The following is a 56,861-nucleotide window of genomic DNA, read 5'->3' on the forward strand; positions in this document are numbered from 1 at the left end:
CCCACCCCGCCCCCACCCCGCCCCACGCCACCCCGCCCCACACACCCCGCCGGGCCGGGACAATCCGCCCATTCCGGCGGAGGGCTGACGGCATGCCGGGCAGGTGGGGGTATCAACGCCGCCGGAATACCCCCACCCGCCCGACATGAAGTCGATCAACCCAGCCACGCCCCGCCGGCCCACCCGCCCGCCCCGGGGGCCGTCGGTCACCCCGGCCCCGCCCCGGCCCCGCGCCGCGCCCACGCCGAACCCGTCCCACGCCACCGCGCCGGGCCGGGCCGGACAAACCACCCAATCGGGGGGTCGCGTGATGGGATGTCGGGCAGGTGGGGTGTCCCGGCGCGTTGATGCCGCCATGTCGCCGACATGAAGTCGATCACCAGGCCAACCAGCCGCGCAGGCGCAGCCGGCGCCGAGGCGGCCGGGCAGACCGCGCAGCGCCTGTCGTGCCGCGTCGGCCCGGCCAGGCGCTACCCTGACACCATGCAGGGCGTCGTCTCCCCCACCATGACCGGCGGGGCCTTCCTGGCCCGTCCGGGCCGCCCCGCTGTCGTCACCGCCACCCTGACCGAGTTGACGGGTCCGACCCGGGGCGTCGTCGAGTTGCCCGTACGCCTGATGTGGAGCGCGGACCGCACCTTCGACCTCGGCGACCCGGACGACCTGCTCTGGATGTACGAGAACGTCCTGCGCGAGACCACCCGCGCGGCCGACCTGCGCCAGCTGGTCAACGGTCACCTGCTGCGCCAGGTCTGGTGCCTGCTCAACCTGCCCCGTGGCGTACGCGAGGCGTGGGAGCGACGCCACCTGGTCCTGCGCCACGAAGGCGGCGGGCCGGCGGTCCGGGCCCTGCCGGCGGCGTGACCGGGGCCGCGCCGCCGGACGACTTCTATCGTGAGGTCGCCCGGGTGGCCCTGTCGGTCGCCGGGCGGCACCGGTTCGTGCTCGGTGGCGGCGTCGCCTGGGCCGCACACGGGTTGTTCTCCCGCCCGACGGAGGACGTGGACCTCTTCGCCGACGTCGAGGGGGCCGCCGCCGCGGCGGCGGCCGGGGTGCGTACGGCGTTGGAGCGCGCCGGGTTCGAGGTGGGCGACGCCGACCCGGACAGCGACCTCGCGGAGTTGTTCGCCGGGTTCGACCGGGACATGAAGGACTTCGTGGTGAGCCGGGGGCCGCGTCGGATCCGGTTGAGTCTGGGTCGACTCGACCGCAACCGCAGCCCGGTGGTGATGGACCTCGGACCGGTGATGGACGTCCGGGACCTGGTCGCCAACAAGACGGCGGCGCTGGTCAACCGGCGGGAGGTCCGGGACTTCATCGACGTGGCGGCGGTGCTCGACCACTATTCGGTCGCGGAGGTGCTCGACCTGGCCCGGCAGCTCGACCCCGCGCTGGAGCCGGAGGACGTGCGGGCCGCCGGCCACTACCTGGACCGCCTGCCGGATCGTCGCTTCGCCCGCTACGGGCTGGACGAGGCGCAGGTCGCCCGGCTGCGGGCCCGACTGGCGGACTGGCCCCGCTGACGCCCGCCGCGCGGGCCCGGTGGCGCGGCGAACCGGCGGCGCGGCGAACCGGGAGCCCAGCGCACCGGCGGCGCGTCGGGCCGCTGTGGCAGGAGTGACGGGGGCTCGTTATGGTGCGCAACGGCGCCCACGAGGCGCGTCCCTTCCCCTGGAAAGGCACCTCATGACCTTCTCCTCCGGCGCTTCGCGCCGCCAGGTGCTGGCCGTCGCGGCGGCCGCCGCGACCGCGCCCCTGATCGCCGCCGCCCCGGCCAGGGCGGCCGGGTCGACGGACCCGAAGCCGTCGAGGGGACCGAAGACCTGGGACCTGACCGTCCTGGGCACCTCGGACACCCACGGAAACGTCTACAACTGGGACTACTACCGGGACGCGGAGTACGACGACAGCAAGCACAACGACGTCGGCGTCGCGAAGCTGGCCACCCTGGTCAACCAGATCCGCGCCGAGCGCACGGGCAGGGCGACCCTGGTCCTCGACGCGGGCGACACGATCCAGGGCACCCCCCTGGCGACGTACTACGCCAAGCAGGAGCCGATCACCACCACCGGTGAGACGCACCCGATGGCGAACGCGATGAACATCCTGAAGTACGACGCGGTGACGCTGGGCAACCACGAGTTCAACTACGGCCTGCCGCTGCTGGCGAAGTGGATCGGCCAGCTCGGCTTCCCGGCGCTCGCCGCGAACGCGGTCAACGAGGCGACGGGCAAGCCGGCGTATCTGCCGTACGTGATCAAGGAGGTCCGGCTCGGCGGGCACGGCGCGCCGAAGCTGAAGGTCGGGATCCTCGGCCTCACCAACCCGGGCGTGGCGATCTGGGACAAGGGCAACGTCGAGGGCAGGCTGGTCTTCGCCGACATGGTGGAGACCGCCGCGAAGTGGGTGCCGGTGATGCGGGCGCGCGGCGCGGACCTCGTCATCGTCTCCGCGCACGGCGGCGACAGCGGCACCTCCAGCTACGGCCCGGAGCTGCCGAACGAGAACCCGTGCACGATGATCGCCGAGCAGGTCCCGGGCATCGACGCGATCCTCTTCGGCCACGCGCACAACGAGGTCGTCGAGAAGTTCGTGACGAACGCGCGCACGGGCGCGCAGGTGCTGCTCTCCGAGCCGTCCAAGTGGGGGCAGCGGCTGACCCGGATGGACTTCACGCTCACCCGCGAGCGGGGCTGCTGGAAGGTCGTGTCGAAGCACGCGACCATGCTGAACACCAACACGGTGGTCGAGGATCCGGCGGTGCTCGCGGCCGTGCGCGGCCAGCACACCAAAACCGTCTCGTACGTCAACACGGTGGTCGCCCGGTCGACGGTGGAGCTGTCGGCCGCCGAGTCGCGGTACAAGGACACCCCGATCCTGGACTTCATCAACCACGTGCAGACCGAGGTGGTCACGGCGGCGCTGGCCGGCACGGAGCACGCGGCCCTGCCGGTGCTGTCGATCGCGGCGCCGTTCAGCCGCACGGCGGTCTTCCCGGCCGGTGACGTGCGCATCCGCGACGTCGCCGGGCTGTACGTCTACGACAACACTTTGGAGGCCGTGGTCCTCACCGGCGCGGAGGTCCGCGCCTACCTGGAGTACTCGGCGAAGTACTTCACGACCCTCGCGGTGGGTGCGCCGGTGGACCCGGCGACGATCAGCGACCCGGCCGTGCCGGACTACAACTACGACGTCTTCTCCGGCCTCGACTACGACATCGACGTCAGCCGGCCGGTCGGCCAGCGGATCACCCGCCTGGTCCTGCCCGGCACCGGCGCCCCGGTCGCCGACGACGCCCGGTTCGTGGTCGCGGTGAACAACTACCGGCGCAGCGGCGGCGGCAACTTCCCGGGCATCGTGAAGCCGCAGGTCTACAACGCGCAGCAGGAGATCCGGCAGTTGCTCATCGACTGGGCGCAGGAGCGGGGCACCATCGACCCGGCCGACTTCTTCGTGCCGAACTGGCGGCTGGTGCGGGCGGGCGTTCCGGTGGAGTTCCCGAACGCCTGAGCCCGGCCCGGGTCGGGGGCCCCGTCCTGAGGGGACGGGGCCGCCCGCTCAGCCGCCGGGGCCGAGGCGCAGGACCCACTGGTCGGCGTTGGTCGCCGGGTCGGGCCGGTCCCGGCGGGGGTCGGTCTCGGTCGCCGCGGTGCGCTCCTCGGGGCGTACCGCGGGCGGCAGCTCGCCGAAGCGGACGTGCCGCAGGAACGCCAACTCCTCGTCGGTGAACGGGGGTTCGGACTCGCTCATGGCTCGGCCCTCCTCCGACCCAGGATGCCTCATCGCGGCCCCACCCGGCGAGCCTGCGGGAGCCGGTCCAGCAACGCCAGCGCCGCCCGCACCGGGGCGCGGGTCAGCGTCTCGTCGAAGCTCGCCCGGCCCAGGCAGAACCGGACGAACATCCGCCACCCGGCGGGGGTGGCCAGCAGGGCGTGGAAGACGTCCGGCCGACGGGAGAACACCTCCAGCAGCCGGTGCCCGGCGCGCATCGACGGCGTCAGGTCCCGGTCCACGGCCCGCTGGTAGCCGTCCAGGTCGCCGTCGACGACGGCGGCCCCGGCGAGCGCGCCGGAGCGCAGCGCGTAGCTGATGCCCTCCCGGCTCCACGGCTCCAGCAGGCCGGCCGCGTCGCCGGCCACCAGCACCCGGCCGTGGCGCAGCGGCGAGTCGTCGGCCCGGCACCGGGTCAGGTGCCCGGAGTCGTGCTGCGGGTGCACCCCGGACAGGCCGAGGCGGTCGACGAAGTCGCGCAGGTAGGCCCGGGTCCGCTCCCCCGCGCCCCGGGCGGCGATGACCCCGACGGTCAACGTGTCGCCCTTGGGGAACACCCACGCGTAGGAGCCGGGGATCGCCCCCCAGTCCAGCAGCAGCCGGCCGCGCCAGCGACGCCGTTCCGGCTCGGGCACCGGCAGTTCCAGTTCGAGGCCGAGGTCGACCTGCCGGTACCGCACGCCGACGTGCCGGGCGGTCACCCCGGAGGAGCCGTCGGCGCCGATCACCGTGCGGGCGTGCACGACGTCGCCGTCGGCGAGCCGCAGGCGTACCCCGTCGGGGTCCTGCTCCACGGCGCGGACCGCGACCCGCTCGCGCAGCTGCGCCCCGGCGGAGACGGCGGCGGCCCGCAGCCGGTCGTCGAACTCGTCGCGGCGCACCATCGCGATCAGCGGCCCGGCGGCGTGCCGGCGGGTGAACTCGCGCCGCCCGTCGCGGGTGAACGTCACCCGGTCCACCCGGTCATGCGCGGGCACGTCGATCCGGCCGGCGACGGCCGCGAGGGAGGTGCCGATCAGCCCGCCGCCGCAGGTCTTGTACCGAGGGTGCGCGGCGCGCTCGACGACCAGGGTGCGCAGCCCGGCGGTGGCCGCGACGTGAGCGGCGGAGAGCCCGGCGGGGCCGCCGCCGACGACGACCAGGTCCCAGTTGATCACCGTTGCAGCCTAGGGCACGGTCGGGCGGAAGGCCGGGTGGCGCATCCGGTACGCCGCGCGCCGAATCCGGTGTGCGGGCGGGCATCAACGGCGGGCCGGCGGGTAACCGCGCAGCGCAGCCCCGCCCGCCGCGCGGGCGGTGACCGAGGAGGAAGCCATGCAGCAGGTGCGTCTGTCGGACGTCGAGGAACGGGTGTACGAGGCGGTGGCGGCGCTGGAGATCCGCGGGCAGGTGCCCTACCCGGACCTGATCGCGCAGGAGTCCGGGCTGACCGAGGAGGAGGTGCACGCTCCCCTGCGGCTGCTGACGGAGAAGAACCTGCTGCACCGGGAGGACTCCCCGATGGCCGGGCTGGACTTCGGCCCGCGCTGGTGCGCCCGTCAGATGGCGTGAGCCCGCCGGGTGGCCGGGCCGACGAGCGACGTCGGTGGCAGGCGCTGGGGGTCGGCCTGGTCGCCGCCTTCATGACACTGCTCGACGTGAGCATCGTCAACGTGGCGGTCCCGTCGATCGACCGGGCGCTCGGCGCGACGCCGAGCGACCTGCAGTGGGTGCTGTCCGGCTACGCCCTCACGTTCGGGCTGGTGCTGGTGCCGGCCGGGCGGTTCGGCGACGCCCGGGGCCGACGCACCGCGTTCGTCGTCGGGATCGCCCTGTTCACGCTGACCAGCGCCCTGGCCGGGCTGGCCCAGTCCCCCGGCTGGCTGGTCGCCGCCCGGCTGCTGCAGGGGGTGGCCGCCGGGATCGTCAACCCGCAGGTCACCGGCCTGATCCAGCAGCTGTTCCGGGGCCCCGAGCGCGGCCGGCCGTTCGGGCTGCTCGGCGCGACCATCGGCATCTCCACCGCGATCGGACCGCTGCTCGGTGGGCTGCTGATCCAGGCCGGCGGCGAGCAGGACGGCTGGCGGTGGGTCTTCTTCGTCAACGTACCGGTGGGGATCGTCGCGATCGTGCTCGGCTGGCGGCTGCTGCCGGCGCAGCCGGCGGGGGCCGCCCAGGGGCGGCGACTCGACCCGGTCGGGGTGCTGTTGCTCGGCGTCGGTGTCGTGCTCGTGCTGCTGCCGCTGGTGCAGCGCGAGCAGTGGCACAGCCCGTGGAAGTGGCTCCTGGTCCCCGCCGGGCTCGCGGTGCTGGCCGCCTTCGGGCTCTGGGAACGCCGGTACGCCCGACGCGGCGCTCCGCTGTTCGACCTGCGGCTGTTCGGCTTCCGCTCGTACGCCCTGGGCTCGCTGATCGCGCTGCTCTACTTCGGCGGGTTCACCGCGATCTTCTTCGTGCTCACGCTCTACCTGCAGAACGGCCTCGGCTACCGCCCCCTCGTCGCGGGCCTGGCGATCACGCCGTTCGCTCTCGGCTCGGCCGCCGCGTCGGCCCTCGGCGGTCGGATCGTCAACCGGTACGGCCGCCCGCTCGTCGCCACCGGCCTGCTGGTCGTGCTGCTCGGCCTGGGCGCGGTGGTGTTCGTGCTGCGCGGTGACCCGCGCGGGTCGGTGCCGCTGCTGATGGCCGTGCCGCTGCTGGTCGCGGGGCTGGGCAGCGGCCTGGTCATCACGCCCAACCAGACCCTCACCCTGGCCCAGGTGCCGGTGCCGCAGGCGGGCAGCGCCGCCGGCATGCTCCAGACGGGCCAGCGGATCGGCTCGGCGGCCGGCATCGCCGCCGTCGGCTCGGTGCTGTTCTCGGCGCTGGCCGGCAGCGGCGGGGACTGGTCGCCGGCGGTGCGGCACGCGCTGCTGCTGGCCATGGGCATCATCTCGCTCGGCCTGTTCGCCGCCCTGTTCGACCGCTGGCACGCCCGGGGCGAGGGCGGGCGCACGGGGTGACGGCAGCGGCGGTGCCCGCCCGGGATCTCCCGGACGGGCACCGCCGTCCTCACTGCTCGGGCACTGCCCGGCTCAGCGTGGGTCAGCGCGTCGACCCGCCGAAGCGTGCCCGGCGACGCCAGGCCAGGCCGGCGAGCATCAGCACCACACCGACCCCGACGAGGCCGCCGCCGACCGCGAGCGGGGTGCCCAGGTTGTCACCCGTCACGGGCAGCTTTCCGCCGTGCGGCGGCCAGGGCTTGTGCGTCGGGTGGTACGTCGGCGACGGCGACGGCTGGGGCCGCGCAAGCACGGTCAGCGTGGCGCTCGCCGTCCGGCCCGTGGTCTGGCCGACCGCGGTGAACAGGTACTGCCCGGGCGTGTCCGGCGTGTAGGTGGTGGTGAAGTTCCCCGCCCCGTCGGTCACGACCGTGAAGTGGGTCGGTGCCGCCGCCCGGTAGGCCACCGGCGCCATCGCGACGGTGCTGCCGTCGCTGCGACGCACCGTGGACTGGCCGGGCAGGCCGGCGGCCAGCGGCGTGATCGTGACGGTGATGTCGACGACCTCGTTCGGCCCGAACCCGAAACCGCTGAGGGTGACCGTGTCGCCGACGTAGACCGTCGACGGGTTCACCGTCAGCACCGGGGGCTGCGGCGGATACGGTGTCGGCTGTGGTGAGCCGGTCGGCGACGGTGTCGGCTGCGGCTGCGCCGCCCCCGCCGCGGTCGGCGCGGCCACGACGGCAAGGCCGATCGTGAGCGCCATGATGATGCGGGATAGCCGCATGATGGGTTCCCTCCTACTAATCGCAGTGTGGTGCGGGATCTATGTGGGTGGTCCATGGGGTGGCGGTCGGGGTGAGCCAGAGGTCGGCGTCGCCGGTGGCGCTGCCGGTCCTGCCGGTCAGCACGTCGACCTCGAGGGTCCGGGTGGCGCCGGGGCGCACCTCGACGTTGGCGACGACGACCTGCCGGCGGCGCTCGGTGCCGCTGCCGACGGGCACTTCCGTGCCGTCGAGCCGGGTGCGCAGCACCGCGCCGCCGGCCGGGCTGTGGACGGAGACCAGGGTGCGGGCGGTGTACGGGTCGCCGGCGAGGCCGAGGCCGAGCACGGACGTCGACAGCCCGCGCTTCGGCGCGGTCGAGTGCAGCGTGAATCGCAGCCGCAGTTCGCGGCGGCCGTCGGGGCGGCACCCCCCGACGGTCAGCGTCGCGGCCGGGCGCAGGTAGTAGCCGAGCTTCGCGCCGCTGCCGTCGTTGAGGAAGACGCCGACGGTGGGCACGTCCTCCTTCTCCGGCAGCGAGCCGGCGAGCCGGTTGCCCTCGATGACCCGCTGTTCCTCGGGGTGGGCGCTCCAGAACAGCACGCGCCGTTCGGTGATGGCCCGGTCCAGCACGGACAGGTACGACCGGGGGTCCACCTCGCGGGTGAAGAAGGTGTCGAAGGCGGCCGTCGCCGAGGCGGCGAAGAACTCGTCCTGCTCCACCGCGTCCATCCGTTGGTAGGCGTCGGAGAGCAGCGTCCGCACCGCCTTGTCGCCGACCAGGGTGGTGTGGCCCGGCACCGGGACGGGGCCGGTGACCTTGAGCAGGTAGGACAGCACCACCGGGTCGACCGCGAGGACGCCGTCGACGGTGTCGCCGGTGCGTTCGCGGTACATCTGGCGGAACAGGGCGGCGGCGGTCGGGAAGTGCGGGGTCAGGTTGACGTCCGCCGGGTACATGCCCGGCAGGTCGGTGTAGAGGTTGCGGATCTCCGGCTTCAGCTTCAGGGGCGGGTCGAACAGGCCCAGCTGGGCGCTGGTGCCCTGGGTGCCCATCCGGAGCTGGCCGTCCTTGGCCTCGATCACGGCGTACGCGCCGAACATCCCGCCGGTGGCGCGCAGCTCCGCCGGGTTCTGGGACACCATCAGGTAGCTGCGGGGGCCGGCCGCGCCGAGCAGGGGCGGCAGCAGCCGGGCGGCGCCGTCGGCCGCCCGGGTGAGGGTGGCCAACTGGTCGAGCTGTTTACGCAGCTCGGCCACGGCGTCGCGCACCGGCGCGACCAGGGCGTCGGTGGGTACGGCGGCGAGGCGGGCGTGGGTGCGCTGGACCACCTGGTCGGTGGCGGTGAGTTCCGCCGCGACCGCCTTGAGCCGGGGCACGTCCAGCCGCCCCTTGCCGGGCAGCAGGGTCGACAGGTCGGTGCGCAGCAGGGTGGGGAAGGCCTCCCGGGCGAGGTCGTCGATGGCCACCGCGATCTGACGCACCGCCGTCAGGTCGTCCCCGGCGAACGGGGTGTGCTGCCCCGCCCGCCAGCCCAGGTCGTCGGTGGCGTCACGCGCCGCGCCGGCCTGCACCTGCAGGGCCGACAGGGTGCGTTGGGCCCGCTCGGTGTCGGCGCCCACCACCTCGGAGCTGAGCTGCTGGGCCAGGGCGGCGGCGTTGAGCAGGTGGGTGCGGGCCTGCCAGCCCCGGAAGCCCACCCAGCCGGCGCTCAGCAGCGCCAGCGAACCGACGACCAGGCCGGCGAGCAGGGCACGACGGGCGCGGGCCCTGGCTCGCCGCCGGGACCGTCGCCCTCGGCGGCGAGGCTGCTCGGTTTCACTCAACGCCCACTCCACTCAGAAAACGGACAGAAATGACGATTCATCATTTTCTAGCACGCGCTTCGCCCACTTCGCGCCGTTATGGTGGATTTAGGCCGGGGGTTCCGGCCGGCGCGTCCGCGCGGCGGCCCCGCGGCTGCGCCGCGCGTCGACCGCGTCGTGGAGCAGCCGCTCGACGGCGTCCACCCCGCCGTGCAGCGACATGTCCCGCAGGTACGCCTCCCGGCCGCGGCGGCCCATCTCCAGCCGGGCCGCCGACGGGATGGTGGCGGCCAGCCAGAAGCGGTCGGCCAGCGTGGCCCAGTCCTCCGGCGGGCAGGACAGCCCGGCCCGGGCGCGCTCCACGATCTCGACAGTGTCGCCGCCCGCCGACGCCACCACCGGCGCCGCGCAGCCGAACGCGGCCTGCAGCTTGCCGGGAATCGTCCCGCGCAGCTCCGGCAGGTCGCGCAGCATCACCAGCTGGTAGTCGGCGGCGGCGTACAGGTCGGCCATCTCCAGCGGCGAGCGCCGCGCGACGAACCGGACGTTGTCGGTGCCCAGCTCCGCCGCGAGCCGGCGGACCCGCTCCTCGCCCGGGCCCGAGCCGACCAGGACCAGGTCCATCGTGCCGCGCAGCGGCGCGGCGGCGCGCACGGCCGTCTCCAGCCCGTGCCGGGCGCCGATGGTGCCGGCGTGCATCACCACGCAACGCCCGTCGCCCCGGACGAGGCGGCGGGCCTCCCGGGTCGGCTCGGCCGGATGGAACAGCCGCTCGTCGGTCCAGTTGAGCACCAGCCGCACCCGCCCCGGATCGGCGCCGCCGGCGACCACCAGGTCGCGCATGCCGGGCGCGGCGACCGCGACCAGGTCCGCCGAGCGGTAGAGCCACCGGGTGGCGGCGGCCACCCGGGCGGCCCACGGCGTCGGCGTCGCGCCCTGTGCCTCCAACTCCGGGTGTACGTCCTGCACGTGCAGCACCGTCGGCACCGTGCCCAGCAGCCGCAGCAGGCCGGCCGCCGCGAAGGTCGCGGCGGGGAGCTGGTGGACGTAGAGCACGTCGACGCCGGCCAGGTGACCCCGCCCGATCGTGCCGGCGCTCGCGGCGAAGGAGAGCCATCCCGCCACGCGGGCACGCACGGAGGCGTCCCCGGCCGACCAGCGCGGCACCCGCCGCACCGTGAGCCGCTCGCTGCGGGTCTCGTACCGCCACCGCTGCCGCCAGCCCGGATAGACCTGACCGCCGGGATAGTCCGGGAAGCCGGTCAGCACGCGGACCTCGTGGCCGCGCGCGGCCAACTGCTCGGCCAGGCTGCCGGGGACGAACGCCGGCTCCGGCGGAAAGTGGTAGGACAGGATGCCGATCCTCACCGGGTCCTCCCGGCCCGACGATGACCCACCGGCGCGGCGTGGACACGGAAAGTGCCGGCGGGCGCATACGATTCCACGGGTCCCACCGCGACCAGAACGCCGGGAGAACCACCGATGGCCGACCGCATCCTGTTCGTCTGCCACGCCAACCTGTGCCGCTCGCCCATGGCCGAATACCTGGCCGGGCAGTTCATGGCGAAGCTGCCGGTCGAGGTGGCCAGCGCCGGCACCGACGCCGTGGACGGGCGGCCCATGCACCCGTACGCGGCCGAGGTGGCCGCCGAGACGGGGCGTGACCCGGCCGAGTTCCGCAGTCGGGCGCTGACCACCGCCCACCTGTCCGACGCCGCGCTGGTGCTGACCTCCACCCGACGCCAACGCTCGGCCTGCGTCTCCCTGCTCCCCGCCGCCCTGCACCGCACCTTCACCCTGCGCCAGTTCGGCCGGCTCGCCGGGGCAGCCGGGACGCCGGACGGCGCGGACGGCGGTGCGCTGCGGGCGGCGGTGCGGGCCGCGGCCCTGGCCCGGGGGCTGCTGCAACCGGCGGCCCCGGCCGAGGACGACCTGCTCGACCCGATCGGCGGCAGGCCAGCCGACTTCCGGCGCTGCGCGCAGGAGATCGAGCGATCGCTGGCACCGGTTGCGGCACTCATCGAGGCAGCCGGGTGAGTTCCTGCGTCGGGTCGGGGATCGTCTGCTCGGGGCCGGGGAACCCGCCGCCGCGGGCGGCCGGCGCGGTGTCCATGTGGCTCGGCGGGACGGCGGCCGGCCCGGCCGGCACCTCCACCCGGTAGTTCTCGTACTGGTAGGTCTCGGCGCGGCCGAGCTTGGCCATGTTCAGCACGCAGCCCAGCAGCCGCACGGAGACCGCCTGGAGCGCCTGCGCGGCGGCGCCGACCTGACCACGGTCGGTGCGGCCGTAACGGCTGACCATCAGGGCCCCGTCGGCCTGGACGGCGACGACCACGCCGTCGGTGACGGTACGCAGCGGAGCGGTGTCGATGACCACGATGTCCGCCGACTCCCGCAGCACCAGCAGCAGGTCCGCCATCGCCTTGGAGCCGAGCAGCTCGCTGGGGTTGGGCGGCACCGAGCCGGCGGGCAGCACGAGCAGGGACTTGTCGCCCCACCGCTGCACCACGTCGCCCACGTTGACGTCGCCGAGCAGGACGTCGGTCAGCCCGACGCCGGCCTCCATGCCCAGGTACTCGGCCACCTTCGGCCGGCGCAGGTCCGCGTCGACCAGGGCGACCCGCCAGCCGGCCTCGGCGAGGGCGATGGCGAGGTTGCAGGAGAGGGTGGTCTTCCCCTCCCCCTGCAACGCGCTGGTCACCGCGATCACCCGGGCGGGCTCGTGCACGTCGACGAAGCGCAGGTTCGTGCGCAGCTTGCGTACCGCCTCGGCCCGGGGGGTGGTGGCCGCGTCCCCGACGATCAGCGGGGCGGTGCGGGCGGCGGCGTCGAACGGGATCTCACCGAGCAGCGGGCTGCCGGTAGCTCGCTGGAGGGTGACCGAGTCCCGCAGCCGGGTGTCCAACCGGGTCCGCAACAGGGCCAGGCCGATGCCGGCGAGCAGGCCGCCGAGCGCGCCGAGGGCCAGGTTGCGAGCCGGGTTGGGCGACACCGGGCTGGAGCCGACCCGGGGGCCGCTGATCACCTCGACCTTGACCGGCGGGGTCCGCCCCTCACCGGCGGACTCCACCTCCTTGACCAGCTCGATGAACTGGGCGGTGATCGCCTCCGTCAGCCGCAGCGCGCGGGTGGCGTCGGTGTCGGTGACGGTGCCACGCAGCAGGACGGTGTCGGGGATGGCAGCGGCGCTGACCCGCGCCTGCACTTCCTCGGCGGTCAGCCCGAGCGCGGTCTTGCCCACGACCTTCTGCGCCAGCCGGTCGCTCTGCAGCAGGTCGGCGTACGACTTGACGCGCTGCTGCATGAAGACGTTGCCCTGGTAGGCGTCGGTGACGCCCTGGTTGGGGGTGGTGACGAAGAAGCTCACCGAGGCCGCGTAGCGGGGCGGGGTCCGGACCGTGACCAGCGCGGCCACCGCGAGGCCCACCATGACGGAGAGCAGGACCACCCACCAGCTGCGCCGGACGGTCCGGAGGAAATCACGAACGTCCATCAGCCGCGAAGCCCCCGTCCGGTCCGTGCGGTCGACATGTCAAGCACCAAAGCTCCCTCAGCAATCACGGGGCGATCCTGTTGCAGTCGGTCGACCCCACCAGCGCATCCGGTCGAACCGACTGTAGAGGATCCAAACTCCCAAAGACGGTAATAAGGATGAAATCGGCACTCGCCCAGTTATCGCGGACTTCTCCGTACGCTGGACCAACTCGATTCGGACGGCCGGGGTGACGCGGGGGACGGCCCGGCGGACGAGGGCGCACGGACTGGCCTCCGGACGGACGGCCGGGGGCCACCGGTGCGCCCGGCGGCCCCCGGCTGATGTCTTAGCGGCGACGCTCGGCCGGCTCGTCCTCCTCGGCCTGGTCCGTCTCCTCGGTCACCGCGTCGCTGAACGGCTCGGTGAGGTCGTCACCGGGCACCGCGACCTCCTCGGCCAGGTCCTGCTCGTCGGGTCGGCCGCCGGCCGGCGGCTCGGGGGCGGTGGCGCCGCCGGCGAAACCGTACTCGTTGGGCTCGTCGTGCCGACTCATGCCTTTTACCTCCATATATCGCCAGAATCGCCTCTTGTCGCTCACCGTAAGGCGTGATCGTCCGCTCCGCAGCGCGCTCGGTGTTGTCCGGCGGCGGGCCGCCGCGCCCCGGCCGCCGGCGCGGTGAGCACGACCACCCGCCACAGTGCGGTGCGCAGCGCCACGACCGCGGCGGCCCCCGCCAGCTGCGTCCAACCCTGGTCGCCGGCGAGCCGGAGCAGCCCGGCCGCTGTCAACAGGTCCAGCAGCACGCGCAGCGCGCGCCGCCACGATCGGGTGGTCGCCAGGGTCACCAGGCCGGTGAGCAGCGCCGCGGCGGTCACGACCGACGGCAGCGGGGCGGTCACGACCGGTCCCCGGGGGCGGCGGCGGACGGATCGGGAGTCGCCGGCTGCGCCGTGCCGGACGGGCCGGGTGCCGGCGACGACGGCCGCTCGGGATCGATCTGGCGCTGCTCCTGGGCGATCTCGCGGCGCAGGAAGAAGTTCAGCGCGGTCCGGATGGTGGCGATGGCCGCGAGCTTGCCGATCTGGTCGAAGGTCGGCGACACGGCGGTACGCAGGATGTCCGCGGCGAGCTGGAACTCCAGCCCGAGGGTGAGGAACCGGCCGAGGGTCAACCGGATGGGGGTGAAGACGGCGGCGCTGCGGTGTCGCAGCCCCTCGGCCACGAACCGCAGCGCCGCCCAGACCGCGCCGACGAAGATGACCGCCGCGCCGGCGACCTCCACGACGGCGACCGCCAGGTGGTCGCCGGTACGCAGGATGTCGTCCCAGCTCACCCGGGGCCGTTACCCGGCCCGCCGGTGGGTAGTCGCCGTCAGCCGGGCTCGGCTGACGGCCTCGAAGGTCAGAGCTCGGCGACGGCCTCGAAGATCAGCCACAGACCGCAGATGGCGAAGAGGATCGCCGCGCCGTAGCGGATGGTGCGCTCGGGCAGGTGCCGGCCGAGCAGCCGCCCGACCAGGATCGCCAGCGCGTCGGCGGCCACCATGCCGAGGGTCGAGCCGAGCCAGGTGCCGAACCAGCCGTACTTGGTGGCGAGGGTGATGGTGGCGAGCATCGTCTTGTCGCCCAACTCGGCGAGGAAGAAGGCCACGCCGACCGCGACGACGGCGGACTTGCCGCCGCGCTCGGCCTTGCGCTTCTCCTCCTCGGTGAGTTTGTCCCCGCGCAGCGTCCAGGCGCCGAACCCGAGGAACGCGAGGCCGGCGATCAGCGAGATCCAGCCGGTGGGCAGGGCGGCGCCCAGCCCGTAGCCGATGGCGACCGAGGCCAGGTGGACGACGGCGGTGGCGACCGTGATGCCGATGAGCACCGGGATCGGCTTGAACCGCGTGGCGAACGTCAGCGCCATCAGCTGGGACTTGTCGCCGAGTTCGGCGACGAAGATGACGCCGAAGCTGACCGCCAGCGCGACGAGGAAACCTTCCATGACACCCTTCCCGAGAACACCGGGCCGGGGGGTGTGGGGCGCCCTCGACCCGGCTGTTGTAGACAGCCTGGGTCGAAGGTCTCGCCCGCCCCACCCGAGGGTGGGGCCGCGTGGCCGGATGCGGAACGCACCAGTGTGTCGACCACGACATTGGGGGCTACTCCCCTTCGCGCCACCACCCTACCCCACCAGGGGGCGCCGCCTGAGCACCGGGGCGGCGCGGACCGCTGCTCAGTCGGCGCGGGCCAGGGTCACGCCGAACAGCCCGTCGGCGTCGGTCCAGAATTCCCGGGCGGTGAAGCCGGCCGCGGCGAGTTCCGCGGCGATGCCCTCGGGGCGGAACTTCGCCGACACCTCGGTGCGCAGTTCCTCCCCGGCGGCGAACTCCACGTCGAGGTCGAGCACCCGGGCCCGGACCGGACGCTCGGCGCGCAGCCGCATCTCGATCCACTCCCGCTCCGGATCCCAGAGGGCGACGTGCGCGAACGCCTCCGGGTCGAAGTCGGCGCCCAGCTCCCGGTTGACCACCCGCAGCACGTTGCGGTTGAACTCGGCGGTCACCCCGGCGGCGTCGTCGTAGGCGGGTACGACGATCGACGGGTCCTTGACCAGGTCGGTGCCGATCAGCAGCCAGTCGCCGGGCTCCAGGGACGCGCGCATGGCGGCGAGGAAGCCGGCCCGCTCGGCGGGCAGCAGGTTGCCGATCGTGCCGCCGAGGAAGATCACCAACCGTCGGCCGCCGGTGGGCAGCCGGTCGAGGTGGCGGGTGAAGTCACCGACGATGCCGCGCACCCGCAGGCCGGGATAGTCGGTGGCGATCTGCTCGGTGGACTGCTTCAGGGCGCTGACCGAGACGTCCAGCGGCACGAAGGTGCCCAGCCCGCCGCGCCGGGTGAACGCGTCCAGCAGCAGCCGGGTCTTTTCCGACGAGCCGGAGCCCAGCTCGATCAGGGTCTTCGCCCCGGTCAGCTCGGCGATCTCGCCGGCCCGTTCGGCCAGAACGGACCGCTCGGCCCGGGTCGGGTAGTACTCCGGCAGGCGGGTGATCTCCTCGAACAGCTCGCTGCCCCGCGCGTCGTAGAACCACTTCGGCGGCAGCCACTTCGGCCACGCGGTCAGCCCCGTGCGAACGTCGTCGCGCAGGCTGCGGCCCAGGTCCTGCTCCTCCAGGTAGATCTCCAGCGGTTCCGCGCTCATCGGGTGTCCCCTCCGTCGGTCGTGTCGTTTCCCACCTGTGCGGGCCGGTCGCCGCTCAGCCGGCGGGCAGGGCGGCCACGCGCGCCCCGGCCGTCGTGGCCACCACCAGCCGCCCGTCCGGCACCGCCTGCCAGCCGGGGTCGTCGTCGTGCGGCTCCGAGGCCAGCAGCACCGCGCCCGGGGTCTGCCGGACCGACAGCGCATGGCCCGCGGCGCTGGCCACGACGGTGCGCCCGTCGGTGAGCAGCAGGTTGAGCCGGGACCCGGGGGCCGCCGCCGCGACCTCGGCCACCGTGGCGGCGACCGCCCGCGCCGGGTCCTCGCCCGCCCGCAGCCGGTGCCGCACGAGGGCCCACAGCAGCGCCGAGTCGGTCGGCGCGTCGAGGGTGAGCAGGTCGCGTACGGGTAGCCGGCCGGCGAGCGCGGCCACCGCGTCGGGCCAGCCGCGCACCACCCCGTTGTGGCTGAACAGCCACGGCCCCTCGGCGAACGGGGCGGCGGCGGTGTCGAGCACCGGCATGCCGACCGTGGCGGAGCGGACGGCCGCCAGCACCGCGCCGCTGGTGGTCGCCGCCGCCAGCCCCGGCAGGGTCACGTCGCCCCAGATCGGCGTGCCCCGCCGGTAGCGCACCGGCTCGCCGCCGCCGGGCGGGTACCAGCCGACGCCGAAGCCGTCGGCGTTGACGGTCCCGCCGCCGCGCATGTCCCGGGGCGCCCAGGACTGCCGCACCAGGGAGTGCGGCGGGTCGTACAGCAGGGCGCGCAGGCTCACCGGCGGCCCGACGTACGCCAGGTGCCGGCACATCAGGCGGCCCCGGCGGCGACGTGGCCGGCCCTCACCGGCCCGACTCGTCCGGGCGGGCGTCGCGGGCGCAGCGGAAGCCGCTGAAGATCTGCCGCCGGATCGGGTAGTCCCAGTTGCGGAACGTCCCCCGGCAGGCGGCCCGGTCGGTGCCGAAGGAGCCACCGCGCAGCACCCGGTGGTCGTCGCCGAAGAACACCTCCGAGTACTCGCGGTACGGGAACGCGGCGAACCCCGGATAGCCGCGGAACGGGCTGGACGTCCACTCCCACACGTCGCCGATCAGCTGGTGCACGCCCAGCGGCGACGCCCCGGCCGGATAGGCGCCCACCGGCGCGGGCCACAGGTGCCGCTGCCCGAGGTTCGCGTGCTCGGCGGTCGGCTCCCCGTCGCCCCACGGGTAGCGGCGGGACCGGCCGATGGCCGGGTCCCAGCGGGCCGCCTTCTCCCACTCCGCCTCGGTGGGCAGCCGCTTGCCGGCCCACGCCGCGTACGCCTGCGCCTCGTACCAGCACACGTGCACCACCGGCTCGTCGTCGCGCACCGGCGACCACCGGCCGAACCGCTGGTACGCCCAGCCGTCGCCGTCGCGCCGCCAGTGCATCGGGGCGGTCAGCCCAGCCTCGGTGCGGTGCGCCCAGCCGGCCTCGCTCCACCAGCGCGGGTCGTCGTACCCGCCGCCGGCGATGAACTCGCGGTAGCGGCCGTTGGTGACCGGGGCGGCGTCGATGACGTACGCGGGCAGGTCCACCGGGTGCGCGGGGCGCTCGTTGTCCAACGCCCACGGGTCGGTGGAGGTGCCCATGGTGAACTCCCCGGCCGGGACCAGGACCTCGTCGGCCACCCGGGCGCGCGGCTGCGGCGGGTCCGGGGCGTACAGCGCCGGCGGGCCGACGCGCAGCTGGTGGGTGGCGAGCATGGTCTCGTCGTGCTGTTGCTCGTGCTGGACGATCATGCCGAAGGCGAACCCGTCGGCGACGAGCGGCCGGTCGGTGAACGGCACCCGGTCGAGCAGGTCGTGCACCTTGTCCCGCACGGTGGCCAAATAGGCGCGGGCCTCGGCGGGCGGCAGCAGCGGCAGCGCCGGGCGGTCGCGGCGGGGCTGCTTGAACGCGTCGTACAGGTCGTCGATGTCCCGGCGGACGGGCTCGCGCCCGCCGACGTCCCGGACCAGCCAGAGCTCCTCCTGGTTGCCGACGTGGGCGAGGTCCCAGACCAGCGGCGACATGATCGGCGAGTGCTGGCGCATCAGGTCGGCGTCGTCGACCGCCTCGGTGAGCCCGGCGGTCCTGGCGCGGGTGCGCTCCAGCTCGGCGGCGATGCGGGTGCGTAGCTGTTCCGCGCCGAGCTCGTGGATGGTCGTCACCGCGATCCCCTCTCCGTGGCGGCCAGCCGCCGCCGTAGTCCTCGGGTCGTCTCGTCGTGCAGGTCGGCCGGCAGGTCCAGCCGGGGCAGGGCGGCCAGCGCCAGGTCGAGCAGGTCGGCGGCGGCCCGCGCCAGCGGCGGGTCGCCGAGGCCGTGGCGGGCCGCCTCGTGCCACCGGTCGGCGACCGGCGTGGCCGTGGCCACCGCCTGGCGCACCATGGCCGGGTCGGCGAGCAGGGCGGCGAGCACCGCCAGCGGCAGCCGCCAGTCCGGCCCCGGCTGGGCGTCCAGGTAGCGGATCTCCAGGTAGCCGCGGGGGCGTACCACCGGGAACAGCGTGCTCAGGTGGTAGTCCAGGTCGTCGGTGGTGGGCGGCCGGGGCAGCGCGCCGGTGATCCAGTCGCCGAAGGTCACCCCGGGCGGCGGCGTCCAGTCGGCCGCGTCGTCGCGCAGGCACAACAGCGGGGCCGCCAGCGCGTACGCCGTCCACGCCGCGACCGGGTCGGCGTCGGGCCGCTGCGGCGACCAGACGGGGCGGGTGCGGGCCGGGTCGATGGCCAGCCACGCGGCCATCCGGGCGGACGCCCACCCGGTGCGCCGCCCGGCGTGCCGGTCGGCGGTGGCGAACGCCGCGAGCAGCGGCGGGCCGACCGCGTGGGCCGCCGCCCAGCGGGCGGCGACCTGGTCCGGTTCGCCGGCGTCCAGGCAGACCTGGAGCCCGGCGGTGCTGTACATCATGGTCCGGCCGGCGGGGCCGCGGCGGTCGAAGACGCAGCGCATGGCGTGGTAACGCGGGGTGTCGACGACCGGCCGGGGCGGCCGCCACGGGTCGATGCCGGTGCGCCCGAGCGTCAGACCGGCGGCGCGGAGCAGGTCGGTGACCTGGGCGATGTCGGCGTTCGTGGCGTCGACCAGCGCGGCGACCGAGGAGCGCGGCGCGGTCGAGATCTCGAGCTGGCCACCGGGCTCGACGGTCACGGTGCTGCCGTGCCGGAGCGGTGCGGCGGGGCTGGAGTCGTGGATGGTGGTGGGGCTGTGCGGCCCGAGGGCCGCCCGGAGCCGCTCCCGGTCCACCGGGCGGGCGGGGTCGGCGGCGTCGTGCACGGTCCATTCCAGTTCGACACCGGTGCGGGTCGGTGGGCCGGTCTTGAAGCAGATCCGGGCGATGTGCCGGACCGCGTCGTCCACCCCCCGCAGCGGGGTGGTGCGGTCCAGCTCCGGTGACGTCACCACGAGACGATCCCTCCCTCGGTCGGGGCGGAACAGCGTGACCCTTACCGGCCCCGGCGTCCGCGCTGCGACCATCTTCTGTCTAGCAGACGAATTCCGCTCGCCTTGCCGTAACAGATGTTTCGGGATCAGTCCTCGGCGGCGGTGTCCGTGCCCGCGGTGGGGGTGGCCTTCGACGCTGGCCGGCCGGTGTGCGTGGGGCGGGCGGCGGGCGTGGCCGCGGGGTCGGGGACCAGGCGGCGGCAGAACGCGTCCACCTCGGCGGCGTCGCCGGCGGCGGCGACCAGGGGCGCGAATCCCGGGGTGGTCAGCGCCTTCGCCCGCTGCGCGGCCGGCTTGGCCAGGTACGCCCGGCACAGTCCGGGCAGGTTCGCGGCGGCCCCGGAACGGCCCGCGCCGGGGGTGACGCCGGGCGTCTGCGGCGGCGCGGCCCCGGCGGACGTGCTCGGCCCGGCGCTGCCCGGCGTCGCGGTCCCGCCGCCGGGGGCGGACGGGGCGCCGGCCGGGCCCGGGGCGGTGGGGCCGGCGGTGGTGGGGCCCGAGGCGCCGGGGTCGGCCGACGCGGTGCTCGGCGCGGGCGCGGGCGCGGGCTCGTCGGCGCGGTCCAGGCCGACCGCCGCGACCGCGACACCGGCGGTCGCGGTGGCGGCGACCGCCCCGATCCAGGCGACCGCCCCGATCCTGCGGCGCCGCCGGGGCGCGCGCGCCGGGGGCGTCGCCGGCGCGGCGCGGGCGGCCCGGAACGCGGCGAGCGCCGCCTCCTCGCCGGCGAGTTCACCGGGGCGGGCCGGCGCCGCCGCCGCGGCGAGCAGGTCGGCCAGGGGGTCGGCGGGACGGCCGTCGTCGCCCGCGCGGCCGTGGCGCGCGGAGTCGAGGAGCCGGTCGGACGCCGCCCGGTCGGCGGGCAGGTCCGGCCGGTCGGGCTGCCGGAAGCTCATCGGTTTCCCCTCACGTCAGCCGTCCGCCTGCTCGACGTACGGCGCGCCGGGCGTCGGCCGGCCGGGGCGGGGGCGGGGCGGCGTCGCGGACGGAGCGGCCTCCGAGGTCGGGTCCTGGCGCTGCAGGAGCGTGGCGAGGCGGCGCAGGCCCCGGTGAGCGGCCGTGCGCACCGCGCCGGCCCGCCGGCCGAGCACCCGTCCGGCGCTCTCGGCGTCCAGGCCGATCACCGCGCGCAGCAGCACCGCCTCGGCCTCCCGGGGCGGGAGGGTGGCGATCAGCGCCAGCGCGGCCTCGGTGCCGAGGGTCTCGCCGGCCCGCTCGGCCGTGTCGGCGTCACCGGCCAGGTCGGCGAGCGCCTGCACCGGCACGGGCAGCAAGGGCCGGCGGCGCTGCCGGCGCAGGTGGTCCATGGCCCGGTTCCGGGCGATGGTGACGGTCCAGGCCCGGAACTCCCCGCCGGTGAAGGTGGGCAGGTCCCGGGAGATCTGCAGCCAGGTCTCCGAGGCCACGTCCTCGGCGTCGGCGCCGACCAGCGCGGTCAGGTAGCGCAGCAGGCCGGGCTGGAGAGTGCGGTAGAGGAACCGGAAGGCGTCCTCGTCGCCGGCCTGCGCCGCGACGACCGCCTCGTTCAGTTCACTCGTCATGGGTACGCCGTTCCCCCTGCCCGGCGTCGGTGGGCGGCACGTCGGCGGCGACGCGCACGGCACCGACCTGGCCCGGCAGCCGGACCTCCTCCCGCACCACCAGCCCCCCGCTGACCCTGATCACGCCCGACACCGTACGCGCCCGGACGGCGCGTGCGACCACCACCCGGCGCGGCCGTCGGCGGGGTTCCCGCCCGGGGAGCCCGGCTGGCCGGAGCCGCGCTAACGCGAGGAGCGGGGTGCCGGGCGGACAAGTCAATGCCTCCCGGAGAAAGAGTGAGAATTATCAAACGGTGAACACGGCGAGTCGATGTGACACGGCGCGGGCCGCGGACGCCACTGTCTGCGCAGGCCGAGCGCGACATTCGGGCCCTCCCCCGTTCAGCCAGGCCACGGCACCGGCTCGGGCAACCTGTGACAGGTGGTCGCGAGTCGATCACGGGCGAGCCGGCCCGACGGCCGCCCCGGCCGCCCCGGCCGCCCCGTCGCTCCGGTCGGTCCGGCCGGAGCGCGAGAAGTGAGCCGGGCGCGCTCTGGGTACGGTATTGCTGTGTTGTCTTCGGGAGTCGTACTCAGCGGTCGGTACCGCCTGGACGACCGTGTCGCCACCGGCGGCATGGGTGACGTCTGGCGGGCCACGGACCAGATCCTCGGCCGGCGGGTCGCGGTCAAGGTCCTGCTGCCGGCGCTGGTCTCCGACCCGGACTTCATCGCCCGGTTCCGCGCCGAGGCCCGCATCATGGCCGCCCTGCGGCACCCGGGCATCGTGCAGGTCTACGACTGCGGCGAGGACGACCTGCCCACCGGCGGGCGGGCCGACTACCTGGTGATGGAGTTCGTCGAGGGCGAGCCGCTGTCCAGACGGATCGAGGCGGCGGGGCACCTCGGCGTGGCCGAGACCATGTCGATCGTCGCGCAGGCCGCCCAGGCGCTGCACGCGGCGCACGCCGGCGGCATCGTCCACCGCGACGTCAAGCCGAGCAACCTGCTGGTGCAGGAGGACGGCACCGTCGTCCTGGTCGACTTCGGGGTCGCCCGGTCGACCAACGTCACGAGCATCACCAGCACCAACGCGGTGCCGGGCACCGCGCTCTACATGGCACCCGAGCAGGCGGCGGGCCGACCGGTCTCCGGGGCCACCGACATCTACGCCCTCGGCGCGGTGGCCTACTGCTGCCTGACCGGCGGGCCGCCGTTCACCGGCGACAACCCCCTGCAGGTCGCCGTGCGGCATCTGGACGACGAGCCGCCGGAGCTGCCGACCGACATCCCCGGGCCGGTGCGGGACCTGGTGTCCCGCGCCCTGGCCAAGGACCCGGCGGCGCGGTACGCCACCGGCGCGGCGATGGCGGAGGCCGCGCGGGCCACCATCGCCGACAGTTCCGCACCCACCAGCACCGTGCCGGTGTCGCCGCGCACGTCGGTCGGCGCCCGGAACGGGTTGGACAGCACCCGCGACGACCTGCCGCCGGTGCGGCCGACGGCCGCGCCGGCGCGCACCTTCGTCGGCCGCACGGGCCGGCGCGGCACCCTGGTCGGCGCGCTCGCGGCGGTGGCGGTCGCGGGGATCGCGCTGGCCGCGGCGCTCGGCGCCGCGACGAACGCGGACGCCCCTGCCACGAAGTACGGGCCGACCGCCCCGGCGGCCGACCCGACGCCGGGCTCCGACGACTCGGCCGCCAGCGAGGAGGCCGTGGTCGACCCGGACCGCACGTTCCGGCCCGGTGGGGGTCGCCCCTCGGCGTCGGTCACCCCGACGCCGACCCCGCAGCCGAGCGACTCGGCCGCGCCGGAACCGACGGGCGCGCCGCCCACCAAGCCCGCCGACCCGCCGCCCACCACCGCCAGCACCCCGCCCGATCCGCCGCCCACCACGGCGAGCACGCCGGCCGATCCGCCGCCCACCACGGCCAGCACCCCCGCCGACCCGCCGGCCCAGGGGGACTGACCCCGGCCCCGGCCGGGTCCCGGGGCTCGGCCGGGCGACGGCCGCCCCACCGACCCCACCTTCACCAAATCGGACTTAAAACCCAGAACCTCACTTACGCTGACGATGACGTACGTTCCGTCGTCTGCCGCGGGAGCCATGGGTGAGCGCTGAGAAGTTGGTCGTCATCGGCCAGGGATACGTGGGCCTGCCGCTGGCCATGCGCGCCGTCGAGGCGGGCATGGACGTCGTCGGCCTCGACGTCAACGCCGACCGGGTCAAGCGCCTCGCCTCGGGCGAGTCCTTCGTCGAGGACATCCCCGCCGACCGGCTCGGCCGGGCGCTGGGCAGCGGACGGTACCGCCCGAGCACCGAGTACGCCGACGCCGAGGGCTTCGACATCTGCGTGATCACCGTGCCCACCCCGCTGCGAGACGGCGTGCCCGACCTGAGCTACGTCGAGCAGGCCGGCGGCGGCATCGGGCCGTACCTGCGGCCGGGCTGCGCGGTGATCCTCGAGTCGACCACGTACCCCGGCACCACCGAGGAGCTGCTCCGGCCGCTGCTGGAGTCGGCCAGCGGGCTGACCGCCCCCGGCGACTTCCACCTCGGCTACAGCCCGGAACGGATCGACCCCGGCAACCCGGTGTGGAAGCTGGAGAACACCCCGAAGGTGGTCTCCGGCGTCGACGCGGCCTCCCGGGAGCGGGTCGACGCGTTCTACCGGCGGCTGGTCGAGCGGACCGTGCCGGTGGACTCCACCCGGGTCGCGGAACTGACCAAGCTGATCGAGAACACCTTCCGCCAGGTCAACATCGCGCTGATCAACGAGCTGACGATGCTCAGCCACCACCTCGACATCGACGTGTGGCAGGCGATCGAGGCCGCCGAGACCAAGCCGTTCGGGTTCATGCCGTTCCGCCCCGGCCCGGGCGTCGGCGGGCACTGCCTGCCGATCGACCCGTGCTACCTGTCCTGGCAGGTCAAGCGCCGGCTGGGACGGCAGTTCCGGTTCATCGAGCTGGCCAACGACGTCAACCACGAGATGCCCGAGCACGTCGTCCGACGGATCATGAACGGGCTCAACCGGGCCGGGCGGGCGGTCAGCGGGGCCCGGCTGCTGCTGCTCGGGTTGGCGTACAAGCCGAACACCGGCGACATGCGGGACTCCCCCGCCGTCGACGTGGCCCGCCGCCTCCAGGACCTCGGCGCCGAGGTCAGGGCGGTCGAGCCGTACGCCGAGCCGCACCACCTGCCCGGCGGCGTGGTCGTGGTCGGCCTGACCGAGCGCGAGCTCCGCGAGGCCGACGCCGTGGTGGTGGTGACCGACCACGACTGCCTCGACTACGACCTGGTGGTGCGGCACGCCCGGTACGTCTTCGACACCCGCAACCGCTGCCACGGCCCGACGGTCGAGCGCCTCTGACGCTCAGTCGCCGAGGCTGGCGACGATCGGACGGGCGAGGGCGCGGCGGGCCGGCAGCACCGACGCGGCCAGCGCGGCCAGCACCGCCACCGCGATGATCAGCCCGAGCCGTCCCCACGGCAGCACCAGCGTGAACTCGCCGCTGAGCCGGGTGACCACCGCCATCGCGCCCGCGCCGACGCCGAGGCCGAGGCCGACCCCGAGGACCGCGCCGACCAGCGCCATCAGCGCCGCCTCCACGGCGAGCATCGCCCGCATCCGGCCCCGGGTCAGCCCGACGGCGCGCAGCACCGCGTTCTCCCGGGTGCGCTCCACCACCGACAGGCTGAGCGTGTTGGCGACGCCGACCAGGGCGATGACCACGGCGAGGCCGAGCAGGGCGACGACGAACGCCAGCACCATGTCGATGGTGCCGGTGAGCGACTCCTTGTACGTCGCCTGGTCCACCAGGTTCGCCGTCGGGTAGCGGGCCACCACCGACTCGACGGCCGCCCGGGCCCGCTCGGCGCTCACCCCGGCGGCCGGGTCGATTTCGGCGAGGTGGCCGCGCTCGGCCGGGAAGAGGCGGGAGAAGTCGGCGTCGACCGCGTCGACCACGTGCCCGGCCGGCACGGGGCCGCCGGCCAGCGCGGAACCGTCGGCGGCGACGACGGCCGCCACGGTGAACGGCTGTCCGGCCAGGGTGACGGTGTCGCCGACCGACCAGCCCCGCGCCCGGGCCAGCTCCCTGTGCACCAGCACCCGGCCCGGGCCGAGCCGGCCCGCGTCACCGGCGTCCACGGCTGTCAGGGTGCGCCCGACCAGCGCCGGGTGGGCGGTCCGCAGCTCGACCCCGTCGCTGACCCGGCCGCGCAGCTCGTGCACGACGCCCAGCTCGGGGCGGGCGGCCAACTCGTCGACCAGCGGCCCGGGCAGGCTCCCGCCGACGCCGACCACCACGAAGTCCACCCCGATCTGCCGGTCCACGGCCCGCTCGATGCTGGCCTTGGCGCTGCCCGCGCCCACCACGAACGCCGACACCAGGCCGATGCCGATGACCAGGGCGGTGGCGGTCGCGGCGATCCGGCGCGGGTTGCGCACGGCGTTCGCCACGGCCAGGCCGGCGGTCGCCCCGAACAGCCGGCGCGCGGGGACGCCCAGCAGTCGCACCAGCGCCGGCACCAGCACCGGCCCGAACAGCACGATGCCGAAGAACGCCAGCATCCCGCCGGCCGCGACCAGCGGCAGCTGGCCGACGGCCCCGGCCGACCCCAGCGCCGCCACTCCGGCGGCGAGGACCAGCGCACCCGCGGCCAGCCGGACGCGGCCGGCCCGGCGGGTGGGCTGCACCGCCGCGTCGGTGAGCGCGGCCACCGGCGCGACGCGGGTGCCCCGCCAGGCCGGCACGGCGGCCGAGGCCACGGTGAGGACGGTGCCGAGCAGCAGGCAGACCAGCACGGTCGGCGCCGTGACGGCGATCCCGCCGCCGGCCATCGGCACGTCGAACGCGGACAGCAGGGCGTCCAGGCCGACCGCCACGCCCGCGCCGACCGCCACCCCGAGCGCCGAGGCGGCCAGTCCGGTCGCCGCCGCCTCCAGCAGCGTCGCCCGCAGCACCTGCCCCCGGGTCGCCCCGACCAGCCGCAGCAGCGCGGTGCGCCGGGTGCGCTGGGCGAGCACGATGGCGAAGGTGTTGGCGATGACGAACCCGGCCACCACCACGGCCACCGCCGCGAAGGTGAGCAGGAGCAGGTTGAACTGCCTCAGGTCGCGGACCGCGTCGTCGACGGCGGCGTCGAGGACCGCCTGGCGGTCCTTCACCGTCACGTCGCCGCCGGCCACGGCCGCCACCCGCCCGGCCAGCTCCGCCGCCGACACGCCCGGCGCGGCGGCCACCATGATCCGCCCGTAGCCCTCCTGTCGCGTCACGGCCAGGGCGTCGGGCCCGGCCAGGCCGATGAACGGCCCGCCGACGTCCCGGGCGGTGCCGGCCACGTCGACCGTGCCGACCAGGGTGTACGCGCGGGCCGCGCCCCCGCTGCCGCCCACGCGCACCGGTCCGCCGAGGGTGAACCCCTCCTCGGCTGCGGTCGGCGCGTCGAGGACCACCTCGCCGGGGCGCTGCGGCAGCCGCCCGGCCACCACGTCGTACGACTGCAGGGCCGCCTCGGTGGGGATCGCCGCCGCGACGGCGTAGCCGAGGACGGGCCGGCCGTCGGAGCCGACGACCCCGGCGGAGCCGGTCAGCTCCCCGGCGGCGGCCCGCACCCCGTCGACCGCGCGCACCCGCTCCACGAGGGCGGGCGGCATCGGGTCCCGCCCGGCGTACACGGCGACGTCGGTGTGCCGGTCGAAGACGCCGGCGCTCTCGTAGGCGCGGCGCTTCATCCCGTCGGTGAGGATCAGGGTGCCGGCGACGAACGCGACGCCGAGCACCACGGCCAGCGCCGACAGCAGCAGCCTCAGCGCGTCGGCGCGCATGGTGCGCAGGGTCAGCCCGGTCACCGCCGGCCCCCCGTCGCCGCGCCGGCCGGGGCCTGGTCGAGGTGGGCGAGGGCGTCGAGGACGGCCTCCGCGGTGGGCGCGACCAACTCGCGGACCAGCCGGCCGTCGGCGAGGAAGACCACCCGGTCGGCGTGGCTCGCGGCGGTCGGGTCGTGGGTCACCATCACGACGGTCTGGCCGAGGGTGTCGACGGCCTCGCGCAGCAGCCGCAACACCTCCGCGCCGGAGCGGGAGTCGAGGTTGCCGGTGGGCTCGTCGGCGAAGATCACCCACGGTTTGGTGATCAGGGCGCGGGCGACGGCGACGCGCTGCTGCTGGCCGCCGGAGAGTTCGGCGGGTCGGTGCCGCAGCCGGTCGGCCAGCCCGACGGCGGCGACGACCTGGCGCAGCCAGGCCGGGTCGGGGCGGCGGCCGGCGATGGCCAGCGGCAGCACGACGTTCTCCTCGGCGGTCAGCGCGGGCAGCAGGTTGAACTTCTGGAAGACGAAGCCGATCCGGTCGCGGCGCAGCAGGGTGAGCCGCCGGTCGTCGAGCCCGCCGGTGTCGGCGTCGCCGATGCGTACGGTGCCGGCGGTGGGCCGGTCGAGGCCGGCGAGGCAGTGCATGAGCGTGGACTTGCCGGACCCGGACGGGCCCATGATGGCGGTGAACCGGCCGGCGGCGAAGTCGACGTCGACGCCGTCGAGGGCGACGACCCGCGCCTGGCCGGCGCCGTACTCCTTGCGCAGGCCGCGGGCGGTGACCGCGACGCCGGCGGTGGCGAACGCGGGAGGTGGTACGGACACGTCGGTGCTCCCCGTGCAGGTGGTGGTTGCGGACACCTGTCGACGCTATGGGCGGCACCGGCCCGCCGCGTCCGCCCGCACGCTCGCCCCGCCTGCGCCCGGAGGCGTCCCCACGGCGCGGCCCCGTACGACCTGAGGCGTACCCGCCGTCAGCCGCCGGGGGTGACCAGACCGCTCTCGTACGCCAGCACCACCGCCTGGACCCGGTCGCGCAGCCCCAGCTTGGCCAGGATCCGCCCCACGTGGGTCTTCACGGTCGCCTCGGCGACGTGCACCCGGGCGGCGATCTCCGCGTTGGACAGGCCCTGGGCCACCAGCAGCAGGATCTCGCGTTCCCGCTCGGTGAGCTGAGCGAGCCGGGGGTCGGCGGCGGGGCCGGGGCCGAGCTGGCCGGCGAACCGGTCGAGCAACCGGCGGGTGATCGACGGGGCCACCACGGAGTCGCCCTGGGCGACCACCCGGATCGCGGCCAGCAGCTCCTCCGGCGGCACGTTCTTCAGCAGAAAGCCGCTCGCCCCGGCCTGGAGGGCGGCGAACGCGTCGGCCTCGGTGTCGAAGGTGGTGAGCACCAGCACCCGGGGCAGGTCACCCGGCCGGTCGGCGCAGATCCGCCGGGTGGCTTCCACCCCGTCCATCGTCGGCATCCGGATGTCCATGACCACCACGTCGGCCTCGACGCGGTCGAGCACCCGCAGCGCGTCCGCCCCGTCGATGGCCTCGCCGACCACGGTCAGGTCGGGCTGGGAGCCCAGCACCATCCGGAACCCCGCGCGCACCAGCGCCTGGTCGTCCACGATCACCACGCGGACCGTCATGCCGCCACCTCCGTCCCGGTGCTCGACCGTAGCGGCAGCCGCGCCTCGACCTGCCACCCCCCGGCCAGCGTGGGGCCGACGGTGAGGCTGCCGTCGTACACGGTCACCCGCTCGCGCATGCCGACCAGGCCGTGACCGCCGGACGGCGCGGGGCGGACCACGGGGCGGCCCCGCCCGTCGTCGACGACCCGGACCACGACGGCGTCGGGGCTGTGGGTCAGGCCCAGCGTGACGGTCGCGCCGACCCCGGCGTGCTTGAGGGCGTTGGTGAGCGCCTCCTGCACCACCCGGTAGACGGTCAGCTCCAGGCCGGGCGGCAGGGCCGGCGGCTCGCCGGTGACCGTCGCGTCGACCCGCAGCCCGGCGGCCCGGAACCGGTCCAGCAGTTCGGGCAGCTCCACCAGGGCCGGCCGGCGGTGCGTCGGCTCCGCCGCCAGCGCCGGGGCCGCCGCGCCGTCCGGCCCGTCCGCCGGCCCGGGGCTGCTCGTCTCCCGCAGCACCCCGACCAGGCGGCGCATCTCCTCCAGCGCCTGCCGGCCGGTGTCGGCGACCACGCGCACCGCCTCCCGGGCGGTCTGCGGGTCCCGGTCGAACAGGTAGCGGGCCCCGTCCGCCTGCACGATCATCACGGCCATGCTGTGCGCCACCACGTCGTGCAGCTCGCGGGCGATGCGGGTGCGTTCCTCGGCCACCGCCGCGCGGGCCTCGGCCTCCCGCTCCCGCTCCAGGGTCGCGGCGCGCTCCTCCAGGCTCAGCACGTAGAGCCGGCGGGTACGCACGTTCAGTCCCATCAGCCAGACCGCGCCGGTCATCAGCGCGAACCAGATCGCCGAGGCCCACCAGGCGACGGCCGCCTCGATCTGGAGCGCGGCGAGCACCACGCCGACGGCGGCGACGACACCGGCGACGATGCCGGAGGCCAGCCTCTCGGCGTACTTCACCACGCTGTACAGGGCGATCAGCACGGCCACGTCGAAGGCCAGCGGGCCCCACCCGGCGACCACCTGGACCCCGGCGAGCACGGCGACCGCCGCCCCCACCGCGGAGGGGTGGGCGCGCCGGAACAGCAGGGCGGCGGCCATCGCCGCCGCGACGCCCGTGGCCCGCCACCCGCCGGGCTGGTTGACTCCCCCGGCGAGGCCGACCAGCACGACGAAGCCGGAGACCGCCACGTCGAAGGCCACGCTGCGCAACGGCCGGCCGAACAGGATCCGCCTCACGGTCACCGAGCGTACGGGGCGCGGGTCCGACGGAGGGCCAGGGTGTACAGGAGTCGCCTGCGCCGCCGTTGATACCTCGCGGGGCGCACTTCTCAGATTCACGTTCCGCCGTATCCGGGAATTGCCACCTCCCCGGCAAATGCGGACGCCCGTTGAGCAATCGTCAATCTCGACCATTCCATTTACGGTGGCCACTGCAATACAGTTGTCGCGCCGGGTCGCCGGAGCAATTCTCCGCCACTCGACCCATCACCACCACCATCGAAGGGGAACCAGCACATGAGAATCGCGCTGGCACGTCCACGCCCGCGGCGTACGGCCCGACTGCTGTTCGGCGCCCTGCTGACCGCCGCGCTCGCGTTCTCCGTGAGCGGCACCGCCACGGCCGCGATCGACAAGGGCGACCTCACCGCGAACGCCCGCACCGACGTCTACATGCGGGACATCGCGTCGGACACCGGGTTCGAGCCGCACGGGGCCATCTACTCGTCGTTCTTCAACAGCCCCGACATCAAGATCTGCCCCACCGCGGTCGAGTGCGCGTCGCACACGAACCCGATCATCGGATCGACGAGCTACATTTTCGTGAACCTGCGGAACAATGGCCCGTACGGTTCCGGAATCGGCAACGGGACGCTGAAGGCGTACTACACCACCTCCGGTGGCGCCGCGAACTGGCCGATGAACTGGACGCCGATCGGCTCCAAGACGCTGCCCGTCGCGCCCGGCGTCACCACGACGTCGATCGCCTGGCCGAACGTGCCCTCCATCGGGCACTTCTGCCTGCTGCTGCGCTGGGAGTCGGCGACCGACCCGATGCTGTTCGAGGGCACCGCGACCTCCATCAACACGCAGTACAACAACAACATCGCCTGGAAGAACGCCAACACCGTCCCGGCGGGCGGCAGCGGCGTGATCAGCGACCGCCCGTACGCCATGGCGAACGCCCTGGCCGAGCCGGCCCCGTTCGACCTCGCGTTCCGGCCGCTCGGCGAGCCGGCCCCCGGCGTCAAGGTCGTCGCCGACCTCGGGCCGGAGCTGTTCGAGCGCTGGCGGGCCGCCGGCGGTCAGGGTGAGGGCATCCAGGTCGTCGGCCGCAGCGCCATCCAGATCGTCGACCCGTACAAGGCCCAGATCAAGGGCCTGCTGATCAAGCCCGAGGAGCGGCCCGTCGTGAAGCTGAGCTTCACCACCAGCCAGGCGCTCCAGAAGGCGTACACCCTCCAGGTCGTCCAGGTCGGCCCGGCGCGCAAGCTCGGCGAGAGCTTCGACGTCGGCGGGGTGGACTACACCTTCGAGCCCCGCAAGGGCTGACCGGGCGGGTCGGCGGACCGGAGGGCCGGGGGGCCGGGATCCCCTCCGGCCCGCCGGCCACACCGGTACGACCGGCTGACCGCCGCCACGAGCGATCGTGGCGGCGGTCAGCCGTACCAACGGCGGGAAACCCGAACTCCAGGTTCCTTCAACAAGTCTGACCGGGTGACTCAGCCTGCAAGGGCACTGCTCTGGGCCGCAGCGTTGTTGGCTGCGAGCCAGCCAGCGGGGTTACCGCAGTCGTGGTACTCGCCTGTGACGGGGTGGATCAGCACGTCGTGGTCGCGCGCAAAGGCGATCACGGCGTCGGTGGCCTGGTATTCGCCGTTGGACGCTGGCGTCAGCTTCTGGAAGTAGGCCAGCGCGTGGGCGGCGACATCCCCGAACTCGTCGTCGAGGTCCTGTCCACCCAGCTCAAGACAGAGTTGGCGTTCGAAGACGTCTGGGGCGTGACCGCCCCGCGTCCGCGTCCGGCGCTGCCGGCGAACCACGCGATGGATCTACCCTGGGACAGCAGCGGACTGCTCAGCCTCGTAGGAGGACCCGTGCCGACCCGTCGCACCATCATCGCCGTCACCGGCGCCGCGCTGACCGCCCCCGCATGGGCCGCGCTCCATCAACCCGCCCCGGACCTCTTCTCCACCGCAACCGAGGGCGGGCCCGTCAGCCCACCCCTGCTGGACATGATCGACAACCTCGTCGCCCACGCGCAGCAACTCGACGACCATCAGGGCGGCGCCGCCCGCGACTTCGTCCACGACCAGTTCACCGCCGTGGCACGGCTCCTACGCCGCGCCTCCTACAACGCCGCCGCCGGCCGCCGGCTCGCCGCCGCCCTCGCCCAGCTCGCCCAAACCGCCGGATTCATGGCCTTCGACGCCCACGAAGACGGCCTCGCGCAACGCTGGTACCTCACCGCCCTCCGCACCGCCCACACCGCCGCCGACCCCGGCCTAGCCGCCAGCATCCTGGCCCTCATGTCCAACCAAGCCGCCGACCGCGGCAACGCCCTCGACGCCCTGCAACTCGCCGCCGCCGCCCAAGAATCCGCAGCGACTGCCCCACCGGCCGTACGCTCCCTGGTCGCCGCCCGCAGCAGCCTCGCCCACGCCGTCGCCGGCGACCTGACCAGCTTCCACCGCACCCGCGAGGACACCCTCACCCTCCTCGACACCCCACCCGACACGCCACTTCCCCGCTGGGCCTCCTACATCGACCGGATCGAACTCGACGCCATCACCGGCCGCGGACTGGTCGTCCTCGCCGAGCAACTGCCCCAACAACGACACAGGCTCCTACGCCACGCCGAGCGGCTCCTGCACGCCCGCGCCCACACCAGCCCCGACGCCCCACCACAACGCTCCGCCCTACGCCACGGAGCCTGGCTCAGCCTCGCCCACCACGCCACCGGCGACCTCGACCTCGCCGTCGACACCGCCCGACTGGCCCTGCGCCGCCTGCCCGCCGTCAGCTCCACACGCAGCGTCGCACTCCTACGCCGCCTCCACGACGAACTCACCCCCGCCGGCCCCCGCTCCCCAGCCGTGCGGGACCTCCTCAACGACCTGCGACACCTCCCCGCGCCGCGCTAGGGCAGTGTCACCGGGAGGCGGTACTCCCGCTCGGTGCCCGTGGCCGTGCGCAGGTGGATCTCGCCGGTGCGCAGCCCGTAGGTCACCGACCAGCGGGTGTGGCCCTGCCGCACGTCGTTGAGCAGTTCCAGCGCCGCCCGGTCGTCGACGACCCCGCCGGCCTTCGTCAGGGCGGCGGCGAGCACGCCGTAGCGGTGGTCGGTGCGCCGGCGTTCTTCGGGTACGCCGACCACGGGCACGTTGGTCAGCGCCTGCCAGCCGCCCTGCCCCTTCTCGACCCGCATCGCGCCGTCGACGAACTCGACCACGGCCGACGCGCCGGTGGCGTCGGCGAGCAGGTAGTGCAGCGGGGGCCCGCCGTCGAAGTCGAGGTTGTGCCGGCCGAAGACGGCGACGGCCTCGTCGACCGTGGCGGCCTGGTCGAGCACCAGCCGCAGGATGCGTACCGAACCGACCGTGGGCTTGCCCGCCTCGGCGCGGGCGGTGGCCCCGTCGTCGGCGGCCAGCCCGACGGCCAGCCCCCGCTCGTTCATCCCGTCGAACGGCAGCAGCGGCGCGTTGAGCAGCCGGCGGTCGCCGGTGGGGTCGGCACCGACGCCGAGGTAGGACATGTCCACCAGCGAGACCGTGGCGTACCCGTCCGGCGGGTCGGTGCGCAGCACCAGTGCCGGGTTGGCGTCCCAGTCGAAGTTGCGGGCGAACAGCGGGCGGCTCGGGTCGCCGGAGGCGGCGAAGAGCGAGCAGCCGAACGGGCTGGGCGGCGCGGCGTCGGTGCCGACGGTCGGGTCGTAGTCGCCGACGTAGGTCATCTCCCACATCGGCAGGTCGTCGACCCGGCGCAGGCTGGCCAGGGTCCGGTCGGCCTGCGCCGGGTCCTGCCGGGACGCGGTGGGCGTGCCGGCCGACGGCGGGGGCGGGGCGGCGGCGGTCTCGGGGGCGGAGCAGGCGGTGGCGGTGAGCAGCAGGGCCAGGCCGGCACCCAGGAAGGTCCTACGCATGATGGCTGAACGCTAGGTCAGCCATCGACCGTTGTCCACCACGGTCCGACGGCCGGCGGGGCGGGCTGCGGGGGGGTCGCCGGACGGCGGCGGGAGGGCCCGGTCACAGCGGCGTGGCGGACCGCCGGGGCCGCCCGGCCGGCGTGCGAGGATCAGCCGCCGTGGACCCTGACGGCGAGCCGACCGCACGCACCGGGGGCGAGCCGACCGCACCGACCGGCCGCGCCCCCCGCCGGCCGCTGGAACGGCTGCGCCGGCTGCACCCGCTCGACTGGGTCGCGCTGGCCCTGGTCGGGGCGGCCTGCGCGCTGACCGGCCTGCTGCCGCGCCCCGAGACCGTGGCCACCCTGGGGCGCATCCTGCCGCTGCTGCTGTTCCTCGGCACGGTGGTGGTGCTGGCCGAACTGACAGCGGTGGCCGGCGTGTTCGACGTACTGGCCGGGCGGCTGGCCCGCGCCGCCCGGGGCAGCTATCCGGCGCTGTTCGTGCTCTGCGTCGGCTTCGCCTCCGCCACCACGATCGCGCTGAACCTCGACACCACGGCGGTGCTGCTCACGCCGGTGATGCTGGCGCTGGCGCGGCGGCTGGGCATGCCGCCGCTGCCGCTGGCGCTGACCACGGTGTGGCTGGCCAACACAGCGAGCCTGCTGCTGCCGGTGTCGAACCTGACCAACCTGCTGGCCGCCGACCGGGTCGACCTCGACCCGCTGCCGTACGCGGCGCGGATGGCGCTGCCCCAGGCCGCCACGATCGCGGCCACCATGGCGCTGCTCTGGGTCGGCTACTGGCGCCGGGGGCGGCGCGGTGTCGACCGGTTCGTCGCGCCCGGGCCGCACGTCCCCGCCGACCGGGTGCTGTACCGGATCGCGCTCGCCGGTTGCCTGCTCCTCGTGGCCGGGATCCTCGCCGGGGTGGAGGTGGGGATCGCCTCCGCGGCGGCCGCCGGGCTGGTGCTGGTCGGCTTCGCCGCGCGCAACCGGGCCGCGCTGCGCCCGGCGCTGGTGCCGTGGCGGCTGCTGGTCTTCGTCACCGGGCTGTTCCTGGTGGTGCAGACCCTCGGCCGGTACGGGCTGGACGACCTCGTCGGCGTGCTGCTCGGCCCGGACGGCGGGACGCTCGGCGCGCTGCGGGCCGGCGGCACGGGCGCGCTGCTGTCCAACGTCGTGAACAACCTGCCCGCGTACGTGGCGGGCGAGGCGGTGCTCCCGCCCGGCGACGCGACCCGGCTGCTGGCCCTGTTGATCGGCACGAACGCCGGCCCGCTGGTCACACCGTGGGCGTCGCTGGCCACCCTGCTGTGGTACGAGCGCTGCCGGGCCGCCGGGGTGGCCGTGCCACTGGGCCGGTTCCTGGCCGCCGGTGCCCTGCTCGCCGTGGCCGCGACGGCCGCCGGCGTGGGCGCGCTGCTGCTCACCGGCTGACCCGGGGGCACCACCCACGCCGAAGGTTCGGCGCGCAGCGGTTGTGAACATCTGGTGTCCACAGGTTGATGGTGGTAACTTTCTCGCCACTTGCAAGAACTTGCAGAAGGATTCGCCGATCCCTGCCGGATGACGTCATCCGCTTGCTCGGATCGGACAGGCCCTCCCCGGGCCGACGGCCTTCCGCACCCCATCACCCCCGTCGGCCACGCCGACGCCCACCCCCGAGGAGGTCCGATGCCCCGCCGCACCGGACGACGACGGATGATCGGGGCCGCGCTGGCCGCCGGCCTCACCGTCGGGCTCGCCCCGCTCAGCACGGCCGCCGCCGCAAACACGGTGACCGTCTACTACCGACCCCCCACCGCCTGGACCGGGACCGTCAACATCCACTACGCCCCGGACGGCGGCGCCTGGACGGCTGTCCCGGGGGTGGCGATGGAGGCCGCCTGCACCGGCTGGCGCAAGCGCACCATCGACGCCGGCTCGGCCACCGGCCTCCAGGTGGTGTTCAACAACAACGCCGGCGCCTGGGACAACAACAACGGCGCGAACTACCGCACCGGCACCGGGACGGTGACCGTCTCCGGCGGCGTGGTCGGCACGTCCGACCCGTGCGCCGGCACCCCCTCGCCCACGCCGACGGCCACCCCCGCGCCGACCGGAACGCCGGCCACCCGCACCGCCGAGGTCTGGTACCACCTCGCCACCCGGGGCTGGGCAAGCGCGAACATCCACTACCAGCCCGCCGGCGGGGCCTGGACCGCCGTGCCCGGGGTGCCGATGGAGGCCGGCTGCACCGGGTGGGCCCGCCGCGTGGTCGACCTCGGCAGCGCCGCGACGCTGAAGGCGGCGTTCAACAACGGCACCGGGACCTGGGACAACAACAACGGCGCGGACTACACCATCGGCGCCGGGGTGAGCACGGTCAAGGCCGGCGTCGTGACGGCCGGGGCGAGCGCGCCGTGCGCCCCGGAGACCCCCGACACCACCGCCCCGTCCACCCCCACCGGGCTGGGCGCGACCGCCAACGGCCTGCGGGTGGCGGTGTCCTGGGCGGCGGCCACCGACGACCGGGCCGTCACCGGCTACCGGCTCACCCGCACCGGCGGGCCGGAGGGCACGGTCACGGTGACCACCACCGGCACCAGCCACGTCGACGGCACGCTGACCGCCAACACCCGCTACGAGTACACGGTGCGGGCGTACGACGCGGCGGGCAACACCTCGGCGGCCAGCGCACCGGCCGCGGCGACCACCGGCGACGCCCCGCCGCCGGCGGCGGCCGGCAGCCCGCTGGGCGGCGACCCCCGCGAGGACACCATCTACTTCGTGATGACCGCCCGGTTCGCCGACGGCGACAGCACCAACAACCGGGGCGGCAGCCAGCACGTGAAGTCCGGCAACGCGGCGAACGACGACCCGATGTTCCGGGGCGACTTCAAGGGCCTGATCGACAAGCTGGACTACATCAAGGGGCTCGGCTTCTCCGCCCTGTGGATCACCCCGGTCGTGCTGAACCGCTCCGACTACGACTTCCACGGCTACCACGGCTGGGACTTCTACCGGGTCGACCCACGCCTGGAGAGCCCCGGCGCGAGCTACCAGGACCTGATCAACGCCGCGCACGGCAAGGGCATCAAGATCTTCCAGGACGTCGTCTACAACCACAGCTCCCGCTGGGGCGCCAAGGGCCTGTTCACCCCCACCGTGTACGGGGTGCGCGACGAGCAGTGGAAGTGGATGTACAGCAAGCCCGAGGCGGGCCGCGAGTACGACCCCATGGTGGAGCACACCGGCACCGACCCGGAGTTGACCCCCGCGCAGAACGCGCTGGCCAAGGGCCGCCCGTACAACGGGGACGTCTGGTCCACCGCCGCGCCGGCCGGCAACCAGTGCCCCCGCTGGGGCACGCCCAACGGCACCAGCCCGGAGGGCTTCAAGCTGTACGAGTGCCAGTGGCCCACCCCGACCAGCAAGCTCTTCCCGGCCGACCTCTACCACCAGTGCTGGATCGGCAACTGGGAGGGCGAGGACGCGCGCAGTTGCTGGCTGCACGAGGACCTGGCCGACTTCAACACCGAGAACCCGACCGTGCAGAAGTACCTGATCGACGCGTACAACCGGTACATCGACATGGGGGTGGACGGCTTCCGGATCGACACGGCCGTGCACATCCCCCGGGTCACCTGGAACCGCCGCTTCCTGCCGGCCATCCAGCAGCACGCCCTGGCCAAACACGGCGAGAAGGGCAAGGACTTCTACGTCTTCGGTGAGGTCGCCGCGTTCGTCAACGACAAGTGGAACCGGGGCTCGGTCAACCACTCGGCGCAGTTCTTCACCTGGAAGGAGCGCAAGGAATACAGCCCCGACGACGTCAAGGCCGCGATCGAGCAGTACGACTACGAGCAGCTCGCCGGTCCCGCCGGCCAGCCCACCAGCGACAACGCGTTCCTGCGCGGCAACACCTACCACGCCCCGGACCACTCGAAGTTCTCCGGCATGAACGTCATCGACATGCGGATGCACATGAACTTCGGTGACGCCCACAACGCGTACGGCAACGGCAGGGACTCCGACGACAGCTACAACGACGCCACCTACAACGTCGTCTACGTCGACAGCCACGACTACGGCCCGAACAAGTCGAACACCCGCTACACCGGGGGCACCGACGCCTGGGCGGAGAACATGAGCCTGATGTGGACGTTCCGGGGCATCCCGACGCTCTACTACGGCTCCGAGATCGAGTTCCAGAAGGGCGCGAAGATCGACTGCGGGCCGACCTGCCCCCTGGCGACCACCGGCCGGGCCTACTACGGCGACCACCTCCAGGGCACGGTCACCGCGACGGACTTCGGCAAGGTCGGCTCCGCCACCGGGGCCGTGGCCACGACGCTCAGCAAACCGCTGGTCAAGCACGTGCAGCGGCTCAACCAGATCCGCCGGGCGGTGCCGGCCCTGCAGAAGGGGCAGTACTCGACCGAGGGGATCAGCGGCTCCATGGCGTACAAGCGCCGGTTCACCTCCGGCGCGGTGGACAGCTTCGCGCTGGTCACGGTCTCCGGCAGCGCGACGTTCACGGGCGTGCCCAACGGCCGGTACGTCGACGCGGTCACCGGCGACGTGCAGACCGTCGGCAACGGGACGCTGACCGCGACCGTCAGCGGCCAGGGCAACCTGCGGGTGTACGTGCTCGACCTGCCGGGCAACCCGGCCCCGGGCAAGATCGGCGAGACCGGCCCCTACCTGCGGTGACGGGTGTGGTGGGGCGGCCGCCGGGCCGCCCCACCACAGGCAGCCGGACTCAGCAGGGGCTCTCGACGACGGTCGGGTAGGGACGGGGCAACGACGGGTGGGCTGGTCAGCCGACCGGGGTCCGGCGGGTGGCGCGCGGGCCGACCAGCCGGCGGACCACCGGCGCGGCGTTCCACTTCGCCGCGCCCACCAGGTCCCGGGCGTGTTCCAGCACCGTGTAGTCCGGCCTGGCCAGCCCGTCGGCGATGGCCCGGTCCAGGTCGTTGCCGCAGCGGGTGAGCACGCTGTCGAAGTCCCGGCGCACCGGGTCGAGCAGATCGTAGCCGAAGGAGCGGTGCAGCCGGGCGAAGAGCGGCTTGTAGAGCCGGGCCCGCTCGTGCAGCCCCGACGAGTACGACATCGGGTTCTTCGGCCGCCGCCGCACGTAGTCGGGCAGCACGTCGGCGAACGCCCGGCGGACGATCCACTTCTCCTGGCCCTCCCGCAGCTTCAGCTCCAGCGGCAGCCGCATCGCCAGCTCCACCACGCTCAGGTCGAGGAACGGCACCCGCGCCTCCACCCCGTGGGCCATGCTCGCGCGGTCCACCCGCTGCAACTCCGTACGGCACAGGTTGCGGATCTTGTGCAGGAACAGCCGGCGGGCCCGCTCGGGGCCGACCTGGTGGTACATGGGGTAGCCGCCGAACAGCTCGTCGGAGCCGTCGCCGGTGAGCACCACCTTGACGCCCAGGTCACGCAGCCGCCGGAAGATCGGCACCGAGACCACGGCGTTGATGATGTCCCCGTACTCGGTCAGCTCGGAGATCCGGATGGCCTCCCGCACGTCGGCGAGCCGGATGTCGCGCGGACGCAGCTCGATCACCTCGTGCGGCACCCCCAGGTCGGCGGCGAGCCGCCGGGCGTACGCCACGTCGGGGCTGCCCGGCGCCCCGACGGTCACCGCCACGCAGTCGGGGTGCAGCTGGTGGGTGTGCAGCAGGGCGAGCGAGCTGTCCAGCCCGCCCGAGAGCACCACGCCGACGGTGAGGTCGGTGTCCAGCCGCATCCGGATGCTGTCGGTGAGGGCGACCCGGACGAGCAGGGCGGCCTCGTCCGGGTCGTCCACCACGGGCAGCCCGTCGCCGAGAGTGAGCAGGTCGACGTACGGGCGCAGCCGGACGTGGCCGCCCGGCTCGGCCCAGCCGTGGTGCCCCGGGGGCACCTCGGCGACCGGGGCGCCGTGCCCCACCAGGGCCTTCACCTCGCTGGCCAGGTGCAGGCAGCCCGGCACCCGGGACCAGTACAGCGGCTTGACCCCGAGCGGGTCGCGGGCCAGGTACGCCCGGCCGGTGGCCCGCTCGACCACGACGAAGGCGTACTCGCCGCGCAGCCGCCACACCGCGTCCTCGCCCCAGCGTTCGAAGGCGGCGAGCACCACCTCGGTGTCGCTCTCGCTGCGGAACGCGTGCCCCAGGCGGGTCAGTTCGACGCGCAGCTCCCGGTGGTTGAAGACCTCGCCGTTGAAGCAGAGCAGGAGGCGCTCGTCGGCGGAGACCCAGGGCTGCACCGCCCGTTCCCGGTCGACGATCCGCAGCCGGCGGGTGCCGGCGAGCAGGCCCGCCTCCCGACGGGTCTCGGTCACCTCGCCGCGCGGGGCGAGGACGGCCAGCATCCGCCGGAAGGTGGCCGGGTCGGCCTCGGGGCCGAGGCTCAGAGCGATGCCGCACACGGCTCAGACCCCCATCTCGGCCTCGTACGCGCGGCGGAACCGCGCCCGGGCGGCCGGCGCGAGGCACACGTGCCAGGCCTGCCCCTCGTCGACCACGTTGATCTCCCCGGCCTGCTGGCGGGCCCGCAGCAGGCCGGCCAGCACGTCCCGGGCGCCGAACCGCTGGAACCAGGACATCTCCACGTCGACGGCGTAGCCGAGGCAGTGGCCGCTGGGCACCATCGCGGCGTAGCCGAGGCGGCGCAGCCGGTGCTGGTGCTCGGCGCTGCGCACCAGGCTGGTCACCCACAGCGGCGGGGTGCCGGGCGGGGCGCTGCGGGCGAACTCGCGGCCGATGTCGTTGAGCAGGCCGATCACCTCGCGCCGGGCCCGGCGGAACTTCAGGCCGGCGGTACGCGGCCGGGCGTCCGGCAGCAGCCGGCGGCGCACCGCCCGCACGCCCCGGCCGACGACGGTGGCGGGCTGTTCCTGGTAGCGGAAGCGGAGCAGGTCGCGGCGGCGCAGCCACTCCAGGTCGACCAGCTCGCTGCTGGCGTGGACCTGCGCGTCGGTCATGAAGGTGGTGGCGTCGCGCCACCACATCACGTCGATGCGGGAGAGCAGGTAGATCCGGACGAGGGCGGCCAGGTCACCGGCGGAGCTGCGCGGACTGGGCTGGTAACGGGCCATCTCCAGCAGCAGCGTCTCCCGGGCGCCGACGAGGCCCTGGGCGGTGGCGTCGAGCACCGCGGCGATCGCCGGCTCGCGCAGCCGCTCGTCGAGCAGCACCTGGCGGGCCCCCGCCGAGTCGGGGTCGGCCAACGCGCCGACCTCGACGAGCAGGTCCGTCACGGCGGCCCGGTAGGCGTCGAGGTCGGGCGTCGGCGGGGCCGGGCGGGGGGCGACGCCCCGCGGCACGCGCCGCGCCGGTGCGGTGGACGCGACGGAGGTGCCGGGCTGCTGGCCGGAGCTTCGGCTGGGCACTCGCATGGTCGGGTCCTCTCCCGGTACGACACGGCGCGGTTGCTGTCAAAAGCACCGTAACCACGAGTAGCCGGGACAGGCCGAACATTCTTCCCATCTCCCCCGAATGCGCGCCGTACCACGGCGGCGCGGAGCCACGGGACCGTCGGATTCGGCTACCTGCGCGCGTCTGCCGCTGAGCCGCCACTGCTGCCACGCCGCTTCGGTGGTGGTGCGGCGCCGGGTGGAGCAGGACGGCCGGGGTGGGTGCGGCACCCCGGCCGTCCGCCCGGGCCTCGATTCCGATCGGAAGAGGCCCCTGACCAGTTTCGCCGAACGTCGTCGATCCCGCAGCCCCCTTCACCGACTGCACACGCGAAGGGCCGGATCGGCGACGGACCCGGATCAGGCCGGCGGGGCCGGCATCCTCGTCACCGGGTCACCCGGTCACCGCAGCGTGCAGGCGGTGCCGTTGACGGCGAAGCCCACCGGGGTCGGGTTGGCGCCGGTGTGGGAGGCGTTGAACCCGAGGCTCACCGAGCCGCCCGGAGCGACGACCGCGTTCCAGCTCTCGTTGGTCACCGTGACCTCGGCGCCGCTCTGGCTGAACTTTCCGGACCAGCCCTGGCTGATCTGCTGGCCGGCGGTGAACCGGAAGGTCAGCGTCCACGACGGCCACGTCGCGGCCGAACTGTTGGTGACGGTCAGGTTGCCGCTGAAGCCGTTGCTCCAGTTGTTCGACGTGTACGTCACCGCGCAGCCGCCCGCCGGCGGCGTGGTCGTGGGCGTCGGCGTGGGCGTGGGCGTGGGCGAGACCGTCGGCGAGACGGTCGGCGACGGGGTGGGCTCCGGCGTCGTGCCGCCGGTGCCCGCCCGCTCCGCCGCCCAGTTCGCCAGCCAGGCCAGCGCCGAGTTCCAGTTGATCGCCACCTCGTTGACCGAGTACGCCTCGATGTCGTCGACGAAGCACTTCTGCGGCTTGCACCCGGAGAGCTGGGCCACGGCCACCGGGTCCTGCAGCTGGCTGTTCGGCCCGCCGGAGAGCGAGCCGGGCGGCGCGGTGGGCAGCGAGGAGTCGTTCTGGTTGGCCCAGAACCGGTGGTGCACGTTGCGCACCGGCTTCTCGCCGTAACCGGCCACGTAGGACTGGTTCAGCGGGTTGCGGCCGAGCAGGTAGTCGTAGGCGGCGTAGGCCCCGGCGCGGTACTTCTGCTGGCCGGTGAAGTCGAAGGCGAGGGCCAGGACGTTGCCGTTGTTGGCGACGGCGCCGTTGGAGCCCCAGTAGTACGTCCCGTCGCCGCTGCCCGGGGCGGGGTAGCCCTGCCTGGCCGTCTGGGTCAGCAGCCGGTCGGCGAAGGCCACGATCGCGGCCCGGGTGGCGGCCAGGTCGGCGGCAGGCAGGCCGTTGGGCACCAGGGCCAGGGTGGTGTCGCCGAGCCCGGCCGTCCAGCTCCAGTCGTAGCCGCGGTTGGCGAAGCTGGTGCCCTTGTAGTAGGACGAACCGGTCACGTCGGCCCGGTAGCCGGCCGCGCCCGTGGTGGCGTACAGCTCGGCCGCCGCCCAGTAGAACTCGTCGCCCACGCTGTTGTCCTCGTAGGCGCCGCCGCCGGTGTTGTCCGTGGCCGGCGCCAGCCGGTTCGGGTTCGCCTTCGCCGCGGCGTACGCCTTCTCGGCGGCGGCGAGCGCCCGGGCGGCGAAGGTCGCGTCGTAGGACTTCCACAGCCGCGACGCCTGCGCGGCGGTCGCCGCCAGGTTCAGGGTCGCGGCGGTGCTGACCGGCGCGAGGAGCCGGGGCTGGCTGTCCAGTTCCGGCCGGGTCGGCAGCGCGGTCCAGTTCTGGTCGTGGATCTTGTGGTGCACCATGCCGGCGTTCGTGCGCCCGTCGGGCACCTGCATCTTCAGCATGAACTCCAGCTCCCAGCGCGCCTCGTCCAGCACGTCGGGCACCCCGTTGGCCTGCTCGGGGATCGCCAGCGTGCCGTCGGCGAGCCCGGCCCGGTCGGCCCCGGTCACGTGCAGGGCACGCTCGTGGATGTTCTGCAGCTGCCAGGTGGCCAGGCCGCCGTTGACGACGTACTTGCCGTGGTCGCCGGCGTCGTACCAGCCGCCCCGCACGTCGAGGGTGTAGCCGCAGGAGGTGCGGCAGGGCACCGCGTTGTCGCCCTGGTTCGGGGCGACGTTGACGTGCCCGGCGGGGCGGGAGTAGCGGGAGCCGACGTACCGCGACTCGATCGGCGTGCCGCTGCGCTGGTGGTAGAAGAACGCCAGCGCGTCGGTGCGCAGCCGGCGCACCGCGTCGGCGGAGATGTCGAAGGGGTGGCTGCTGTTCCCACCGACCGTGAGCACGTAGCCGCTGCCCACGGTGTCGTAGGCGGAGAAGTCGGCGACGTGGACGCTGTCGCCGGAGAGGGCGTCCGCGCCGCGTACGGTGGTCTGGCCGGAGGCGACGGTCGCGCCGGCGGCGTTGCGCAGGGTCCAGGCCAGCGGGCTGGTCGACGTGCTGACCACGGTGGCCTGCTTGGGGGTGCCGGGCACGTACGCGACCTGGTTCACCTTCACCGGGCCGCCCGGGTCGGGAGCGGCGGCCGCGATGGACGGCACGACGGCCAGGGCACTCAGGGTGAGCAGGGTGGCGGCCGCTATGGCGGCCGGGCGCTTGCGGAGGGGCATCGTTCCTCTTCCGGGGTGCGTCGGGTTGACCACCTGCCGGACCTGCCCAGCGCAGAGCCGCCGGGCGGTCGGACAGACCATCGACGGGAGCGCTGGACCAACCCTAGGCCATCACCGCACGGGAAGGCGATCGACCACCGTCGCACCTTCGTGCCGCGGGACGCGTCGAGATCAGCTCCCGGCGGAGCCGAGTAGGCCGACCGTCCTCGTGGCGCCGTCGTAGCTGCGGGCGGCCACGAACTCCCCGGCCGGCCGGTCCACGCCGACCACTGCCCGGGCCAGCCGGCGGTCGGCGGCGCGGAAGCGCAGCGCCAGGCTCAGGTGCGGGACCCACCGCCCCGGGGCGTGCCAGGGGCGCTGCCCGTCGGCCCCGGCGAGGGCGTCCCAGACCGCCGCGTGCAGGGCGGTCAGGGCCGGTTCCGGCCGCAGCAGCCAGACCAGCGGGGCGCTGCCGTCGAGAACGGCGATCCGGTCGAGGCGTACCGGCAGGGGCAGGGCCCGCCCGACGAGCGCGGCGAGCCGGCGGCGGGCGCCCGGCGGGAACTCGTCGACCGCCGCGAGCGTCAGGTGCGGACGGTTGGTGGGGTGGGTGTTGCGGGCCAGGCTGGGCAGGCCGGCGGCGGCGAGCCGGTCCCATCCGGCACGCACCGCGGCCTCCAGCCGTGGGCAGCAGACCAGTTCGACGGTACGCACGACGGCCAGGCTAACCGGCGGGTGGGTGCCCCGGAGAACCGCCGGCCGGCGTCGGACGTGACGCGCGGCGCGGTTTACGCCGGTCGGCGAAACCCGGGCGGGGCGGGAATGAAAAGCTTGTCGCATGAGCTCCGCACCCGCACGGCAGGATCCACCGACCGACCCGCACTCCCCCGGCGTCGACGACGAGGCAAGCGCCTTCACCGACCTCGGGCTACGCGCCGAACTGCTCGGCGCGCTGTCCGCCCTCGGCTACGAGGAGCCGACCCCGATCCAGCGGGAGGCGATCCCGCCCCTGCTGGCCGGCAGGGACCTGCTCGGTCAGGCGGCCACCGGCACCGGCAAGACGGCCGCGTTCGCGTTGCCGCTGTTGCAGCGGATGCCGGACGGGCGGGCCGGCGGGGAGCCGGTGGCCCTGGTGCTGGTGCCCACCCGGGAGCTGGCGGTGCAGGTGTCGGAGGCGTTCCACCGCTACGGCAAGGACCTGGGCGCCCGGGTGCTGCCGATCTACGGCGGCCAGCCGATCGGCCGGCAGCTGCGCGCCCTGGACCTGGGGGTGGACGTGGTGGTGGCGACCCCGGGCCGGGCGCTGGACCACATCGCCCGGGGCACCCTGCGGCTGGGCGGCCTGGCCACGGTGGTGCTCGACGAGGCCGACGAGATGCTCGACATGGGCTTCGCCGAGGACATCGAGGCGATCCTGGAGCACGCCCCGCAGCAGCGGCAGACGGTGCTGTTCTCGGCCACCATGCCGTCGCGCATCGACGGGATGGCCCGCCAGCACCTGACCGACCCGGTGCGGATCCAGATCGGCCGGGAGCAGCCGGTGGCCGGCGAGACGCCCCGGGTGCGGCAGAGCGCGTACATCGTGGCGCGCGCGCACAAGCCGGCGGCGCTGGGCCGGGTGCTGGACGTGGAGTCGCCGACCGCGGCGATCGTCTTCTGCCGCAGCCGGGAGGAGGTGGACCGGCTCACCGAGACGATGAACGGCCGGGGCTACCGCGCCGAGGCGCTGCACGGCGGGATGAGCCAGGAGCAGCGGGACCGGGTGATGGGCCGGCTGCGCGCCGGCACGGCCGACCTGCTGGTGGCCACCGACGTGGCGGCCCGGGGGCTGGACGTCGAGCAGCTCACCCACGTGGTCAACTATGACGTGCCGTCGGCCCCGGAGTCGTATGTGCACCGCATCGGCCGGGTCGGCCGGGCGGGCCGGGAGGGGGTGGCGATCACCCTCGCCGAGCCGCGCGAGCACCGGATGCTCAAGACCATCGAGCGGGTGACCGGCCAGCGCATCGCCATCGACAAGATCCCCACGGTGGCCGACCTGCGCACCCGGCGGCTGGAGCTGACCCAGGCGGCGCTGCGGGAGAGCCTGCTGGAGGACGACCTGGAGCCGTTCCGGGTCATCGTGGAGTCACTGTCGGACGAGTTCGACATGATGGAGGTGGCGCTCGCGGCGGTGAAGCTGGCCCACGAGGCCGCCTCCCCTGGCTCGGACGACGACGAGGAGGAGATCCCGCAGGTCGCGGTCCGCCCGCAGCGCGAGGGGCGCCCCGGGCAGGAGGGGCGCGGCGGCGAACGGCGGCCCGGGCGGCCCCGTTCCGGGGGCACCACTCAGGTGTTCATCGGGCTGGGCCGGCGCGCCGGGGTGCGCCCGCAGGACCTGGTCGGTGCGATCACCGGGGAGACCCGGGTCAGCGGGCGCGACATCGGCTCGATCGAGATCGCCGACCGGTTCTCGCTGGTCGAGGTGCCGGCGGCCGTGGCGGACGAGGTGATCGCCGGGCTGCGCAACAGCACCATCAAGGGCCGCAAGACGACGGTACGCCGCGACCGCGACCGCCCCTGACGAGCACGGGCGGCCGGCCCGCGCCCACGGCGCGGGCCGGCCGGGCCGGTCAGAACGCGTACGGGCCGAACCGCCCCCAGGCGACGACGAGCGCGGCGACCAGCAGCAGCGCGGTGAACGCGGCCGGCGGGTACTCCTTGGCCCGGGCGTGCACGACGACGGCGCCGGCCATCACGATCGCTGCGCCCACGGCGGCCAGCGGCGTCAGCACGGTGGCGATGCCGGTGAGGGCGGGCAGGACCAGGCCGATCGCGGCGAGGACCTCCAGCGCGCCGAGGGCCTTGACCGCGCCGTCCGGCACCCCCTCGACCCAGCCCATCTTCTCGCGCAGCTTCTCCTTGGACTGGGTGACCTTGGTGAGCCCGGCCCCGGCGAAGACCAGGGCGAGCAGGATCTGCAGGGCCCAGAGGGCGATGTTCATGGGGGTGCCTCCATGGCGGACCGCCGCGTGGGCGGGCGAGATACTTGACGCTTCAAGGACCACCGTACGAGCAGATACTTGAAGCGTCAAGTATTCGGTAGGCTGGCGACATGGAACCCACCCGCTGGCTGACCGACGGCGAGCAGGAGATCTGGCGACGGACGCTCGCCGTGCTCACGCTGCTGCCGAACGAGCTCGAGGGGCAGTTGCAGCGCGACGCCGACCTGACCCGATTCGGCTACGGGGTGCTGGCGACCCTCGCCGAGGCCCCCGGGCGCTCGCGCCGGATGAGCGAGCTGGCCGCCCTGGCCAACGGCTCGCAGTCCCGCCTGTCCCACCTCGTCGGCCGGCTGGAACGCCGGGGCTGGGTACGCCGCGAGCGCGCCGACGACGACGGCCGCGGGTGCGTGGCCGTGCTCACCGACGCCGGGTACGCACACCTCGCCGCGGCCGCCCCGGGGCACGTGGCTCTCGTCCGCTCGCTCGTCTTCGACGCGCTGACCCCGACCCAGGTCACGCAGCTCGGCGAGATCACCGCCGCGCTGCTGACCCGCCTCGCCCCGCCCGGCGACTGCCCGGCGTCGTCCGACCACGGCGGGAGCACCGCCGACGGGCGCTGACCCCGGCCACCCCACCCCGCGCCTGCCGCCCCGCCCCACTTCCGGTCGGCTGCCGCGCGGGGCGAGGCTTGCTTGCAGGGGCCCCTTGCTATCCGAAAAGCGATAACAAGGGGCCCCTGCTTACCCCTCAGGCGGCCGTGAGGGCCGGATCGGTGCGGGTGTCGGCGTCGGCCGGGCGCAGCGCCAGGGCGAGCACGTCGGCCACGTCGGCGAGGGTGTGCACGGTCAGCGCCCCGCGCACCTCGGCCGGCAGGTCGTCCAGGTCCGGCTCGTTGCGCGCCGGGATGATCACCTCGGTCAGGCCGGCCCGGTGCGCGGCGAGCAGCTTCTGCTTCACCCCGCCGATGGGCAGCACCCGCCCGGAGAGGGTCACCTCGCCGGTCATCCCGAACTCCGGGCGCACCGGCCGGCCCGTCACCAGCGACGCCAGCGCCGTGACCATGGTGATGCCGGCGCTCGGCCCGTCCTTCGGCACCGCGCCCGCCGGGACGTGCAGGTGGATCCGCCGCCCGGCGAGGGCGTTCGGGTCGATGCCGAGCCGACGCCCGTTGGAGCGCAGGTACGACAGCGCGATGTGGGCGGACTCCTTCATCACGTCGCCGAGCTGGCCGGTGAGCGTCAGACCCGGCTCGCCCTCCATGCTGGTGGCCTCGATGAAGAGCACGTCGCCGCCCGCGCCGGTCACGGCGAGGCCGGTGGCCACACCGGGCACCGCCGTCCGCTCCGCCGACTCCGGGGTGAACCGGGGCCGCCCCAGGTAGCGGGCCAGGTTGTCCGCGTCCACCCGCACCGGGGTCGGGTCGTCGGCCAGGGCGACGGCGACCTTGCGCAGGATCTTCGCCAGGGCCCGTTCGAGCTGCCGGACACCGGCCTCCCGGGTGTACTCCCCCGCGATCAGGGTGAGGGCGTCGTCGGCGACGGTGACCTCCTCGGCGGTCAGCCCGGCCCGCTGGAGCTGCCGGGGCAGCAGGTGGTCGCGGGCGATGGCGACCTTCTCGTCCTCGGTGTAGCCGTCGAGGGTGACCAGCTCCATCCGGTCCAGCAGCGGGCCGGGGATGGTCTCCACCACGTTGGCGGTGGCCAGGAAGAGCACGTCGGACAGGTCGAGGTCGACCTCCAGGTAGTGGTCGCGGAACGTGTGGTTCTGCGCCGGGTCGAGCACCTCCAGCAGGGCGGCGGCGGGGTCGCCGGAATACCCGACGGCCAGCTTGTCGACCTCGTCGAGGAGCACGACCGGGTTCATCGAGCCGGCCTCGCGCAGGGCGCGGACGATCCGGCCGGGCAGCGCGCCGACGTACGTGCGCCGGTGGCCCCGGATCTCCGCCTCGTCGCGGACGCCGCCGAGGGAGACCCGGACGAAGTTGCGCCCGAGCGCCCGGGCCACGGACTCGCCGAGGCTGGTCTTGCCGACGCCGGGCGGGCCGGCGAGGGCGAGCACCGCCCCGGACCCGCGCCCGCCGACCACGCCGAGGTTGCGCTCGGCGCGGCGGTTGCGCACCGCGAGGTACTCCAGGATGCGGTCCTTGACGTCGGCCAGGCCGGCGTGGTCGGCGTCGAGCACGGCGCGGGCCGCGGCCAGGTCGGTGTTGTCCTCGGTACGCGTGGTCCACGGCATCTCGAGGACCGTGTCGAGCCAGGTGCGGATCCAGCCCGCCTCCGGGGAGGCGTCGCTGGCGCGCTCCAGCTTGCCGACCTCGCGCAGCGCCGCCTCGCGGACCTTCTCCGGCAGCGTGGCGGCCTCCACCCGGGCCCGGTAGTCGGCGGAGCCGTCCGGGGAGTCCTCGCCGAGCTCCTTGCGGATCGCGGCGAGCTGCTGGCGGAGCAGGAACTCGCGCTGGGTCTTCTCCAGGCCCTCGCGCACGTCGCTGTTGATCTGCTCGGTGACCTCCTGCTCGGCCAGGTGCTCACGCACCCAACCGACCAGCAGCTCCAGCCGGGCGGTCACGTCGGCGGCGGCGAGCAGCTCGGTCTTCTGCGCCAGGGTGAGCCAGGGCGCGTAGCCGGCCGCGTCGGCCAGCTCCGAAAGGTCGGTCATGCGCTCCATGGCGTCGATGACCTGCCAGGCGCCGCGCTGCTGCAGGACCGAGGTCATCAGGGCGCGGTACTCGCGGGCCAGCTCCCGGGCCCTGCCGGCCGGGGCGGGCTCGTCGAGCTCGGTCGCCTCGACCCAGAGGGCGGCGCCGGGCCCGGGGACGCCGGAGCCGATCCGGGCCCGGGACAGGCCGCGGACCACGGCGGCCGGCTCGCCGTCGGGCAGCCGGCCGACCTTCTCGATGGTGGCGATCACGCCGACGGAGCCGTACTCGCCGTCGATGCGGGGCACGGCGAGGACCTTCTTGTCGCCGGTGGCGCGCGCGGCGTCGACCGCGGCCTGGGTGGTGGGGTCGAGGGTCACCGGGACGACCATGCCGGGCAGCAGGACGGCGTCGGTGAGGGGTAGTACCGGAAGAGTTGCCATCGAACACCTGCCATCGCGTTGACTTGAGCGTGTCAGGCTCAAGTCCGGGCCGGCTCCCGTTGTTCCGGAATGTGACCCGGGACACGCCGACCCCCGCCGCGCGGGCCGCCCGGGGCGAACCCGAACTGGCAAATTCCACCGTGGGGAGCGGGATTGCATCACCGACAAGTCGACGCGCCGAATGCAAACGGGGCATATTCTTGCGGATTTACCCAGGGATACGTCAAACTCGTAACACACCCCGCCCCACACAAGGAGTAATTGGCGATGGCCCGGAAAGTAATCACCGTCTTGACTGACGACCTCGATGGCGGGAAGGCGGATCGGACCGTCGAGTTCAGCCTGGACGGCGTGGCGTACACCATCGATGTGTCCGACGAGAACGCCGGCACCCTCCGGAAGGCGCTCGACCCCTACATCAACGCTGGCCGGCGAATCGGCCGAGGGCCGGTCGAGGCCGGCCGGACCGCCCGCCGCCCCGGCCGGGCTCCGGTCTCGGGAATGGACCGCGAGCAGAACCGGGCGATCCGGGAATGGGCCACCAAGAACGGCTACGAGATTTCCGACCGGGGCCGGATCCCCGTGTCCGTCGTCGAGGCCTTCAAGAACCGCTGAGCCGACACCGCGCCCACCACGCGGAACACCGGGGCCACGCCGAGATTCGGCGGTGGCCCCGGAGCTTTTCCCGGTAGCAATTCCCACGGCCCCGCTCCGGCGGCGTACCGCCTGCCGGTCACACCGCCCACGACCCGGCGCGCGACGCGGGGCCGCCCGGGGCGGTTGCTGCCCCGGGCGGCCCGGATGTGCGTACGGCGCGCGGCCAGCGGGTCAGTTGACCTGGATCCGCACCACGTCGATCGCCGGGGTCTGGTTGGCCCGCTCCATCATCGGGATACGGTGCGAACCGTCACCGGCCCAGACGGAGCACTGCGCCGTGCCGGCCTGCGGCAGGCCCGGCACCTGGATGATGACGTCGTCCGGCTGCGAGCCGCCCCGGCCGTCCTCGGTGGCCACGAAGAACGCCGGCACGTCCTGCGGGTTCGGGGGCTGCCGGGTGCTGTTCAGCATCCGGCAGGCGGTGTGGAAGTGCCCCCGCACCAGGCCCTGCCCGTTGAGCAGGGAGCTCTCCAGGTAGTAGCCGCCCTGGCCCGCGGCGAGGAACCGGTCCCGGACCAGGTTGCGGGTGGTGACCCGCAGCTGGAACGCCTGGTTGCGCTGGACCTGGTTGGGGAACTGCGTGATCAGCAGCGACGGGTTGTTCGCCGCCGCGCCGACCTCGCCGAACGCGGTGCTGACGCACCGGTTGCCGTTCTGGAAGCCGTCGTGCGGCTGCAGCCGGCTGTTGCCGCAGTCCTTGGCGAGGACGCCGAGGCCGTTGCCGTTGTTGTTGCCGCCGTTGTTGCCGTTCTGGCCGCCGTTGTTGTTCCCGCCGTTCTGGCCACCGTTGTTGTTGCCACCGTTGTTGTTGCCGGCGTTGGGGTTGGCGCCGACCGCGAGCTGGCAGGTGGCGAGCTGTTCGAGGCCCTGCGGCCGCTGCGCCACCCGGCCGATGGCGGTCGCGATGCGGCTCAGGGTCGCCCGGCGCTTGTCGGCCAGCGGCCCGAGGATCGCGTTCTGGATGAACTGCCCTCCGTTGCGGCCCTCGGCGGCCAGCCGCTTGTTCGCCTCGTCGATCTGCGTCTTGAGCAGCTCGAGGTTGCGGTCCACCTCGGCCTTGGCTGCGGCCGGGACCTGGGGCAGCTTGCTGGCGACGTCGGGGCAGGCGATCGTCGAGCCCGCCGGGGCGGCGTTGGTGTTGGCGTTCGTGGCGGTGCCGCCGGCCTTGAGCGACTGGCACTCCGCGACCGACATCTGCCCGTCGCCCCAGTGGTTGCGCACCCACCGGCCGTTCTGCCAGGTCTGGGTCGTGCTGCTGCCGATGTTCGAGGTCGCGCCGGGGCTGGGCGCCACGCACGACGCCGCCGCGGCGCGGGTGGTCGTCCGCCGGTCCCCGGCGGACGAGATCTGGGTCACGGCGACGATTCCGCCGAAGACCGCAAGCGTGCCGACAACGGCCAGCAGTCGCTTGCTCCGTGCGTTACCGGATGACCGGCGCGCCCGTGGAGACCTGCGCATCGAATTGCTCTCCTTCTCGATCCGGTAGTTGACTCGTGACCCCGTCGGACCGATGAATTCGGGTGGGACGCCTCGGCGAGGATCACTGCGACGTTCCGGTCGCGTGTCGATGACCGACGATGCCCTTTCCTCATCGTCGTCGCGCCGGCCGGCGCGGCGGGGAGATCCGTGTCCATTCGGGCTGGAGTACGGACCCGCGACGGCCACGGTTCAACCCGGATACGGGAAATTTGCGGAGAGCCGGGAAGAGCTGGTCACCCCCGGTGGGCCGGCCCTCAGCCGGCGCAGAGGTGGTCGAAGGCGAAGCCGTCGCGCATCTCGTCGCGGCGCTCCCGCAGCCGGCGGATGTCCCGGTCCAACTCGTCGCGCGCCACCAGATCCGGGCCGGCCGCCTCGACGTCGCGCAGCCGCTCGCCGACCGCCACGGCCGCCAGGTCCTCGGCGAGACGGCCGGCGTCCACGCCGCAGGAGAAGCGCTGCTGGACGACCTGCACCCGTTCCACCAGGCAGCGGCCGGGACGCACCTCCACCCAGCTCCAGCCCTCCACCGGGCCGTCGGTCCAGCGCATGTGCAGGCCCCGCACGATCGGGTCGACCAGCCGGCGGGACACGTACGCCTCCACGGCCGCCGCGCGGGCGAGGGCGCCGAGGTCGTTGACGTGGCCGCTGCGCCCGTCCGGCAGCCGGCCGACGATCTCCCGGAACTCCACGGGCATCACCTCCGCCGGGTCGTCCTGCCCCGGCGGAGGCGCGACGGCGTCGGCGTAGGCGCGCGCGTCGATGACGTACTCCACGATGCGGCGGCCGTGGTCGGCGGCGCGCAACGTGGGCGAGACGATCCGCAGCACCGGCAGGCCGACGGCCGCGCAGACCGCGTTCTTCATCCGCTCGGCGCGCTGCGCGGCGGAGCCGGCCGGGGCCGGCGGGCCGATCTCGACGGCGAACAGCGGACGGCCGTTGTCGCCGGCACACACCACGTGGTCGAAGCCCTCCCGGCCGGCCGAGTTCCACTGGTGGCCCGTGACGCCCGGCGGACGGCCGTGCACCAGCTCCCCCAGCCGGCGGGGGCCGAACACGACCTGACCGGCGCGGGTGAGGACCGGGGCCCGCCCGGTCGACGCCGCGACCGGGCGCAGCAGGGAGCCGTGATCACTACCGGTGCGCGTCATCCGCCTGTTCCGTCCGTCGGGCCGTCGACGGCCGAGTCTAGGCCGCCGAGCGCGACGCCCACCTCGCCGGTGCGGCCCGCGCGGGGTCACCGGTCCGGGCCACCGCGGGCCCGGCGGAGACGCTTGCGCCCCGCCGGTCCGCCCGGGGCCCGACGGATGCGACCGGAGATCCGATTCTCTAGGCTCAGCGCGTGCTGCACAGTGGACGGGCTCCGGAACTTCTGACCAAGCGCAGCCTCGTCGCTGTCTCCCACGCCATCGAGAGCGCCGCCCTGGCCACCGCCGAGGACGGCCCGCTCGTGGTGATCGCGCTCTTCCAGCGGATGCCCTATTTCGACCGCGAGCGGGCCGTCTACGAGCGGATCGCGGCCACGGCGGCGGCGACCGTGGTGGGCGTGGTCGGGCAGCGCCCGGAGGCGCTGCCGGCCGGCGCGTGCGGCGTGACCCTGGACGAGACCGAGGACCTCGCCCGGGAGTGGAGCGTGGTCGCGCTGACCCCCCGGTTCGGCGCGGCCCTGGTCGCCCACGACCGGGCGGAGGTCGAGCAGGCGACCACGCTGGAGTCGGGTCGGCTCTTCGACGGGCGGTGGGGGTTCCGCCGCGACGAGGCGCTGCACGAGGTCGTCCGGCTGCGCGACCGGCTCGCCGACCGGCTCCCCGGCGCGGTCCGGCTCGCCGTGGAGGAGACCCTGGCCCGGGTCCGGGACCTGCCCGCCACACCCGGCGAGGCGCGGGGCGAGGCGGCGTTGCGGCTGATGTTCTCCCGCGCCGAACGGGCCGCCCGGGCGCACCGGCCGGGCGGGCGCGACCGCGGCACGGCCCTGGCGGAACCGGCCCCGCTGCTGGACGAGCCGGGGATGCGCCGGTGGGCAGGAGCGGACGGGGTCACCGCCTCGGGCACGCTGCCGGTGGCGCTGGTCGGCGTGCGCGTGGACGAGCCGGCGGGCGCGCCGGAGCGCTTCGGCCGCCGCAGCGCCGCCCGGGAGGCGCAGGCGGTGATCGGGGCGGTGACCGCGCCGCTGCGCCCCGTGGACCGGGCGGTGCGCCTGTCCGACCAGGAGTACCTGCTGATCCTGCCGGCGCTGACCGAGGAGCAGGCGGTGGCGGTCGCCGGTCAGGTGCACGAGGCGGTCGCCGGCCTGGCCCGGTCGTACCCGTTCGTGGCCTTCGCGGTGCACGCCGCGGTCACCGTGACCAGCCGCCGGCCGTTGCCCGTGGGCGACGTCCGACACGCCGTCGGGTGGGCCGCCCGGGAGGGGGTGCCCGTCGCCCGGCTGGCCCCCGAGTCGGCCGAGGTGCCCGTCGGGCAGCCGTAGGCGCGGCGGGACGGGGCCGGCGGTCAGGCCACCGGGGTGACCTGGCCGTCGGCGAGCTCGACGAGCGCGTCGTCGTCGACGTCGTACGCGATGGTGTTGACGACGCGGACGACGCCGCCGACCTGCGCGGCGAGCCGGCCGGCGAGGTCGACCGCGCTGCGCCGGTCCAGCCGCCCGTCCAGGGTGACCTCGCCGTCGCGCACCCGCACGGTCACCAGTCCGTCCCGCACGGCGAGGACCCGCCGCAGGACCTCCCGCACCACCTCCTCACGGATCTCGGCGTCGGTGCGCAGGTGCACCCGCAGCAGGTCGCCACGGGTGACGATGCCGACCAGCCGGCCGAGGTCGTCCAGGACGGGCAGCCGCCGGACCGCGTCCCGGTCCAACTGCCGCGCCGCGGCCGGCAGGGACGCCTGCGGGTACGTCGTCACCGCCGGCGCGGTCATCAGGTCCCCGGCGACCAGGGCGGCGGCCTTCTCCCGGGCCGCCCGGCGCCGCCGGCCCTCGAAGACCCGCCGCTCGTCGGGGTGCCCGACCCGTTCGATCCGGTGCAGCAGATCCGTCTCGGAGACCACGCCCAGCACCCGGCGGAACCCGTCGACCACTGGCACGCCGCTGATGCCCCGGCGGACGAGCACGTCCACGATCTGCCGGTACGGGGTCTCCTCCCCCACCGTCACGACGTCCTTGGTCATCACGTCGCCCACCTGCCAGGTCCTCATCGCGACCTCCCTGCCGCCGTCGTCACGCCCGACGCTACGGGCGTGCGAGGGCCGCCGGCAGAGGCCCTGGGCCGGTGCCGGGACGGCCGACGGACCGGGTGGACCGGGGTCGAAGGTCCCGGCCCGAAGCGGACCCATCGGCCCTGACGGCCCCCCTGGTGCCGGATGTCCAATGGAACTGCCACCGGGAAGCGCGGTGCGAGGACAGGAAGGGACGTGGACACCATGACCGCGACGATCGAGCGGACCACCGCCAGGACCACCGCGCCGGCGGCCGAGACCACCAGGACGACCGAGACCACCCGGGAGCGGGCCACCCGGTACGTCCTCGGCGGCATCCGCCTCGCGCTGGGTTGGACCTTCCTCTGGGCCTTCCTCGACAAGATGTTCGGCCTCGGTCACGAGACCGCCGCGAAGAACGCCTGGATCAACGGCGGCAGCCCCGCCAAGGGCTTCCTGAGCTTCGGCGCGGCCGGCCCGTTCAAGGGGTTCTACAACGGGATCGCCGGCGCCGCCTGGGCGGACTGGATGTTCATGGTCGGCCTGGCCGCGATCGGCGTGGCCCTGCTGCTGGGCGTCGGCACGCGGATCGCCGCCACCGCCGGCGGCCTGCTCCTGGTGATGATGTGGACGGCCGTCCTGCCCCCCGAGAACAACCCCTTCATGGACGACCACCTCATCTACGCCGCGGTGCTGGCGGTCCTCGCCCTGGTCGGCGCGGGCGACACCCTCGGCCTCGGGCGGACCTGGAAGCGGCTGGCCATCGTCCAGCGGTTCCCCTGGCTGAGGTGAACGGCAGACAGCACGTGCCGGCGGGCGTCACCTTCCGAAGGTGACGCCCGCCGGCACGTGTGCCTCCGGGCCACCGCCCGCCCGCTCCGTCGCGGCGGGCGGGCCCGCTTCGTTTCGTCGCGGCGGGCGGGCCCGCCGGGCGCCGGCCGAGGGACCGATGGAGATCGGCGGATCACGATCCGGCAGGATCGACGACGACCGCAGTGGACGCACCACCGAGCAGGAGGCGTACGGCATGGACAAGCCTGAAATCGGCCCGATCGAGGGCGCGCCGCCCGCCGATCTCGTCATCGAGGACATCGTCGTCGGCGACGGCCCCGAGGCCCAGCGGGGCCAGCGGGCCACCGTGCACTACGTGGGCGTGGCCCACTCGACGGGTCGGGAGTTCGACGCGTCGTGGAACCGGGGCGACGCGTTCGAGTTCCCGCTCGGCGGCGGGCGGGTCATCGCCGGCTGGGACCAGGGCGTCGTCGGCATGCGGGTCGACGGCCGGCGCAAGCTGACCATCCCGCCGCACCTCGGGTACGGCAACCAGGGCGCCGGCGGCGTGATCGCGCCGGGCGAGACGCTCGTCTTCGTCGTGGACCTGCTCGGCGTGCGCTGACCCGTCAGCTCCCCCGGCCGGGGGCGTCGGCATCCGCCGGCGGCCCCGACCGGGCAACGGCGGGGCAGGAGCGAGCCGACGGCCCGGCGGGTCAGGCGGCCGACACCAGCGGCGCGGACGCGCTGCCCCGCTCGGCGGCGAGCGGGACCAGCAGCCCCGGTGGCAACGCCAGCGGCGCGGGCGCAGCCGGGACGGGGGCGGCGGTGGCGCCCGCCCGGACCGGGATGACCCGGTCCAGGCCGGTCACGTGCAGCACCCGGGCCACCATCGGGGCCGGGTCGACGAGCACCAGCTCGCCGCCCCGCGCGCGGGCCCGGCGGTGCGCGGCGACCAGCGCCCGCACGCCGGCGGCGGAGAGCAGCCGGACGCCGGAGAGGTCGAGCCGCAGCAGCGGCCGGACGGGGGCGGCCCAGAGCGCGGAGCGCAGCACGCCGACCGTGGCGATGTCGACCTCGCCGGTCGCCCTCATCTCCACCACGTCGTCACCCACGTCGACCTGCACGTGGAACCGATCGCTGCGCTGCTCCATGACCACGAATCTAGCCCCACCCACCGACATTTCCGCCCTGCCCGGGAGTGACTCCGGGTACACCCAGGGTCTG

At 74.6% G+C, this 56,861-nt stretch carries 51 protein-coding genes; 18 read left to right on the top strand and 33 right to left on the bottom strand.

Annotated features, from left to right (window positions below):
* The first annotated feature begins 483 nt into the window (after positions 1-483).
* The 3 genes from GA0070558_RS15630 to GA0070558_RS15640 all read left to right on the top strand — a co-directional run bounded on the left by GA0070558_RS15630 (position 484) and on the right by GA0070558_RS15640 (position 3,510).
* Positions 484-864, top strand: coding sequence for a hypothetical protein (locus tag GA0070558_RS15630; protein ID WP_091280745.1), 381 nt, complete (start codon positions 484-486; stop codon positions 862-864).
* Complete coding sequence (locus GA0070558_RS15635; protein ID WP_256091964.1) at positions 861-1,523, top strand: nucleotidyl transferase AbiEii/AbiGii toxin family protein; 663 nt, start codon at positions 861-863, stop codon at positions 1,521-1,523. Before GA0070558_RS15630 ends, GA0070558_RS15635 begins: the two co-directional genes overlap by 4 nt.
* Before the next feature lie 163 nt (positions 1,524-1,686).
* Positions 1,687-3,510, top strand: a complete 1,824-nt coding sequence (locus tag GA0070558_RS15640) for a bifunctional metallophosphatase/5'-nucleotidase (protein ID WP_043968959.1) — start codon at positions 1,687-1,689, stop codon at positions 3,508-3,510.
* 48 nt (positions 3,511-3,558) lie between these two features.
* Here GA0070558_RS15640 and GA0070558_RS15645 read toward each other — a convergent pair whose 3' ends face one another.
* Positions 3,559-3,750 (bottom strand): hypothetical protein, encoded by a 192-nt coding sequence (locus GA0070558_RS15645; RefSeq protein ID WP_043968958.1) that lies wholly within the window; start codon positions 3,748-3,750, stop codon positions 3,559-3,561.
* Positions 3,751-3,779: 29 nt separating this feature from the next.
* Positions 3,780-4,928, bottom strand: coding sequence for a geranylgeranyl reductase family protein (locus GA0070558_RS15650; protein WP_091280406.1), 1,149 nt, complete (start codon positions 4,926-4,928; stop codon positions 3,780-3,782).
* Between the two features lie 157 nt (positions 4,929-5,085).
* On the opposite strand from GA0070558_RS15650, the gene GA0070558_RS15655 reads away from it, so the two are divergent.
* Both GA0070558_RS15655 and GA0070558_RS15660 read left to right on the top strand, forming a co-directional pair.
* Positions 5,086-5,322 (top strand): hypothetical protein, encoded by a 237-nt coding sequence (locus tag GA0070558_RS15655; protein WP_043969592.1) that lies wholly within the window; start codon positions 5,086-5,088, stop codon positions 5,320-5,322.
* Positions 5,298-6,752, top strand: a complete 1,455-nt coding sequence (locus GA0070558_RS15660; protein WP_077940147.1) for an MFS transporter — start codon at positions 5,298-5,300, stop codon at positions 6,750-6,752. The genes GA0070558_RS15655 and GA0070558_RS15660 overlap by 25 nt, the downstream gene beginning before the upstream one ends.
* A gap of 82 nt (positions 6,753-6,834) precedes the next feature.
* Here GA0070558_RS15660 and GA0070558_RS15665 read toward each other — a convergent pair whose 3' ends face one another.
* From GA0070558_RS15665 to GA0070558_RS15675, 3 genes are all read right to left on the bottom strand, one after another.
* Positions 6,835-7,518, bottom strand: a complete 684-nt coding sequence (locus tag GA0070558_RS15665) for a hypothetical protein (RefSeq protein WP_077940142.1) — start codon at positions 7,516-7,518, stop codon at positions 6,835-6,837.
* A 16-nt stretch (positions 7,519-7,534) separates the two neighbouring features.
* On the bottom strand, positions 7,535-9,322 hold the full coding sequence (locus tag GA0070558_RS15670; RefSeq protein WP_091280753.1) for a DUF4012 domain-containing protein: 1,788 nt from the start codon (positions 9,320-9,322) through the stop codon (positions 7,535-7,537).
* 87 nt (positions 9,323-9,409) lie between these two features.
* Positions 9,410-10,669 carry a glycosyltransferase family 4 protein gene (locus GA0070558_RS15675; protein WP_091280410.1) on the bottom strand — a complete coding sequence of 420 codons (1,260 nt, stop codon included), beginning with the start codon at positions 10,667-10,669 and terminating at the stop codon, positions 9,410-9,412.
* 114 nt (positions 10,670-10,783) lie between these two features.
* Here GA0070558_RS15675 and GA0070558_RS15680 point away from each other — a divergent pair, with 114 nt between their 5' ends.
* Entirely contained in the window at positions 10,784-11,338 is a 555-nt protein-coding gene (locus GA0070558_RS15680) for an arsenate reductase/protein-tyrosine-phosphatase family protein (protein ID WP_091280414.1), read from the top strand.
* Here the strand turns inward: GA0070558_RS15680 and GA0070558_RS15685 are convergent.
* The 12 genes from GA0070558_RS15685 to GA0070558_RS34395 form a co-directional block, all read right to left on the bottom strand.
* Positions 11,319-12,794, bottom strand: a complete 1,476-nt coding sequence (locus GA0070558_RS15685; protein ID WP_091280418.1) for a tyrosine-protein kinase domain-containing protein — start codon at positions 12,792-12,794, stop codon at positions 11,319-11,321. The genes GA0070558_RS15680 and GA0070558_RS15685 overlap by 20 nt on opposite strands.
* A 328-nt stretch (positions 12,795-13,122) precedes the next feature.
* Positions 13,123-13,329 (bottom strand): hypothetical protein, encoded by a 207-nt coding sequence (locus tag GA0070558_RS15690; protein WP_091280421.1) that lies wholly within the window; start codon positions 13,327-13,329, stop codon positions 13,123-13,125.
* 41 nt (positions 13,330-13,370) lie between these two features.
* On the bottom strand, positions 13,371-13,676 hold the full coding sequence (locus GA0070558_RS15695) for a hypothetical protein (protein WP_091280427.1): 306 nt from the start codon (positions 13,674-13,676) through the stop codon (positions 13,371-13,373).
* A complete protein-coding gene (locus GA0070558_RS15700) occupies positions 13,673-14,110 on the bottom strand; it encodes a DUF1622 domain-containing protein (protein WP_091280431.1) in 438 nt (145 codons plus the stop codon). The genes GA0070558_RS15695 and GA0070558_RS15700 overlap by 4 nt, the downstream gene beginning before the upstream one ends.
* 68 nt (positions 14,111-14,178) lie before the next feature.
* Positions 14,179-14,763 carry a TMEM165/GDT1 family protein gene (locus tag GA0070558_RS15705; RefSeq protein ID WP_091280435.1) on the bottom strand — a complete coding sequence of 195 codons (585 nt, stop codon included), beginning with the start codon at positions 14,761-14,763 and terminating at the stop codon, positions 14,179-14,181.
* Between the two features lie 231 nt (positions 14,764-14,994).
* The gene (gene egtD, locus GA0070558_RS15710) at positions 14,995-15,960 is read right to left on the bottom strand and encodes an L-histidine N(alpha)-methyltransferase (RefSeq protein WP_091280439.1); all 966 of its coding nucleotides are present in this window, start codon (positions 15,958-15,960) and stop codon (positions 14,995-14,997) included.
* Between the two features lie 55 nt (positions 15,961-16,015).
* Positions 16,016-16,765 carry an ergothioneine biosynthesis protein EgtC gene (gene egtC, locus GA0070558_RS15715; RefSeq protein WP_091280445.1) on the bottom strand — a complete coding sequence of 250 codons (750 nt, stop codon included), beginning with the start codon at positions 16,763-16,765 and terminating at the stop codon, positions 16,016-16,018.
* A gap of 31 nt (positions 16,766-16,796) precedes the next feature.
* Positions 16,797-18,128: an ergothioneine biosynthesis protein EgtB gene (gene egtB, locus GA0070558_RS15720; RefSeq protein WP_091280448.1), complete on the bottom strand. Its 1,332-nt coding sequence runs from the start codon at positions 18,126-18,128 to the stop codon at positions 16,797-16,799.
* Positions 18,125-19,360, bottom strand: coding sequence for an ergothioneine biosynthesis glutamate--cysteine ligase EgtA (egtA, locus tag GA0070558_RS15725; RefSeq protein ID WP_091280451.1), 1,236 nt, complete (start codon positions 19,358-19,360; stop codon positions 18,125-18,127). Before egtA ends, egtB begins: the two co-directional genes overlap by 4 nt.
* A gap of 125 nt (positions 19,361-19,485) precedes the next feature.
* Entirely contained in the window at positions 19,486-20,295 is an 810-nt protein-coding gene (locus GA0070558_RS15730; protein ID WP_141722221.1) for a hypothetical protein, read from the bottom strand.
* 15 nt (positions 20,296-20,310) lie between these two features.
* Complete coding sequence (locus GA0070558_RS15735) at positions 20,311-20,940, bottom strand: RNA polymerase sigma factor (RefSeq protein ID WP_091280454.1); 630 nt, start codon at positions 20,938-20,940, stop codon at positions 20,311-20,313.
* Positions 20,930-21,064 carry a hypothetical protein gene (locus GA0070558_RS34395; RefSeq protein WP_255378751.1) on the bottom strand — a complete coding sequence of 45 codons (135 nt, stop codon included), beginning with the start codon at positions 21,062-21,064 and terminating at the stop codon, positions 20,930-20,932. Before GA0070558_RS34395 ends, GA0070558_RS15735 begins: the two co-directional genes overlap by 11 nt.
* A 426-nt stretch (positions 21,065-21,490) precedes the next feature.
* Here GA0070558_RS34395 and GA0070558_RS15740 point away from each other — a divergent pair, with 426 nt between their 5' ends.
* On the top strand, positions 21,491-22,888 hold the full coding sequence (locus tag GA0070558_RS15740; protein WP_176734225.1) for a serine/threonine-protein kinase: 1,398 nt from the start codon (positions 21,491-21,493) through the stop codon (positions 22,886-22,888).
* Between the two features lie 142 nt (positions 22,889-23,030).
* Positions 23,031-24,293 carry a nucleotide sugar dehydrogenase gene (locus tag GA0070558_RS15745; RefSeq protein WP_043968941.1) on the top strand — a complete coding sequence of 421 codons (1,263 nt, stop codon included), beginning with the start codon at positions 23,031-23,033 and terminating at the stop codon, positions 24,291-24,293.
* A 3-nt stretch (positions 24,294-24,296) separates the two neighbouring features.
* Here GA0070558_RS15745 and GA0070558_RS15750 read toward each other — a convergent pair whose 3' ends face one another.
* The 4 genes from GA0070558_RS15750 to GA0070558_RS15765 all read right to left on the bottom strand — a co-directional run bounded on the left by GA0070558_RS15750 (position 24,297) and on the right by GA0070558_RS15765 (position 29,603).
* Positions 24,297-26,777: an FtsX-like permease family protein gene (locus GA0070558_RS15750; protein WP_091280457.1), complete on the bottom strand. Its 2,481-nt coding sequence runs from the start codon at positions 26,775-26,777 to the stop codon at positions 24,297-24,299.
* Positions 26,774-27,562 carry an ABC transporter ATP-binding protein gene (locus tag GA0070558_RS15755; RefSeq protein ID WP_091280760.1) on the bottom strand — a complete coding sequence of 263 codons (789 nt, stop codon included), beginning with the start codon at positions 27,560-27,562 and terminating at the stop codon, positions 26,774-26,776. The genes GA0070558_RS15750 and GA0070558_RS15755 overlap by 4 nt, the downstream gene beginning before the upstream one ends.
* Positions 27,563-27,711: 149 nt before the next feature.
* Positions 27,712-28,377: a response regulator gene (locus tag GA0070558_RS15760; protein ID WP_077940118.1), complete on the bottom strand. Its 666-nt coding sequence runs from the start codon at positions 28,375-28,377 to the stop codon at positions 27,712-27,714.
* The gene (locus tag GA0070558_RS15765; protein WP_091280460.1) at positions 28,374-29,603 is read right to left on the bottom strand and encodes a sensor histidine kinase; all 1,230 of its coding nucleotides are present in this window, start codon (positions 29,601-29,603) and stop codon (positions 28,374-28,376) included. Before GA0070558_RS15765 ends, GA0070558_RS15760 begins: the two co-directional genes overlap by 4 nt.
* A 273-nt stretch (positions 29,604-29,876) precedes the next feature.
* Between GA0070558_RS15765 and GA0070558_RS15770 the strand changes: the two genes are divergently transcribed.
* On the top strand, positions 29,877-30,911 hold the full coding sequence (locus tag GA0070558_RS15770; RefSeq protein WP_091280463.1) for a hypothetical protein: 1,035 nt from the start codon (positions 29,877-29,879) through the stop codon (positions 30,909-30,911).
* Between the two features lie 170 nt (positions 30,912-31,081).
* Here the strand turns inward: GA0070558_RS15770 and GA0070558_RS33415 are convergent, their stop codons facing one another.
* Positions 31,082-31,402: a hypothetical protein gene (locus GA0070558_RS33415; protein ID WP_176734223.1), complete on the bottom strand. Its 321-nt coding sequence runs from the start codon at positions 31,400-31,402 to the stop codon at positions 31,082-31,084.
* Here GA0070558_RS33415 and GA0070558_RS15775 point away from each other — a divergent pair.
* Positions 31,289-32,503, top strand: a complete 1,215-nt coding sequence (locus GA0070558_RS15775) for an NsdA family TPR-like regulatory protein (protein ID WP_500862219.1) — start codon at positions 31,289-31,291, stop codon at positions 32,501-32,503. The two genes, GA0070558_RS33415 and GA0070558_RS15775, sit on opposite strands and share 114 nt — an antisense overlap.
* Here GA0070558_RS15775 and GA0070558_RS15780 read toward each other — a convergent pair.
* Positions 32,500-33,501, bottom strand: coding sequence for a linear amide C-N hydrolase (locus tag GA0070558_RS15780; RefSeq protein WP_091280465.1), 1,002 nt, complete (start codon positions 33,499-33,501; stop codon positions 32,500-32,502). The two genes, GA0070558_RS15775 and GA0070558_RS15780, sit on opposite strands and share 4 nt — an antisense overlap.
* A gap of 161 nt (positions 33,502-33,662) precedes the next feature.
* Here GA0070558_RS15780 and GA0070558_RS15785 point away from each other — a divergent pair, with 161 nt between their 5' ends.
* The gene (locus GA0070558_RS15785; protein WP_256091966.1) at positions 33,663-34,922 is read left to right on the top strand and encodes an ArsB/NhaD family transporter; all 1,260 of its coding nucleotides are present in this window, start codon (positions 33,663-33,665) and stop codon (positions 34,920-34,922) included.
* A gap of 237 nt (positions 34,923-35,159) precedes the next feature.
* Positions 35,160-38,180 (top strand): carbohydrate binding domain-containing protein, encoded by a 3,021-nt coding sequence (locus tag GA0070558_RS15790; RefSeq protein WP_091280468.1) that lies wholly within the window; start codon positions 35,160-35,162, stop codon positions 38,178-38,180.
* A gap of 106 nt (positions 38,181-38,286) precedes the next feature.
* On the opposite strand, the gene GA0070558_RS15795 is transcribed toward GA0070558_RS15790, so the two are convergent.
* The 4 genes from GA0070558_RS15795 to GA0070558_RS15810 all read right to left on the bottom strand — a co-directional run bounded on the left by GA0070558_RS15795 (position 38,287) and on the right by GA0070558_RS15810 (position 44,193).
* Entirely contained in the window at positions 38,287-39,888 is a 1,602-nt protein-coding gene (locus GA0070558_RS15795) for an asparagine synthetase B family protein (RefSeq protein WP_091280470.1), read from the bottom strand.
* A gap of 3 nt (positions 39,889-39,891) precedes the next feature.
* Complete coding sequence (locus tag GA0070558_RS15800) at positions 39,892-40,857, bottom strand: DUF5715 family protein (RefSeq protein WP_077940105.1); 966 nt, start codon at positions 40,855-40,857, stop codon at positions 39,892-39,894.
* Between the two features lie 420 nt (positions 40,858-41,277).
* On the bottom strand, positions 41,278-43,500 hold the full coding sequence (locus tag GA0070558_RS15805; protein WP_091280472.1) for a glycoside hydrolase family 9 protein: 2,223 nt from the start codon (positions 43,498-43,500) through the stop codon (positions 41,278-41,280).
* A gap of 171 nt (positions 43,501-43,671) precedes the next feature.
* Complete coding sequence (locus GA0070558_RS15810; RefSeq protein ID WP_091280475.1) at positions 43,672-44,193, bottom strand: 2'-5' RNA ligase family protein; 522 nt, start codon at positions 44,191-44,193, stop codon at positions 43,672-43,674.
* A gap of 124 nt (positions 44,194-44,317) precedes the next feature.
* On the opposite strand from GA0070558_RS15810, the gene GA0070558_RS15815 reads away from it, so the two are divergent.
* A complete protein-coding gene (locus GA0070558_RS15815) occupies positions 44,318-46,042 on the top strand; it encodes a DEAD/DEAH box helicase (protein ID WP_091280477.1) in 1,725 nt (574 codons plus the stop codon).
* A 49-nt stretch (positions 46,043-46,091) separates the two neighbouring features.
* Here the strand turns inward: GA0070558_RS15815 and GA0070558_RS15820 are convergent, their stop codons facing one another.
* Positions 46,092-46,463, bottom strand: coding sequence for a DoxX family protein (locus GA0070558_RS15820; RefSeq protein WP_091280480.1), 372 nt, complete (start codon positions 46,461-46,463; stop codon positions 46,092-46,094).
* A gap of 110 nt (positions 46,464-46,573) precedes the next feature.
* On the opposite strand from GA0070558_RS15820, the gene GA0070558_RS15825 reads away from it, so the two are divergent.
* Complete coding sequence (locus tag GA0070558_RS15825; protein WP_091280483.1) at positions 46,574-47,083, top strand: MarR family winged helix-turn-helix transcriptional regulator; 510 nt, start codon at positions 46,574-46,576, stop codon at positions 47,081-47,083.
* A 127-nt stretch (positions 47,084-47,210) separates the two neighbouring features.
* On the opposite strand, the gene lon is transcribed toward GA0070558_RS15825, so the two are convergent.
* Complete coding sequence (gene lon / locus GA0070558_RS15830) at positions 47,211-49,541, bottom strand: endopeptidase La (RefSeq protein WP_091280486.1); 2,331 nt, start codon at positions 49,539-49,541, stop codon at positions 47,211-47,213.
* A 267-nt stretch (positions 49,542-49,808) separates the two neighbouring features.
* Here lon and GA0070558_RS15835 point away from each other — a divergent pair, with 267 nt between their 5' ends.
* On the top strand, positions 49,809-50,156 hold the full coding sequence (locus GA0070558_RS15835; protein ID WP_077940094.1) for a histone-like nucleoid-structuring protein Lsr2: 348 nt from the start codon (positions 49,809-49,811) through the stop codon (positions 50,154-50,156).
* Between the two features lie 213 nt (positions 50,157-50,369).
* On the opposite strand, the gene GA0070558_RS15840 is transcribed toward GA0070558_RS15835, so the two are convergent.
* Complete coding sequence (locus GA0070558_RS15840; protein ID WP_176734226.1) at positions 50,370-51,656, bottom strand: hypothetical protein; 1,287 nt, start codon at positions 51,654-51,656, stop codon at positions 50,370-50,372.
* Between the two features lie 275 nt (positions 51,657-51,931).
* Positions 51,932-52,825 (bottom strand): DUF2726 domain-containing protein, encoded by an 894-nt coding sequence (locus tag GA0070558_RS15845; RefSeq protein ID WP_091280488.1) that lies wholly within the window; start codon positions 52,823-52,825, stop codon positions 51,932-51,934.
* Positions 52,826-53,016: 191 nt separating this feature from the next.
* Between GA0070558_RS15845 and GA0070558_RS15850 the strand changes: the two genes are divergently transcribed.
* Positions 53,017-54,141 carry a DICT sensory domain-containing protein gene (locus GA0070558_RS15850; protein WP_228986213.1) on the top strand — a complete coding sequence of 375 codons (1,125 nt, stop codon included), beginning with the start codon at positions 53,017-53,019 and terminating at the stop codon, positions 54,139-54,141.
* A gap of 23 nt (positions 54,142-54,164) precedes the next feature.
* Here the strand turns inward: GA0070558_RS15850 and GA0070558_RS15855 are convergent, their stop codons facing one another.
* Positions 54,165-54,863 (bottom strand): CBS domain-containing protein, encoded by a 699-nt coding sequence (locus tag GA0070558_RS15855; RefSeq protein ID WP_091280490.1) that lies wholly within the window; start codon positions 54,861-54,863, stop codon positions 54,165-54,167.
* A 216-nt stretch (positions 54,864-55,079) separates the two neighbouring features.
* Here GA0070558_RS15855 and GA0070558_RS15860 point away from each other — a divergent pair, with 216 nt between their 5' ends.
* Together GA0070558_RS15860 and GA0070558_RS15865 are read left to right on the top strand one after the other, a co-directional pair.
* On the top strand, positions 55,080-55,655 hold the full coding sequence (locus tag GA0070558_RS15860) for a DoxX family membrane protein (RefSeq protein WP_176734227.1): 576 nt from the start codon (positions 55,080-55,082) through the stop codon (positions 55,653-55,655).
* Between the two features lie 235 nt (positions 55,656-55,890).
* Entirely contained in the window at positions 55,891-56,259 is a 369-nt protein-coding gene (locus GA0070558_RS15865; RefSeq protein WP_091280773.1) for an FKBP-type peptidyl-prolyl cis-trans isomerase, read from the top strand.
* A gap of 91 nt (positions 56,260-56,350) precedes the next feature.
* Here the strand turns inward: GA0070558_RS15865 and GA0070558_RS15870 are convergent, their stop codons facing one another.
* A complete protein-coding gene (locus GA0070558_RS15870) occupies positions 56,351-56,788 on the bottom strand; it encodes an STAS domain-containing protein (protein ID WP_091280493.1) in 438 nt (145 codons plus the stop codon).
* Positions 56,789-56,861 lie beyond the last annotated feature (73 nt).

It is taken from the genome of Micromonospora haikouensis (assembly GCF_900091595.1).
Classification (GTDB): domain Bacteria; phylum Actinomycetota; class Actinomycetes; order Mycobacteriales; family Micromonosporaceae; genus Micromonospora; species Micromonospora haikouensis.

Excerpts from the sequence above, each read along its gene's own strand:
- GA0070558_RS15630 (WP_091280745.1), top strand. The coding sequence starts at position 484 with ATGCAGGGCGTCGTCTCCCCCACCATGACCGGCGGGGCCTTCCTGGCC.
- GA0070558_RS15640 (WP_043968959.1), top strand. The coding sequence starts at position 1,687 with ATGACCTTCTCCTCCGGCGCTTCGCGCCGCCAGGTGCTGGCCGTCGCG.
- GA0070558_RS15645 (WP_043968958.1), bottom strand. The coding sequence starts at position 3,750 with ATGAGCGAGTCCGAACCCCCGTTCACCGACGAGGAGTTGGCGTTCCTG.
- GA0070558_RS15655 (WP_043969592.1), top strand. The coding sequence starts at position 5,086 with ATGCAGCAGGTGCGTCTGTCGGACGTCGAGGAACGGGTGTACGAGGCG.
- GA0070558_RS15665 (WP_077940142.1), bottom strand. The coding sequence starts at position 7,518 with ATGCGGCTATCCCGCATCATCATGGCGCTCACGATCGGCCTTGCCGTC.
- GA0070558_RS15680 (WP_091280414.1), top strand. The coding sequence starts at position 10,784 with ATGGCCGACCGCATCCTGTTCGTCTGCCACGCCAACCTGTGCCGCTCG.
- GA0070558_RS15685 (WP_091280418.1), bottom strand. The coding sequence starts at position 12,794 with ATGGACGTTCGTGATTTCCTCCGGACCGTCCGGCGCAGCTGGTGGGTG.
- GA0070558_RS15690 (WP_091280421.1), bottom strand. The coding sequence starts at position 13,329 with ATGAGTCGGCACGACGAGCCCAACGAGTACGGTTTCGCCGGCGGCGCC.
- GA0070558_RS15705 (WP_091280435.1), bottom strand. The coding sequence starts at position 14,763 with ATGGAAGGTTTCCTCGTCGCGCTGGCGGTCAGCTTCGGCGTCATCTTC.
- egtD (WP_091280439.1), bottom strand. The coding sequence starts at position 15,960 with ATGAGCGCGGAACCGCTGGAGATCTACCTGGAGGAGCAGGACCTGGGC.
- egtC (WP_091280445.1), bottom strand. The coding sequence starts at position 16,765 with ATGTGCCGGCACCTGGCGTACGTCGGGCCGCCGGTGAGCCTGCGCGCC.
- GA0070558_RS15730 (WP_141722221.1), bottom strand. The coding sequence starts at position 20,295 with ATGAGCTTCCGGCAGCCCGACCGGCCGGACCTGCCCGCCGACCGGGCG.
- GA0070558_RS15735 (WP_091280454.1), bottom strand. The coding sequence starts at position 20,940 with ATGACGAGTGAACTGAACGAGGCGGTCGTCGCGGCGCAGGCCGGCGAC.
- GA0070558_RS15760 (WP_077940118.1), bottom strand. The coding sequence starts at position 28,377 with ATGACGGTCCGCGTGGTGATCGTGGACGACCAGGCGCTGGTGCGCGCG.
- GA0070558_RS15770 (WP_091280463.1), top strand. The coding sequence starts at position 29,877 with ATGAGAATCGCGCTGGCACGTCCACGCCCGCGGCGTACGGCCCGACTG.
- GA0070558_RS15780 (WP_091280465.1), bottom strand. The coding sequence starts at position 33,501 with ATGCGTAGGACCTTCCTGGGTGCCGGCCTGGCCCTGCTGCTCACCGCC.
- GA0070558_RS15790 (WP_091280468.1), top strand. The coding sequence starts at position 35,160 with ATGCCCCGCCGCACCGGACGACGACGGATGATCGGGGCCGCGCTGGCC.
- GA0070558_RS15800 (WP_077940105.1), bottom strand. The coding sequence starts at position 40,857 with ATGCGAGTGCCCAGCCGAAGCTCCGGCCAGCAGCCCGGCACCTCCGTC.
- GA0070558_RS15805 (WP_091280472.1), bottom strand. The coding sequence starts at position 43,500 with ATGCCCCTCCGCAAGCGCCCGGCCGCCATAGCGGCCGCCACCCTGCTC.
- GA0070558_RS15815 (WP_091280477.1), top strand. The coding sequence starts at position 44,318 with ATGAGCTCCGCACCCGCACGGCAGGATCCACCGACCGACCCGCACTCC.
- GA0070558_RS15820 (WP_091280480.1), bottom strand. The coding sequence starts at position 46,463 with ATGAACATCGCCCTCTGGGCCCTGCAGATCCTGCTCGCCCTGGTCTTC.
- GA0070558_RS15825 (WP_091280483.1), top strand. The coding sequence starts at position 46,574 with ATGGAACCCACCCGCTGGCTGACCGACGGCGAGCAGGAGATCTGGCGA.
- lon (WP_091280486.1), bottom strand. The coding sequence starts at position 49,541 with ATGGCAACTCTTCCGGTACTACCCCTCACCGACGCCGTCCTGCTGCCC.
- GA0070558_RS15835 (WP_077940094.1), top strand. The coding sequence starts at position 49,809 with ATGGCCCGGAAAGTAATCACCGTCTTGACTGACGACCTCGATGGCGGG.
- GA0070558_RS15840 (WP_176734226.1), bottom strand. The coding sequence starts at position 51,656 with ATGCGCAGGTCTCCACGGGCGCGCCGGTCATCCGGTAACGCACGGAGC.
- GA0070558_RS15845 (WP_091280488.1), bottom strand. The coding sequence starts at position 52,825 with ATGACGCGCACCGGTAGTGATCACGGCTCCCTGCTGCGCCCGGTCGCG.
- GA0070558_RS15855 (WP_091280490.1), bottom strand. The coding sequence starts at position 54,863 with ATGAGGACCTGGCAGGTGGGCGACGTGATGACCAAGGACGTCGTGACG.
- GA0070558_RS15865 (WP_091280773.1), top strand. The coding sequence starts at position 55,891 with ATGGACAAGCCTGAAATCGGCCCGATCGAGGGCGCGCCGCCCGCCGAT.
- GA0070558_RS15870 (WP_091280493.1), bottom strand. The coding sequence starts at position 56,788 with ATGGAGCAGCGCAGCGATCGGTTCCACGTGCAGGTCGACGTGGGTGAC.